This is a genomic window from Caballeronia sp. ATUFL_F1_KS39 (genome assembly GCF_023630985.1).
Lineage (GTDB): Bacteria > Pseudomonadota > Gammaproteobacteria > Burkholderiales > Burkholderiaceae > Caballeronia > Caballeronia zhejiangensis.
In genome coordinates this window covers 1-56967 of the sequence record NZ_JALQDZ010000043.1, presented here as the reverse complement: position 1 = coordinate 56967, position 56967 = coordinate 1, and the positions used below count along the sequence as shown (strand labels likewise).

Annotated in this window: 53 protein-coding genes and 1 pseudogene (1 of these 54 only partly in view); 33 read left to right on the top strand and 21 right to left on the bottom strand. The window is 61.8% G+C overall.

Annotated elements, in window-relative coordinates; all coding sequences use genetic code 11:
• Nucleotides 1-150, top strand: the end of a protein-coding gene (locus tag NCR93_RS23110) for an SDR family NAD(P)-dependent oxidoreductase (protein ID WP_250497407.1). It extends 597 nt beyond the left edge of the window; only the last 150 of its 747 coding nucleotides appear in the window; the start codon falls outside the window, past its left edge; its stop codon occupies nt 148-150.
• Here NCR93_RS23110 and NCR93_RS23105 read toward each other — a convergent pair.
• The 5 genes from NCR93_RS23105 to tauA form a co-directional block, all read right to left on the bottom strand.
• The gene (locus tag NCR93_RS23105; protein WP_250497406.1) at nt 137-1123 is read right to left on the bottom strand and encodes a transglutaminase family protein; all 987 of its coding nucleotides are present in this window, start codon (nt 1121-1123) and stop codon (nt 137-139) included. The genes NCR93_RS23110 and NCR93_RS23105 overlap by 14 nt on opposite strands.
• A 73-nt stretch (nt 1124-1196) precedes the next feature.
• Nucleotides 1197-2885 (bottom strand): ATPase, encoded by a 1689-nt coding sequence (locus NCR93_RS23100; RefSeq protein WP_175982628.1) that lies wholly within the window; start codon nt 2883-2885, stop codon nt 1197-1199.
• Between the two features lie 266 nt (nt 2886-3151).
• A complete protein-coding gene (locus NCR93_RS23095; protein ID WP_175982627.1) occupies nt 3152-4027 on the bottom strand; it encodes an ABC transporter permease subunit in 876 nt (291 codons plus the stop codon).
• On the bottom strand, nt 4024-4803 hold the full coding sequence (locus NCR93_RS23090) for a taurine ABC transporter ATP-binding protein (protein WP_008349010.1): 780 nt from the start codon (nt 4801-4803) through the stop codon (nt 4024-4026). Before NCR93_RS23090 ends, NCR93_RS23095 begins: the two co-directional genes overlap by 4 nt.
• Nucleotides 4800-5765 (bottom strand): taurine ABC transporter substrate-binding protein, encoded by a 966-nt coding sequence (gene tauA, locus NCR93_RS23085; protein ID WP_372492545.1) that lies wholly within the window; start codon nt 5763-5765, stop codon nt 4800-4802. Before tauA ends, NCR93_RS23090 begins: the two co-directional genes overlap by 4 nt.
• A gap of 340 nt (nt 5766-6105) precedes the next feature.
• Here tauA and NCR93_RS23080 point away from each other — a divergent pair, with 340 nt between their 5' ends.
• Entirely contained in the window at nt 6106-7161 is a 1056-nt protein-coding gene (locus NCR93_RS23080) for an LLM class flavin-dependent oxidoreductase (RefSeq protein WP_175982625.1), read from the top strand.
• Between the two features lie 47 nt (nt 7162-7208).
• Here NCR93_RS23080 and NCR93_RS23075 read toward each other — a convergent pair whose 3' ends face one another.
• From NCR93_RS23075 to NCR93_RS23060, 4 genes are read right to left on the bottom strand one after another with little or no spacing between them, the layout of a single operon-like run.
• Nucleotides 7209-8450, bottom strand: a complete 1242-nt coding sequence (locus NCR93_RS23075; protein ID WP_175982624.1) for an acyl-CoA dehydrogenase family protein — start codon at nt 8448-8450, stop codon at nt 7209-7211.
• A 16-nt stretch (nt 8451-8466) separates the two neighbouring features.
• Nucleotides 8467-9471: an NrtA/SsuA/CpmA family ABC transporter substrate-binding protein gene (locus tag NCR93_RS23070; RefSeq protein ID WP_033536495.1), complete on the bottom strand. Its 1005-nt coding sequence runs from the start codon at nt 9469-9471 to the stop codon at nt 8467-8469.
• Nucleotides 9472-9501: 30 nt separating this feature from the next.
• A complete protein-coding gene (locus NCR93_RS23065; RefSeq protein WP_175982623.1) occupies nt 9502-10218 on the bottom strand; it encodes an ABC transporter ATP-binding protein in 717 nt (238 codons plus the stop codon).
• The gene (locus NCR93_RS23060; RefSeq protein ID WP_175982622.1) at nt 10215-11054 is read right to left on the bottom strand and encodes an ABC transporter permease subunit; all 840 of its coding nucleotides are present in this window, start codon (nt 11052-11054) and stop codon (nt 10215-10217) included. The genes NCR93_RS23065 and NCR93_RS23060 overlap by 4 nt, the downstream gene beginning before the upstream one ends.
• A 133-nt stretch (nt 11055-11187) precedes the next feature.
• On the opposite strand from NCR93_RS23060, the gene NCR93_RS23055 reads away from it, so the two are divergent.
• The gene (locus tag NCR93_RS23055; RefSeq protein WP_175982621.1) at nt 11188-11466 is read left to right on the top strand and encodes a hypothetical protein; all 279 of its coding nucleotides are present in this window, start codon (nt 11188-11190) and stop codon (nt 11464-11466) included.
• Nucleotides 11467-11543: 77 nt separating this feature from the next.
• Complete coding sequence (locus NCR93_RS23050; protein WP_175982620.1) at nt 11544-11903, top strand: hypothetical protein; 360 nt, start codon at nt 11544-11546, stop codon at nt 11901-11903.
• On the opposite strand, the gene NCR93_RS23045 is transcribed toward NCR93_RS23050, so the two are convergent.
• Nucleotides 11878-12381 carry a response regulator gene (locus NCR93_RS23045; protein ID WP_175982619.1) on the bottom strand — a complete coding sequence of 168 codons (504 nt, stop codon included), beginning with the start codon at nt 12379-12381 and terminating at the stop codon, nt 11878-11880. The two genes, NCR93_RS23050 and NCR93_RS23045, sit on opposite strands and share 26 nt — an antisense overlap.
• Nucleotides 12382-12607: 226 nt before the next feature.
• On the opposite strand from NCR93_RS23045, the gene NCR93_RS23040 reads away from it, so the two are divergent.
• The 3 genes from NCR93_RS23040 to NCR93_RS23030 all read left to right on the top strand — a co-directional run bounded on the left by NCR93_RS23040 (nt 12608) and on the right by NCR93_RS23030 (nt 15165).
• The gene (locus NCR93_RS23040) at nt 12608-13267 is read left to right on the top strand and encodes a glutathione S-transferase family protein (protein WP_008348990.1); all 660 of its coding nucleotides are present in this window, start codon (nt 12608-12610) and stop codon (nt 13265-13267) included.
• A gap of 27 nt (nt 13268-13294) precedes the next feature.
• On the top strand, nt 13295-14011 hold the full coding sequence (locus NCR93_RS23035; RefSeq protein WP_175982618.1) for a DUF899 family protein: 717 nt from the start codon (nt 13295-13297) through the stop codon (nt 14009-14011).
• A 92-nt stretch (nt 14012-14103) separates the two neighbouring features.
• Nucleotides 14104-15165, top strand: coding sequence for a phytoene/squalene synthase family protein (locus tag NCR93_RS23030; protein ID WP_175982617.1), 1062 nt, complete (start codon nt 14104-14106; stop codon nt 15163-15165).
• On the opposite strand, the gene NCR93_RS23025 is transcribed toward NCR93_RS23030, so the two are convergent.
• The gene (locus tag NCR93_RS23025) at nt 15143-15991 is read right to left on the bottom strand and encodes a LysR substrate-binding domain-containing protein (protein ID WP_008348983.1); all 849 of its coding nucleotides are present in this window, start codon (nt 15989-15991) and stop codon (nt 15143-15145) included. The two genes, NCR93_RS23030 and NCR93_RS23025, sit on opposite strands and share 23 nt — an antisense overlap.
• A 104-nt stretch (nt 15992-16095) precedes the next feature.
• Between NCR93_RS23025 and NCR93_RS23020 the strand changes: the two genes are divergently transcribed.
• Nucleotides 16096-16965, top strand: a complete 870-nt coding sequence (locus NCR93_RS23020; protein ID WP_175982616.1) for an alpha/beta fold hydrolase — start codon at nt 16096-16098, stop codon at nt 16963-16965.
• Between the two features lie 12 nt (nt 16966-16977).
• Here NCR93_RS23020 and dacB read toward each other — a convergent pair whose 3' ends face one another.
• Nucleotides 16978-18630 carry a D-alanyl-D-alanine carboxypeptidase/D-alanyl-D-alanine endopeptidase gene (gene dacB, locus NCR93_RS23015; RefSeq protein ID WP_175982615.1) on the bottom strand — a complete coding sequence of 551 codons (1653 nt, stop codon included), beginning with the start codon at nt 18628-18630 and terminating at the stop codon, nt 16978-16980.
• Between the two features lie 305 nt (nt 18631-18935).
• Here dacB and NCR93_RS23010 point away from each other — a divergent pair, with 305 nt between their 5' ends.
• Together NCR93_RS23010 and NCR93_RS23005 are read left to right on the top strand one after the other, a co-directional pair.
• Entirely contained in the window at nt 18936-19334 is a 399-nt protein-coding gene (locus tag NCR93_RS23010; protein WP_175982614.1) for a hypothetical protein, read from the top strand.
• Nucleotides 19335-19508: 174 nt separating this feature from the next.
• Nucleotides 19509-20405, top strand: coding sequence for a fructose bisphosphate aldolase (locus NCR93_RS23005; protein WP_008348976.1), 897 nt, complete (start codon nt 19509-19511; stop codon nt 20403-20405).
• Between the two features lie 7 nt (nt 20406-20412).
• On the opposite strand, the gene NCR93_RS23000 is transcribed toward NCR93_RS23005, so the two are convergent.
• Nucleotides 20413-21648, bottom strand: a complete 1236-nt coding sequence (locus tag NCR93_RS23000; RefSeq protein WP_175982613.1) for an NAD(P)/FAD-dependent oxidoreductase — start codon at nt 21646-21648, stop codon at nt 20413-20415.
• Between the two features lie 257 nt (nt 21649-21905).
• Here NCR93_RS23000 and NCR93_RS22995 point away from each other — a divergent pair, with 257 nt between their 5' ends.
• Complete coding sequence (locus NCR93_RS22995) at nt 21906-22208, top strand: DUF4148 domain-containing protein (protein WP_033536520.1); 303 nt, start codon at nt 21906-21908, stop codon at nt 22206-22208.
• 68 nt (nt 22209-22276) lie between these two features.
• On the opposite strand, the gene NCR93_RS22990 is transcribed toward NCR93_RS22995, so the two are convergent.
• A complete protein-coding gene (locus tag NCR93_RS22990) occupies nt 22277-23218 on the bottom strand; it encodes a LysR family transcriptional regulator (RefSeq protein WP_175982612.1) in 942 nt (313 codons plus the stop codon).
• Between the two features lie 112 nt (nt 23219-23330).
• On the opposite strand from NCR93_RS22990, the gene NCR93_RS22985 reads away from it, so the two are divergent.
• The 3 genes from NCR93_RS22985 (at nt 23331) to NCR93_RS22975 (ending at nt 27040) form a co-directional block, all read left to right on the top strand.
• A complete protein-coding gene (locus tag NCR93_RS22985) occupies nt 23331-24842 on the top strand; it encodes a CoA-acylating methylmalonate-semialdehyde dehydrogenase (RefSeq protein WP_008348966.1) in 1512 nt (503 codons plus the stop codon).
• A 166-nt stretch (nt 24843-25008) separates the two neighbouring features.
• Entirely contained in the window at nt 25009-25923 is a 915-nt protein-coding gene (locus tag NCR93_RS22980) for a LysR family transcriptional regulator (protein WP_008348964.1), read from the top strand.
• Between the two features lie 25 nt (nt 25924-25948).
• Nucleotides 25949-27040 (top strand): NAD(P)H-dependent flavin oxidoreductase, encoded by a 1092-nt coding sequence (locus NCR93_RS22975; protein WP_175982611.1) that lies wholly within the window; start codon nt 25949-25951, stop codon nt 27038-27040.
• A 5-nt stretch (nt 27041-27045) separates the two neighbouring features.
• Here the strand turns inward: NCR93_RS22975 and NCR93_RS22970 are convergent, their stop codons facing one another.
• From NCR93_RS22970 to NCR93_RS22940, 7 genes and pseudogenes are all read right to left on the bottom strand, one after another.
• Nucleotides 27046-27525 (bottom strand): hypothetical protein, encoded by a 480-nt coding sequence (locus tag NCR93_RS22970; protein WP_250532288.1) that lies wholly within the window; start codon nt 27523-27525, stop codon nt 27046-27048.
• 305 nt (nt 27526-27830) lie between these two features.
• A complete protein-coding gene (locus tag NCR93_RS22965; RefSeq protein WP_175982608.1) occupies nt 27831-29126 on the bottom strand; it encodes a TolC family outer membrane protein in 1296 nt (431 codons plus the stop codon).
• A 38-nt stretch (nt 29127-29164) separates the two neighbouring features.
• On the bottom strand, nt 29165-32113 hold the full coding sequence (locus NCR93_RS22960; RefSeq protein WP_372492546.1) for a fimbria/pilus outer membrane usher protein: 2949 nt from the start codon (nt 32111-32113) through the stop codon (nt 29165-29167).
• Nucleotides 32093-32584: pseudogene (locus tag NCR93_RS32150) on the bottom strand (FimD/PapC N-terminal domain-containing protein); the annotation flags it as partial. The gene NCR93_RS22960 and the pseudogene NCR93_RS32150, both read right to left, overlap by 21 nt.
• 224 nt (nt 32585-32808) lie before the next feature.
• A complete protein-coding gene (locus NCR93_RS22950) occupies nt 32809-33552 on the bottom strand; it encodes a fimbria/pilus periplasmic chaperone (protein WP_175982606.1) in 744 nt (247 codons plus the stop codon).
• Nucleotides 33553-33651: 99 nt separating this feature from the next.
• Nucleotides 33652-34197, bottom strand: coding sequence for a fimbrial protein (locus tag NCR93_RS22945; RefSeq protein ID WP_175982605.1), 546 nt, complete (start codon nt 34195-34197; stop codon nt 33652-33654).
• 439 nt (nt 34198-34636) lie between these two features.
• Nucleotides 34637-35563 carry a LysR family transcriptional regulator gene (locus tag NCR93_RS22940; protein WP_175982604.1) on the bottom strand — a complete coding sequence of 309 codons (927 nt, stop codon included), beginning with the start codon at nt 35561-35563 and terminating at the stop codon, nt 34637-34639.
• A 242-nt stretch (nt 35564-35805) separates the two neighbouring features.
• Here NCR93_RS22940 and mdlC point away from each other — a divergent pair, with 242 nt between their 5' ends.
• From mdlC to NCR93_RS22845, 19 genes are all read left to right on the top strand, one after another.
• Entirely contained in the window at nt 35806-37419 is a 1614-nt protein-coding gene (mdlC, locus tag NCR93_RS22935; protein WP_175982603.1) for a benzoylformate decarboxylase, read from the top strand.
• A 37-nt stretch (nt 37420-37456) separates the two neighbouring features.
• Entirely contained in the window at nt 37457-38908 is a 1452-nt protein-coding gene (locus NCR93_RS22930; RefSeq protein ID WP_175982602.1) for an aldehyde dehydrogenase, read from the top strand.
• A 74-nt stretch (nt 38909-38982) separates the two neighbouring features.
• Nucleotides 38983-39918, top strand: a complete 936-nt coding sequence (locus NCR93_RS22925) for a ketopantoate reductase family protein (RefSeq protein WP_279613062.1) — start codon at nt 38983-38985, stop codon at nt 39916-39918.
• A gap of 188 nt (nt 39919-40106) precedes the next feature.
• Entirely contained in the window at nt 40107-41483 is a 1377-nt protein-coding gene (locus tag NCR93_RS22920; protein WP_175982600.1) for an MFS transporter, read from the top strand.
• Nucleotides 41484-41640: 157 nt separating this feature from the next.
• Nucleotides 41641-42786, top strand: coding sequence for an alpha-hydroxy-acid oxidizing protein (locus NCR93_RS22915; protein ID WP_175982599.1), 1146 nt, complete (start codon nt 41641-41643; stop codon nt 42784-42786).
• Nucleotides 42787-43040: 254 nt separating this feature from the next.
• A complete protein-coding gene (locus NCR93_RS22910; protein WP_175982598.1) occupies nt 43041-44060 on the top strand; it encodes a LacI family DNA-binding transcriptional regulator in 1020 nt (339 codons plus the stop codon).
• A gap of 114 nt (nt 44061-44174) precedes the next feature.
• Nucleotides 44175-45506, top strand: coding sequence for an ABC transporter substrate-binding protein (locus tag NCR93_RS22905; protein ID WP_175982597.1), 1332 nt, complete (start codon nt 44175-44177; stop codon nt 45504-45506).
• Nucleotides 45507-45578: 72 nt separating this feature from the next.
• On the top strand, nt 45579-46535 hold the full coding sequence (locus NCR93_RS22900) for a carbohydrate ABC transporter permease (protein WP_008348939.1): 957 nt from the start codon (nt 45579-45581) through the stop codon (nt 46533-46535).
• Nucleotides 46532-47485 (top strand): carbohydrate ABC transporter permease, encoded by a 954-nt coding sequence (locus tag NCR93_RS22895; protein ID WP_175982596.1) that lies wholly within the window; start codon nt 46532-46534, stop codon nt 47483-47485. Before NCR93_RS22900 ends, NCR93_RS22895 begins: the two co-directional genes overlap by 4 nt.
• Nucleotides 47482-47676 carry a hypothetical protein gene (locus NCR93_RS22890; RefSeq protein ID WP_008348936.1) on the top strand — a complete coding sequence of 65 codons (195 nt, stop codon included), beginning with the start codon at nt 47482-47484 and terminating at the stop codon, nt 47674-47676. The genes NCR93_RS22895 and NCR93_RS22890 overlap by 4 nt, the downstream gene beginning before the upstream one ends.
• 3 nt (nt 47677-47679) lie before the next feature.
• The gene (locus tag NCR93_RS22885; RefSeq protein WP_034472427.1) at nt 47680-48795 is read left to right on the top strand and encodes an ABC transporter ATP-binding protein; all 1116 of its coding nucleotides are present in this window, start codon (nt 47680-47682) and stop codon (nt 48793-48795) included.
• Nucleotides 48788-49807, top strand: coding sequence for an ABC transporter ATP-binding protein (locus tag NCR93_RS22880; protein ID WP_175982595.1), 1020 nt, complete (start codon nt 48788-48790; stop codon nt 49805-49807). The genes NCR93_RS22885 and NCR93_RS22880 overlap by 8 nt, the downstream gene beginning before the upstream one ends.
• On the top strand, nt 49804-50439 hold the full coding sequence (dhaL, locus tag NCR93_RS22875; protein ID WP_008348928.1) for a dihydroxyacetone kinase subunit DhaL: 636 nt from the start codon (nt 49804-49806) through the stop codon (nt 50437-50439). The genes NCR93_RS22880 and dhaL overlap by 4 nt, the downstream gene beginning before the upstream one ends.
• A 14-nt stretch (nt 50440-50453) precedes the next feature.
• Nucleotides 50454-51443, top strand: a complete 990-nt coding sequence (gene dhaK, locus NCR93_RS22870) for a dihydroxyacetone kinase subunit DhaK (RefSeq protein WP_175982594.1) — start codon at nt 50454-50456, stop codon at nt 51441-51443.
• A 278-nt stretch (nt 51444-51721) separates the two neighbouring features.
• A complete protein-coding gene (locus NCR93_RS22865; RefSeq protein ID WP_008348615.1) occupies nt 51722-53023 on the top strand; it encodes a gallate dioxygenase in 1302 nt (433 codons plus the stop codon).
• A 74-nt stretch (nt 53024-53097) separates the two neighbouring features.
• Nucleotides 53098-54447: an MFS transporter gene (locus tag NCR93_RS22860; RefSeq protein WP_034472432.1), complete on the top strand. Its 1350-nt coding sequence runs from the start codon at nt 53098-53100 to the stop codon at nt 54445-54447.
• A gap of 15 nt (nt 54448-54462) precedes the next feature.
• Nucleotides 54463-55488, top strand: coding sequence for an amidohydrolase family protein (locus NCR93_RS22855; protein ID WP_008348613.1), 1026 nt, complete (start codon nt 54463-54465; stop codon nt 55486-55488).
• Nucleotide 55489: 1 nt separating this feature from the next.
• Complete coding sequence (gene ligK / locus NCR93_RS22850) at nt 55490-56173, top strand: 4-carboxy-4-hydroxy-2-oxoadipate aldolase/oxaloacetate decarboxylase (RefSeq protein WP_175982593.1); 684 nt, start codon at nt 55490-55492, stop codon at nt 56171-56173.
• A 29-nt stretch (nt 56174-56202) separates the two neighbouring features.
• Nucleotides 56203-56874 carry a substrate-binding domain-containing protein gene (locus tag NCR93_RS22845; protein WP_250532287.1) on the top strand — a complete coding sequence of 224 codons (672 nt, stop codon included), beginning with the start codon at nt 56203-56205 and terminating at the stop codon, nt 56872-56874.
• The last annotated feature ends 93 nt before the right edge of the window (nt 56875-56967 follow it).

Here is a 56967-nt window from a genome sequence, read left to right as displayed (position 1 = left end):
GAGTGGGCGAAAGTCATCCCGATGAAGCGTCCGGCCGACCCCGCCGAGATCGCATCGGCGGTCCTTTTCCTTGCGACGGATGCATCGCAATACATGACCGGCGCCGATCTAGCCGTCGATGGCGGCATGTCGGGGATCAGTCCGTTTTGATCGCCGCCGACGCCAACGGCTCGCTCGGCGGCTCGATGCGCCGCACGCTGACGCTGACGTCCATCCCGGCGAAGTCCTCCGCGGCGCCGAACCACGATCCGGACACCGGCGCCGCCTGTTCGGGCTTGCGCGTGTACGCGACGCGGATCAGATCGGTGCCGCCGACGAGCGAGTTCGTCGGATCGTAGGGCACCCAGCCCGCGCCCGGCAAAAAGACGTGCAGCCACGCGTGCGTCGCGCCCGCGCCGACGACGAGCGGCTCGTCGCGGCTCTCGATCTGTCGCGCGCCCTGCTGCAGCCCCGTGTTGCGGACGGCCGGCGCAGCGGGCGTGTCGAGCGCCTGATCGTACAAATACCCGGACACGAAGCGCGCGGCCAGTCCGAGTCCGCGCACGACTTCCATCATCAGCAGCGCGAAATCGCGACAGGTGCCGCTGTGCCGGTTCAGTGTCTCCGACGGACGCTGCGTGCCCATCGCGTCGCGCGACTGATACTGAAAGTCGCTGCGAATGGCGGCGTTGATGTTCCCCAGAATGTCGCGCGTGTGCGTGACGCCGCGCCGGGGCAGAAACTGCGCGACCCAGTCGCGCAGCATCGGCTGATCGTCGGGATACTGCGGCGGCAGGAAAGACGCCAGATCGAGCCGGTCCTCGTCGGCGTACTGAAACGGATAATTCTCGGCTTCGGGCGCGACCGGCAACTCCAGATTCCTGATGCCGAAATGCTCGATGACGAAACGCGCGCGCAGTTCGAGCGTGTCGGCGGGCACGCGCGGCTCGACGACCGCGACCGAATTGGAAAACACGTCGTGCATCCAGTACTGCGTGCTGTGCGGAGCGGCCGCGAGCGTCGCCGACAGCACGCGGATATCGTGCGCGGCGCGCGGCCGGAACATCACGCGATGCGGCGAGAATTCCACCGGCGTGTTGTAGCGATAGGTCGTGACGTGCTCGACTTCAAGAAAGACGGACATGAGCCACCTCCGGGCCAGCGCTGCACGATCGGGTCGACCCGACAATCATGCCACTGGCGCGCCGCCTTGAACATCAGCGCGTCACGAGCACGAACGGAGCGACGCCGCCATACGCCGAACCGCTGCTGAACGATCGCAGGCCGAGATCGACGTCTCTGTATTTTCCGTCCGCGCGCTGCCTCAACTGATTGACGGACCAGACGCCGTCTTGCTCCAGAAGAATGGATTTCGTTTTCGGTTCGTATTGGAGATACGCCATCGACTTCGACGAACTCAGCGCGGTCGTCTTGCTTCTGCTCGTCACGTCGTAGAGGATGACCGAGCTCGGGCTGTTGGCATTGTCATCGGCGAAGAGAATTTGCTGATTGTTGATCGCCGCGATGAACTTCGGATTCTTCTCCGGCAGATCGGTCAGCACGCGCGTGAAGCCGCTCTCCAGGTCCATCTCCGTGAGATTGCCCTGTGCATTCGGCGACGCGAATCCGACGAAATACGCTTTCTTCGCATCCGGCGTGACGGTGAACTCATCGCGCGGCGCCGCCGGCGCCGAACCGGCCGGATAGCCGCCCCTGATGAAGCCGCTCGCCGATTCGATGCGCAGCACCTCCAGCCTCGTTCCCCGCTCGTTCGCGAGCGCGAAGATGTGCTCGCTGTCATTGGCGGCCGTCGCGATCTTGATGACGCTGAATTCTTTCGGCAGCACGAGCTTTCTGACGAGCGTTCCCGAATCCGTATCGACGACGTCGATGATATTTTTGTTCCACAGATAGACCTGATTTCCGGTCAACGCGGGCTGAAAACCATAGCCGGTGAACGTCGTCAACATCGGACCGATGGGCGTGACGCGCACGACCTTGTTGCTCGCGGTGTCGATGGTGGCGAGATCGACGGACGTCGAATTTCGCTCCATCAGCACGTGCAGCCGCTTGCCGTCGGCGCTTGCGAACATCTGATCGACGCGCTGATAGTCGCCGCCCAGCGAAAGATCGATCGACGCCTTCACAGCGCGCGAAGGAAACTCGTAGGCGGTAATCCGCGCCGGCGCCTGCGCACGCGTCAGCGTGTACACCGTCTGAGTGGAAGGCGGCGGCCCATAGTATTTCTGCACCATGTCGATGTCGGTGGCGCTCAGCTTGCCGTCACCGTTCCATTCGGGATTGCAGTAATTCATGATCGAAGCGACATCCCACGCGCCGATCGTCGTGTCGCCGTTCGTGCCCTGCGCGGGCTCGTTGCAGGTCGAAGGCGTGTCGGGCCGGTTCTGCTCGTGCGCGAAGCCCAGCGCGTGACCGAATTCGTGCGCGGCGATGCGGCGTATGCAGTATTCTTCGCGTCCCTGGCAACTTTGACTCCAGTTCCTGAACGTGAAGTTGAGCGCCATTCCGCCGACCGCGTTGTTCAGCATCGCGCCGAGGCCGAAAGTATGCGGCCCGCTCTGCGCGCTGTCATCGACGCTGATTCGGATCCCGAAGTAATTGGGGTCATTCGTGCATTGCTGCCAGCCTGTGAAACGCACGCCCGAATGCTGTTCCCAGGTTTCCTGAACTGCGAGGCGGCTCCAGTTTCGTGCCGACGCGAAGCGCGCGAAATCCGCGTTGTTCATGTCCCAGCACACGCCGATGGGAACGCGGCTCCAGATGACGGTCGACAACGCGTAGCCCTTGGTCGTCGATTCGGTCTGTGAAGCCGGCTGTCCTGCGATGCTTTTCGTGCTCTGGCCTGAGACATCGGAGCCGGCGTCGCCGCCGCATGCACTGATCAATACTCCTGATGAAATAGCCAGGACCATCCCTCGTATCCTTCTCATTTTGTTCTCCATGTATAGAGACCACGTCAACGCATGGCGGAAGGAAATCTGTTTTCAGCGTGTCGCGCCGCTGAAATACTTATTAGGATTGTTTCCGAGAGATTCTGCCTTTCAGCAGCAGTACGTCAATAATTAATTTTCCTTATTGCCGGATAGGGAACCCTTACTGGATCAGGAGTCCAGCCGATTCCAAGTTCGCCGCGACGCCAGGCCCGTGCGGCTCAGCGTCCTTTCCACGGCACGAGCCGCTGCTCCAGCGCGCGCATGCCGAAGTCGAAAATCCACGCGATCGCGCCGATCAGCACGATGCCCATCACCACCACGTCGGTGCGCAGAAAGCTCGACGCGTTGAGCACCATCTGACCCAGGCCGGCGGTCGCGGCGACCATTTCGGCGGCGACGAGCGTGGTCCAGCCGAAGCCCACGGCGATGCGCAGGCCCGTCAGTATTTCGGGCAGCGCGGCGGGCAGCACGACGAACCGCACGACTTGCCCGAAGTTCGCGCCGAGCGACCACGCGGCGTTCACCTGCTCGGCAGTCGCGCTCCTGACGCCGGCGCGCGCGGCCATCGCGATCGGCGCGAAGCAGGCGAGCCAGATGACGACGATCTTCGCGGTTTCATCGATACCAAAGTAGATGACGACGAGCGGTAGATACGCGAGCGGCGGCAGCGGCCGATAGAACTCGAGCGGCGGATCGAGCACGCCGCGCGCGATGCGGCTCACGCCCATCAGAATTCCGACCGGCACCGCCGTGACAACCGCGAGCGCGAACGCGCCGAACACGCGGATCGCGCTCCACAAGAGATGCTCCGAGAGCGGCAATCCGCCCTGAAGCCGTCCGTGCAACGCGTCGATGAACGCCTGCCAGACCGCCTCGGGCGAAGGCAGAAAGAGCGGCGGCAGCCAGTGGAAATGCGTGGCCGCCCACCACAATGCCGCGAGCGTCGCGACGCACAGCGCGCTGGGCAGCGCGGTCGGCCCCGCGCCCGGCATTCCGCGATAGCGCGCGCGATGCTTCGTGCGGGTGACGCGTCGCGTGGCTGGCGATGCGCTTGGGGCGTTCGGCAGCGGGACATCGTGAGCGGGCCGGTTCACGCCGCCTCCGTCTCGGTGCGATGCAGGCGGCGCGTCAGCCGCTCCCGCCATTCGATGAACGCGGGCGACGATTTGACGGCGCGCGCATCGCGGCTGCGAACGTAGTCCCGCGAGAAGGGCAGTTCGTGCACCTCTTCGATGCGGCCCGGACCTGGCGTCATCAGCACGAGGCGCGTCGCCAGAAAGAGTGCCTCTTCCACGCTGTGCGTGATGAAGAACACCGTCTTTCCGGTGCGCGCCCAAACGTCGAGCACGAGTTCCTGCACGGTTTCGCGCGTGAGGGCGTCGAGCGCGCCCATCGGTTCGTCCATCAGCAATACTTCGGGATCGCTCGCGAGCGCGCGCGCAATTCCGACGCGCTGCTGCATCCCGCCCGACAGCGCGTAGACCTTCGCGTGTTCATGTTGCGCGAGGCCGACGAGCGCGAGCGTGCGACGCGCGATCTCGCGGCGCTCGTCGCGCTTCACGCCGCGAAAACGCAAGCCAAGCGCGACGTTGTCGATGACGTTCAGCCACGGCATCAGCGCATGCTTCTGGAACACGACGCCACGCTCGGCGCCGGGCCCGTCGATCGGTTCGCCATTCAGCGACGCTTCGCCTTCGGTCGGCTCCAGGAAACCCGCGAGACAATTCAGCAGCGTGGTCTTGCCGCATCCCGATGCACCCAGCGCCACGACGAACTCGCCGCTGCCGATCTGCAAGTCGACGCCTTGCAACGCGGGCGTGCTCGCGCCTTCATACGTGACGCCGAGGTTGCGGATGGAAAGCGATGTCATTTCGCGGCCTGCTGCACGAAGCGCGGATCGACGCCCGTGGAGTAATCCGCGAGCACGTTCTGAATCGTGCCCTGCTGTTTGAGGAACTGAGCGGTTGCCGCGAGCGACTTTGCCGCCCCGGATTGCGCTCCGCCGCCGAGCCAGGTCGGCGACGCCTGCTCGCCCGCGCTCGGGAAGGCGTAGAGCGCGAGACTCGCGGGCACGTCGGCGGGATTCGCGCCGGATTCCTGCGCGACGGCCTGCACCTGTTTCGACGCGGCGGTCCAGTCGGCTTTGTGATCGCGGTATTGCGCGTCGGTATCGGCGAGCACTTTGACGAAACCGTTCAGGAACGCCGAATTGTCCTGCGCGAACTTGCGCGACGCGACGAAGCCGTCGAAGGTCGCCTTGCCCGATTCCTTCGCCACTTCGCCCGACGTGATCAGCACTTTGCCGTTCTGCTTGGCTTTGGCGAGCACCGGGTCCCAGATATACGTCGCGTCGATATTGCCGCGTTCCCACGCCGCCGCGACCTCCGGCGGACGCAGATTGACGATCTTCACCGTCGACGGATCGACGCCTGCCTGTTGCAAGGCGACGAGCGCATGAAAATGCGACGTCGACACATACGGCACGCCGAGCGTCTTGCCTTTCAGATCCGCGAGCTTGCTTACGCCCGAGCCGTTGCGCGCGACGAGCGCCTCGGCGTCGTTGATGTTGTCGAGAATCCAGAACAGCGAAAGGTCGACGCCTTGCGACAAGCCCGCCGCGATCGGGCTGGAGCCGGCTTCGCCCAACTGAATGGAGCCCGATGCGAGCGCGCGAATGACATCCGCGCCGCTGCCGAGCTTGCGATACGTGACCTTGTATCCGGTGGCTTTCTCGACGGCGCCGCTCGCCTGCGCATAACGCCAGGGCACGACCATGTCCTGATAGCCGATGACCACTTCGCGCGTTTCGGCGTTTGCGTGAACGGGCGCCATAGCAGCGAGAACGATGGATGCGATGCCGGCGATCAGCGCGCGGCGATGGATCGAAGGTTTCATGGAACGGACGAAATGATGTGGTGAAGCCTTCGACTATAGGCACTTTGCGTGCCGCGGCTACGAAGCAATCGTGCGTAGCAAATGACGCGGCGCGTGCTTCGCATATTCGCCGTGCGCCGTCATATGGTTATCGGAAGAACTGCGCTCAGGAAGACAGTTTCCCGAGTCTTCAAATGCCAAATGAATAATTCCTTATCGATAGAAATTGGATCGCCGCGGGCGGGCCCGGCGTTAGCATGAGCATCCTCTCCAACCTGTCCTTCGGTTCATTCAAGCGATGTCCAATCTTCCCCGCTTCGGCGTCTGGGCGCTCGTGCATGGCAGTCGCGCGGCGTTGCAGGATCCCGCCGAGCCCTACGATGCCTCGTGGGCGCGCAACAAGGCGCTCGTGCTAGAGGCCGAGCGCCTCGGTTACGACTCCGTGCTCGTCGCCCAGCACACGATCAATCCGCACGATCCTTCGCTCGATCAGCTCGAAGCGTGGACGGCATCGGCGGCATTGGCTGCGCTTACGTCGCGCATCGAGATCATCGCGGCGATCAAGCCTTATCTCTATCATCCGGTCGTGCTCGCGAAGATGGCGCAGCAGATCGAGCACATCAGCGGCGGACGCTTCGCGATCAACCTCGTCAATGCGTGGAATCGTCCGGAGCTGGAGCGCGCGGGCATCGGCTTCGCGGAGCATGACGAGCGCTATGCGTACGGACGCGAGTGGATCTCGGTCGTCGATGCGTTGCTGCGCGGAGAAGCCGTGAAGCATCGCGGCGACAACTTCCGGATCGACGACTATCAGTTACGGCCCGCCGATCCGTTTCGCGCGCGTCCGCGCATCTATGTCGGCGGCGAGTCGGAGCCGGCGCGCTCGCTCGTCGCGGCGCATGGCGATGTGTGGTTCATCAACGGCCAGCCGCACGACGACGTTGCGGCCCTGATCGCCGATGTCTCCGCCCGCGCGCGCCCGGCGGGGCACGAGCCTTTGCGCTTCGGCCTGTCGGCGTTCGTGATCGCGCGCGAGACGCAGGACGAAGCGCAGGCTCATCTCGAACATCTGTTCGCGCTGGCGGAACTCGACAAGCCGCTGCGCGAACGGCAAAAGGCCAATACCGATCCGAACGCGGTGATGCACCAGACCTTCGCGCGATCGGCGCGCGTCGGGTCGAACGGCGGCACGGCCGCGGAACTCGTCGGCGATTACGACACGGTCGCGCGGCGCATCGTCGACTTTCATCGCGCGGGCATCGAACTCTTCATGCTGCAATTCCAGCCCTTCGAGGCCGACATGGCCCGCTTCGCGCACGAAGTCGTGCCGCGCGTGCGACGTCTGCTCGACTAAGAAAGCGCGCCGTCCCGTCCGCCTTCGACAAGGGACGGCGCGCGCGATCAGAAGAACGAGCCCGTGGGCGGCAATTGTCCGGTCAGCAGGTTCTGTCCGAGAAAGCGTTCCTTGTAGACGCGCGGATTGTGCGACGCGATCACCTTGATGTTGCGCCAGTGCCGGTCCAGCGCGCCGACGCGCGACACGACGGAGCCCGAGCCGAGATCGATCAGCCAACTTGCGATCTGCGGGGCGAGATCGTCGATCACGACCTTGGCTTCCGATGCCGCGAGCGTGGCCGCGAGCGTCGCCTCGTATTCGTCGCGTGTGCCGTGTCGATCCCATGCGCGCTGCAACGCGCCGGCCGCGCGATCCGCGATCGCTTCGACGCTCGCCGAATACGCGCGGATACGGCCGAGCAGCGATTGCAGCACGGGTTCATCGACGGGATGCGCGGCTTCACCGTGATAGAAGTTGCGTCCCCGCGCGCGCAGCACGTCGACGGCGTCCAGCGCCACGCGCCGCACGATGCCCGCGATGCAGTTGGTGAGATAAACCTGATGAAATGTGAAGCCCCAGGGCGCGGCTTCATCGGACTTCGGCGGATCGGGCGGATAAAGCTGCGCGGCTGGAACCGTCACATCGCGAAACCGCGCCGTTCCCGAACCTGTGAGGCGCTGGCCGAAGCCTTGCCAGTCATCGTCGTCGTCGACGCCCGCGCCGCGTTCCAGCACGTACTGCACGGTGCGGCCCGCGCGGCTTTCCACGGCGAGGCCGGTGAACGCGTCGTTATACAGATTGCCCGTCGCGTAGATCTTGTCGCCGGAGCCGACGTACACGTCGCGCGACGCATCCCATTCGAGCCGACTGAGGACTTTGGTCGGGCGCGCGCCGGCGGCGACCACGTCGCTGTCGACGAAGCTCAGGCCGATGGTCTTCTTCTGCGCGGTCAGCTCCAGCACGCGCGTATGGAACGGTTGCTCGCGTCTCCGGAGCGCGGCTTCCACTTGCCACAGATGATTGCGAAACGCGTGGGCGATGTTCGAATCCGCCGCGGCGAGATCGCGTGCGACGATGAAAAGCCCGTTCAGCGAAACGCCGCTTCCGCCTGCATCGACGGGAAGACGCAGCGCGCCGAAGCCGAGCGCCTTGAGCTTTGCAATCTCTTCGTGCGGCAGCCGGTGCCCGCGTTCGCGCTCGGCGGCAGTCGCGGCGATGTCACCGATGATCTCCGAAAAGCCGAGCGCGGCGGACAGCGGGGAGACGAGCGTCGGTCCGGCGCTCGTCGGATAGTTGACGTCAGACATTCGTGCGCTCCTCGATTCACACCTTGATGCTGTAATCCGCGACCTTGATGCGCGAGTTGATGATCTTGCGCTCGGCCAGCCAGTCGGCGGCGCGCTGAAATTGCGCGATGAAAGCGGCATCGTCGGGCTCGTGAAACTGATTGACGCGCTTGAGGCTTGCGAGATAGTCGCGCACCTGATCCGGATATTTGCCCTCGCGCTGCACGAGCAATTCGGCTTCGGCGGAATGCGCCGACTGCCACGCGCCTTCGACGTAATACGCATCGATCACCGCGCGGATCAGCTCGGAATTCTCCTCGGTGAACTTACGGCGCGTGACGAGCGAGCTGTAATCGATCAGAAAATCCAGATCGCGGCCTTCGTTGAAGATGTCTTTCGCGTCGTTCGAGAAGCGCGAGATGTCGACGCCGGGCGACCACATCGACCAAGCGTCGACTTTGCCTTGCGCGAAGGCGGGCGCCGCGTCGGGCGGATTCAGATAGACGAACTGGACCTTGTCGCGATCGACGCGATGCTTCTCCAGCGCGGCGATCAACAGGAATTCGCCAAGCCCCGACCGGTTGACGGCGACCTTGCGGCCCGCGAGATCGGCGACGGATTCGATGCCGCTCGACTTCTTCGCGATGATGGCCGTCGAGCGCGGCGAATAGATGTCGAACGCGGTGAAGACGATCGGCGAGCCGGCGAGCATCGCGGCGAGTGCGGGAGTCGTCGATCCCCAGAATCCGAAGTCGGCGCTGCCGCCGACCACGGCCTGTATCGAAGGCGCATGGTTCGGGAAAGGGCCGACCCATTCGACCTTGATGCCTTTCGCGGCGAGCGTCTTCTCGAACACGCCGCGCTGCTTCGCGATGTCGGGCAGGCTGCCGTAACCCCAGCCGATGCGGACCGTATCGGTGTTGCGCGTCAGCTTGCGCGGCTCGGCCGCGCGTGCCGGGAACAATCCGCCGGTCGCGGCGCCGGCCAGGAGGCCTCCCGCCGCGCGCAGCAACCGGCGGCGGCTCAGCGATGAGTCGTTCATGCTCGTCCTTCTTGTCTTATGGAAAAGTGATCAGTGAGACCGGACGCCGAGTTCCGCGAGCAGGGCGGGGCGCAGTGCCTGCGGCGCGTGTTCGCCGGGTTCGAATGACGCCGCGATGCGTCCGGCGCGCATGACGAGAATCCTGTCGGCGAGCGTGAGCGCTTCGTCGACGTCATGCGTGACGATCAGCACGCCTGGCCGATGCAGCGCGACGAGTTCCTTGACGAGACCGTGCATGCGGATGCGCGTGAGCGCATCGAGCGCGGCGAACGGCTCGTCGAGCAGCAGCAGCGCGGGATCGTGGATGAGCGCCCGCGCCAGCGCCACGCGCTGCGCCTGACCGCCCGACAGATTGCGCGGCCAGTCGTCCTCGCGGCCGGCGAGTCCGACTTCGGCCAGCGCGCGCGCCGCGCCCGTCCGGCCGATCGTATTCTCGTAGCCGAGCGCGACGTTCTGCCATAACGTCGACCAGGGCAGCAGGCGATGCTCCTGAAACACGACGGACGGACGTTCCGGCGCGCGGATCGACCCGGCGTCGGGGGAATCGAGCCCCGCGAGCGCGCGTAGCAGCGTTGTCTTGCCGCATCCGCTTTCGCCGAGCAGCGCGACGAATTCGCCTTTGCGAATATCGAGGTCCAGTGCATCGATGACGACGCGGCTGCCATAGCGTCTTTGCAGTCCGCGCACGGACACCGCCAGCGCCGGCGAACCGACGCGCGCGTCGCGGCGCCTAACGATGGCCGTCATGTGCGCGCCCCTTTCGCGTAGTTCGCGTGCCACGAGAGATAGCGGGCTTCGAGCAGGCGCACGAGCGCATCCGCGACGACGCCGATGATCGCGTAGATGATGATGGTGAGCAGAATGACGTTGGTGTTCAGGAATTCGCGGGCGTCCATCGCGAGGAACCCGATGCCTTTCGTCGTGGCCAGCGTCTCGGCGATGACGAGCGCGAGCCACGCGTGGGCGAGCGCGTAACGCACGCCGGTGAGGATCGACGGCATCGCGCCGGGAAGGATGATTCGTCGCACGATCGCCGTTCGGTTCAGGCCGATCACGCGGGCGAGTTCCATCAGTTTCGAATCGATCTGGCGAATGCCGAGCATCGTGTTGATGTAGATCGGGAAGAGCACCGCGAGCGCGACCAGAAAGATCTTGGCGACTTCGCCGACGCCGAACCAGACGATGACGAGCGGCAGCATCGCCAGGAAAGGAATGGCGCGCACCATCTGGATCGAGCGGTCGAGGAGCGCTTGCGCGAGCGGCGAGAATCCGACGGCGATGCCGAGCGCGAGCCCGATCGTTCCGCCGATGACGAAGCCTCCCGCGGCGCGCAGCAGCGACACGCCCAGGTGCACGAAGAGTTCGCCGTTTTGCGCCATGTGGACGGCCGTTTCGAAGACGCTGCTCGGTGCCGGGAGGACCTGCGGCGCGATCAGTCCGAGGCGCGCCGCGATTTCCCATAGCAGCACCACGATTGCGGGGATGGTCCAGGAGAGCCATCGGTAGAGCACGTCTTTGGAAATCAGCGCGCGAGACGCGTGTCCCGAGCGATAGGTGTCGCGCGTGGATGTCAGGTCAGCCATCTTGTCGGCTCGTCGTGAATTCGAGCCTGTAATTAGAAAGCTTCGGAATGCACGCAACAAACGTTTTATTGTGCTTTGCTTTTCACGCTTCACCGCGTTAGGGCATACGCATTGCTTACTACGAGAGACGCGCTTGCAAACCTCTTTCGCTTATGCCCGCCGCATGAATCAATATGACCTCGTCAGCGCCATTCAATGTCTGCAACAAGAGCTCGACACGTCGCTTTTGAGCGACAAACAGTGCGCGGTTCGGATTTACACGCTGATTAAACAGATCGAAGCCGCCTCGATAATGGACGATCGCCTGAAACACGATCTGATGATGGTCGAATCTCTTCTGGTATTGAAACGGCGGCAGCAAGCACTCGATCGGCTCAAGAGCGCGGTGGTAGCCACGTATCTGCGCGCATGATCGGAATTGTCTAGTGGTCCGTGGCAGGGGGAGGCGTCTACAGTGTGGCTTCCCACAACGTCCGATGGAGAGTGACCATGGAATCCAGAATGAACGTCTCGGTCAATGACCACGGTCATGCAGTCATCACGTATTCGATGCCGCTGAGCGACTACTGCGCTCAACGAGCAAGAACGCTGCGCGCAATGGTGCAAGTCGTCAGCCATGCAAAAGAAACCGAGGACAGCGCCGCGCTCGTCAAGCCGCTCATGGAACTGATCCGCATGCACGTCGACGAAATCGAGCCGCTATTCAAGTCGCTCGATCAGCGCGCATACGAAAAGGGATTCGAAGACGGGCGAGACGTCGGATTCCCGAAGAGCAAGAATCCGCACGAAATCGCCAAAGTACCGGCGGATAACGTCGCCGCAGTCAGACCCGCACGGTCAACTGCGTGACGCTCATGCTTTCGCCGCGATAGTCGGGCGCGGCATCGGAAGAAACGGCGGCGTCGCGATAAGCGGCGATGCGCGCCGAGACGATCCCTGTCGCGCCGGAAAGCACGCGCTCGCATACGCGTTCGAACTCGCCCGCGCCCTCGCGCAAGCTCACGAGGCCCGCCGCGCCTGCGCGCTGCGTCTCGGCGAGCGCGTGGGCGTTGGTTCCGTCGGTGAAAACGACGACCGGCGTATCCGGACACGCCGCGCGCATCGCCCGCAAAAACGCGAAGTCGTCAGCCGGCGAGCCTTCCATGCCGCAACTCAGCACGATTACGTCGTAGCTCGTCGTCTTCAGCCTCCCGAGCAATTTATCGGCGTTCCTGACGCACGCCGACACCCGAAACCGGTCACTCGACTCGAACCAGCTTTGCAGCCCATATAAAACGACGGGGCGATCGTCGGCAAAGACGATCTCGATTTTGCTTTTGCGCTTCATTCTTTTAGACCGGCCTCGACGGACAATGCACACGATGTCCGAGTTGGAATTTCTTCGAGCGCGCACGTTAGCAAATCGGCAGCGTTCACGCTGCGGCGCACAACAAAATTTCTCGATTCATGGTCGATCTGTAGCGCTGCCGTTCGTCGTGGAAGTAGCCGGCGCTGCAAATGTCGCGATCGCTGCGCCGCGTCCGCAATCCGCTCGACTATCTGGAGACAGCCCGATGAGCCTGCAACTCTATGCACATCCGTTTTCGTCTTACTGTCAGAAAGTTCTGGTGGCGCTGTACGAGAACGGCACGCCGTTCGAATGGCGCGCGCTGACACCCGAAACGCCGCATTCGATGGCCGAACTCGCCGAAATCTGGCCGATGAAGCGCTTTCCCGTGCTCGTCGACGACGGCAGCCCGGTGATCGAATCGACGGTCATCATCGAATATCTCGGGCTGTATCACGCCGGCCCGGTGCGCCTCGTTCCCGACGATCCGCGCGCCGCGCTCGAAACGCGCTGGATGGATCGCTTCTTCGACAACTACGTGTCCACGCCGCAGCAGAAGATCGTTTTCGACGCGATGCGCGATCCGCACGAGCGCGACGCGCGCGGCGTCGCCGATGCCCGCGCGATGCTCGACACGTCGTACGCGTTTCTCGATCGCAAGATGTCCGCGCGCGAATGGGCGGCGGGCGACGCGTTCAGCCTCGCGGATTGCGGCGCCGCGCCGTTCCTGTTCTATGCGGACTGGTGTCATCGCATCGCGGAGCGGTATTCGAACGTGATCGCGTATCGCAAGCGGCTGCTCGCGCGGCCGTCGTTCGCGCGCGCCGTCGACGAAGCGCGGCCTTACCGGTCGCTGTTTCCGCTCGGCGCGCCGGACCGCGACTGAATCGCCCATTCTGAAAGGAGATCGGATATGAGCACGACCACGAACTACATTCCCGCCGATGAACTCGCGCAGCGCGCGACGATGAGATTTCCCAACGAAAGCGCCGAATATCGCCGGGCGCGCACCGCGTTGCTGGCCGACGAAATCGACTTGCGCCGGCATATCGAGCGCGTCGCGCAGATGCGTCGCGCGTTGCCGCCCGGCGGCGAAGTGACGGGCGATTATCGATTCGACGGCGAGCGTGGCGCGGTTGATTTCGCCGGGCTCTTCGGCGACAAGGACACGCTCGTCACGTATAGCTACATGTTCGGGCCGCAGCGCGAGCGGCCGTGTCCGATGTGCACGTCGCTCTTGTCGGCGTGGGACGGCGAGGCGCGCGATATCGAGCAGCGCGTGGCGCTCGCGGTGATCGCGCGTTCGCCGCTCGCGAAACTCGTCGCGTTCAAGAAGGAGCGCGGCTGGCGCGACCTGCGGCTTTTCTCCGATACGAACGGCAATTTCAGCCGCGACTATCACGCGATATCGAAGGAAGGTGGCGACGATCCCGCGCTCAACGTCTTCACGCGGCGTGACGGCGTGATCCGTCATTTCTGGAGCGGCGAGATGGATTTTTCGACCGCCGATCCGAACGAGGATCCGCGCGGCGCGCCCGATCTCATGCCGCTCTGGACCGTGCTCGACATGACGCCCGAGGGACGCGGGACGAACTGGTATCCGAAGCTGGATTACGGGCCGCGTGACTGAGCCGGTCGCTGCCGGAGGAAATCGACGAGGACGGATACAATGCCGCGGCGCGCTTTCCAACGCGCTTCCGGCCGAGTCATCCGATCCAAGTCATGAACAATTCGCCCCGGGCCTTCCTGCTGGGCCCGCTTCTCAAGAGCGTGTCGCGGTCGTTTTATCTCACGCTGCGCATTTTGCCGGCGGGCATGCGCGACCCCATCGGGCTCGCGTATCTGCTTGCGCGCGCCGCCGATACGATCGCGGATACATCGCTGATTTCGCCGCAGCGTCGGCTGGAATTGCTGCTCTCGCTGCGCGCGCAAATCAACGGAGCGCCCGACGACGGCGCGCTCGCGCGCATCGCGGGTGAGGTCGCGGGGCAGCAGGCGCAGCCGGACGAACGCGCGCTGCTCGAATCGCTCGATGCGGCGCTCGCGATCCTGCCGCAATTGAACGCCGACGACCGGGCCGCCGTGCGCGACATCGTCACGACGCTTTCCACCGGCATGGAGTTCGATCTGCGCACGTTTCCCGACGAAACATCGGGCGAGATCGTCGCGTTGCGGGAATTCGGCGAACTGGATCGCTATACGTATCTCGTCGCGGGTTGCGTCGGCGAATTCTGGACGAAGATGACGTACGCGCATATGCCCGGCACGCTGAAAGCCGCGCCCGACACGATGCTCGCGCTCGGCGTGCGCTTCGGCAAGGCGCTGCAGATGACCAACGTGCTGCGCGACTGCGCGAAGGATTTGCGCATCGGCCGATGCTATCTGCCCGAATCGATGCTCGCGCGGCATGGCCTCACGCCGCAAGATGTGTTGCGGCCCGAAACGTCGGCGCGCGCGCGGCCCGTGCTTTTCGAATTGCTGCGCACGTCGCTCGCGCTGTTTGAAGACGCCGTCGATTACACGCTCGCGATTCCGGCGAGCGCGATCCGTCTGCGTCTCGCGTGTCTCTGGCCGATCATGATCGGCCTCGATACGCTCGTCCTGCTCGCGCGCAACGAAGCGTGGCTCGATCCGCAGAAGGTCTCGAAGGTGCGCCGCAACGACGTGTACCGGATCATGGCGGCGTCGTTGCCGATGGTCGTATCGAACGGCATGTTGCGCGCGTGGACCGCGCGCCGCGTTCAGGCGATAGAAGCCGAAATCAGCGCCGCAACTCGGCCATGATGCGTTCGGCGAGAAAGTCGCACGGCGGCCGTTTCGACGCCGCGCTGCGCGCCAGAACCACTTCGAGCGTGCCAATATCGGGCAGGCCTTGCGCCGGCCCGAGCAGCGTGAAATGCGCCGGCACCGCGCATTTCGCGAGCGGCGTCACGGCGAGACCGGCTTCGGCCATCGTCAGCAGACCGAGCAGGCTCGGACTTTCATACGACGTGCGATAGCCGATGCGCGCGCGCTCCAGGCTGCGGATCGCGTTTTCGCGCGCGACGCTGCCCGGCAAAAACACGGCGATGGGCAAGGGCCGCTCCTTCCAGATCTCGGTGCCGGGCGCGGCGGCCCAGACCATCGGCTCGTGGCGGAGAAATTCGCCCGACAAACCCTTCACGCGCGTCGCGCAGACAAGATCGACCGAGCCGTCTTTCACCATCGGCGCGAGCGCGACGCTCGGCAGGCCGACCACCTGAATCTCGACTTTCGGATACGTCGCCGAGAATTTCTTGAGGATCGGCGGAAAAAGCGACGACGCGTAATCGTCCGGCACGCCGATCACCACGCGTCCCGTCACGTCCGGCCGCACGACCGCCGCCCATGCCTCGTCGCGCAGCGCGATCATGCGCCGCGCGTAGGTGAGGAGCACTTCGCCGTCCTGCGTCGGCACCACGCTGCGCGGCTTGCGCACGAACAGCGCCTTGCCCAGCGCGGTTTCCAGCGTCTTGATCTGCATGCTGACCGCCGACTGCGAGCGATGCACGAGCTCCGCCGCGCGGCTGATGTTGCCGGTATCCGCGACCGCGATGATCATCGAAAGGACGTCCAGATCGAGCGCTTTCATGGTGAGCGACCGGTTGCTATCAGAAATTCTGAACGATTCTATCAAAATTATGCGTTTTTCTTTTGCTTCGCCGCGGCGCATAGTCGCATCCAAGGAGCTAACTCATGAACGCGCGAACCGATCTCTCCGTCCTCACTGCCGTGCAAGGTCTGCCTGAACCGTCGTTTGCCACGACGAAATCGGGCATTTCCGTGCCGTATGTCGAGTGCGGCGAGGGCGAGCCGCTCGTTCTCGTGCATGGCTCGCTGTGCGATTACCGCTACTGGGACGCGCAGATTTTGCCGCTCGCGAAGCATTTCCGCGTGATCGCGCCGAGCCTGTCGCATTACTGGCCCGCCGTCGATGCTTTCGTGCAAGGCGAATTCGGCTGGGAAGCGCATGTCGCGGAAATGGCGGAGTTCATCGAGGCGCTCGATCTCGCGCCTGTGCATCTCGTCGGGCATTCGCGCGGCGGCTGCGTCGCGTTTCATCTGGCGCGCGAGTATCCACGGCTCGTGAAGACGCTCACGCTCGCCGATCCGGGCGGTCCGCTGCAAACCTCGCCGCAGGCCACGCCCGCCACGCTGCCGCCCGCGACCAACGCGCTGCGCACGCGCGTGGCCGAGCTGATCGAACAGGGCGAATTCGACCGCGGCCTCGAAATGTTCGTGGATTCGGTCAGCATGCCGGGCTTTTGGAAGAAGAGCACGGAGAGCTTCCGTCGCATGGCGCTGGATAACGCGCTCACGCTGCCGAAGCAATTCCGCGATCCGCTGCCCGCATACACGCGCGAAGCGGCGCGCGACATCAAGTGCCGCACGCTGCTGATCGACGGCGAGAAAAGCCCGCGCATGTTCCGCAACAACGTCGAGAAGCTCGAAGAGTGGATCGAGTTCGCGGAGCGTCAGACGATCGCGCGCGCATCGCACGGCATGAACGTCGCGAGTCCCGGCGCGTTCAATCGCGCGGTGCTGGCGTTCGCCGGCGCATGGTGAGTCGAAAGCGGCTCACTGCAGCTTCCAGATGTTCGCCGCGATCGTGCCTTCGTCGTTGAACACGTTGATGATGTCGGGCACGTCGCTGATCGGCACGTTGTTCACGATCAGCGCGAACGCGAGCCTTCGTCCGCTTTTCCCGTCGATATAACCCGCGAGCGCCTGACCTTTGAGCGTGGTCGTCGCGGTGCCGTCGGGATTTTCGGTGCCGGTCACGTACGTTCCCGTCTTCGCGTACACCTTGCCTTTCGCGCCCGCGAGCGTCGGATCGGCTTCGAAGTCGGTCGTGCTCGCGAGCGAGCCGTCGACGCCGAGAAAAGGCATCGAATCCAGATACGCCGGGAACGCCGGACGGCCGTTCATCGCGCGCAACATCGCGATGACCGCGACCGGCGTCGCCGTCGTTTCGCCGCCACCGCTGCCGTCGATGAAATGCGTCTGGCTCATCGGCACGTTGAACGGCGCGGCGGATAGCTTCGCGTTCTCCGCCGCGAGCGCCGACTGAAGCGTGGTCGAACCGTTGTTCGCGACGCCGAATAGCATGAGGCTCGTGTCCGCGCCGATGTTGTAGCTGACCTTCAGAATCCACTTCGAATATTCGCTGTACGGCTGCGATGTGAGCTGCGCGACGCGCGTATCGGCGGAATATGAATTCTTCGCGGGCAGAAGTTGCGTCGGGTTGTTTTCGACAGCCGGCGCCGTGACCCTCACGCCGGCGCGCGCGAGCGCCTCGATGAGCACCGTGCGCGCATAGTTCTGCGGCGCGGTGATGCGGAACGTGCGGATGACCGGGAAATTCGGCACGATCGGCGGCACGTAATTCGCCGGAATCGAACCGCCGATCGTGCCGGTGCAGGCAAGCGAGCCGAAGCAGGTCGGGTCCGTCGGCGTGACGGTGATTTTCGCCTCGGTGCCCGCCGCCGCTGTCATCAACGTGGATTGCACCGTGAACGCCGATGATTTCGGCCGATAGTCCACCGGCGTCGCCGAGCCGGCGCTGCCCTGCGAGATGATCGTATCGACGACATCGTCATTCACGAAGATCGACCGCAATTGAAATTCGCCGCGAAAGTCGAAGGGTTCGAAAAGCCGATCGTCGATGACGACTTCGCCGTTGACCTGCTTGATGCCCGCTGCCGTCACCTGCGCCGCGAGCGCGTCGTAGCCCGCGAGCGGATCGGGCGCGGTGATCTGCGCGTTGCCGAGATTGTTGGCTTCGTTGTGGTCGAAGTTGGTCCAGGCGAGCGTGCCGTCGGCGTTCGTGCGGCCGCCCATCGAGAGATCGCCGCTCGCGACGAGCACGAGATTGCCGTTGAGCGTGCCGGCCGCATCGACGGTTCCCGTGCGATACACCGGCGTCTGAAACTGATGCTGCGCGCCGTATTGATCGAGCGCCGCGCCGAGCGAAAACACCTTGCGCACCGACGCCACATACACCTGCGCGTTCGAATTCATGTCGTAGACGAGATCGCCCGAGTTCAGATCGACGACGCGCAATGCCCACGTCGCGCCCTGATACATGGGCTTTTTCATGATCTGCGTGATGGCGTCGGGGACGGACGTATCGGTGGAATCGGAGCCGCCGCATCCGGTTACGGACGTGACGAGCGCGCAGCCGAGAGCGAGAGCGGCCACGCGTGCCGGACTTCCTGAAAGCGGGTTCATGACGCGGCTCCGATAAAGGCACATCGCGCTCCGCACCGGAGCGAACATCCATACGTCGGGACTGCTTCACAGCGCAGACAGGACATGTCGGCGGCCGCCCATCATTTCGCAGCGAGGCGGGTGAGTGAATTAAATACCTTACACGAGCCTTGTCAAGCGAGGACTATCGCGAATCCAGTGCTTCAGGCAAGCGGTTTTTGTTTGAAATCGCGAATGCTTTTCGTCTGCTTGTTGTGACGCGACAACGGAAAAAAGTTTGGCGCGGGCTAACATCTTCGGCACCTCATCGCGAAGAAGAGGACACCTTGAGCACGGCCCACGACGATCTCGATGCATGGAAACGCCGGCGCACGCTCGAACTGGCGTACGAGCTGGCCGATAGCGGCCGCTACGAAGATTTCACCGATATCGCCTATGCGCTGCAATTCGAGCGCGGCATGGCGACCGCGCAAGCGCTGATCGACGACCCCGACATGCGCCGCGTGCTGAACCAGCGTTGCGGCGACGCGCGCGAAAAGCTCGCGCCGGTTTCGGAGCCCGTTCCCGAACCGGAGGCGATCGAAGCTGCATCGGAAGCATCGAACGATCATGCGCAACTGCCGCAAGCCGGCGACTTCACGCGCGCGCCATCGCTCTTCAAGCGCGCCCTCGGCATCGTCTGGCGATCCGGCAACGCGGGCGGCCTCAATTCCGCTCCTTCCTGAAGTTTTCTTGTCGCGGGCCGTGCGCCAGCGCACGACATCACCCCATTTGCGCGCAAATGGCGGATTTGCACGACTTGAGCGCCCGTCAAAACCTTTACACTTGCAGAAGCTGAACCATAAGCCCGGACTGTGCGCGCACAAGTCCGGTGTTTGAACTTCGAGGAGGAAATGTTCGTGGCTAACGAAAAGATGCTCGCGCAAATGGCTGAGAAGGATGGTTTCATCGCTGCTCTGGATCAGAGCGGCGGATCGACGCCCGGCGCGCTGCGGCAATACGGAATTCCGGACGACGCCTACAACGGCGACGCCGAAATGTTCAAGCTGATGCATGAAATGCGCGTGCGTATCATCACGGCGCCTTCGTTCACGGGCAAGAAGGTGATCGGCGCGATTCTGTTCGAGCGCACGATGGACGGCGAAGCGGAAGGCAAGCCCGTTCCCACGTTCCTGTGGGAAGACCGCGGCGTCGTGCCGTTCCTGAAGGTCGACAAGGGTCTCGAAGCCGAAGCCGACGGCGTGCAGATCATGAAGCCGATCCCCGGTCTCGACGATCTTCTGGCGCGCGCCGTGAAGCTCGGCATCTTCGGCACGAAGATGCGCTCGGTGATCCATCAAGCCGACGAAAAGGGCATCGCCGCCGTGGCGAAGCAGCAGTTCGAAGTGGGCGCGCAGATCATCAAGCACGGTCTCGTGCCGATTCTCGAACCCGAAGTCTCGATCAAGAGCCCGGACAAGAAAGGCGCGGAAAAGATTCTGCGCGACGAATTGCTGAAGGGCCTCGACGCGCTGCCGGAATCGAGCAACGTGATGATCAAGCTGACCATCCCCGACGAGGCGGATTTCTATCGTCCGCTGATCGAGCATCCGCGTGTCGTGCGTGTCGTCGCGCTGTCGGGCGGCTATACGCGCAGCGACGCGTGCAAGAAGCTCGCGCAGAACCACGGCATGATCGCGAGCTTCTCGCGCGCGCTCATCAACGAGCTGAAGAAGGACATGAGCGACAGCGAGTTCGACAAGACGCTCGAGCAGTCGATCGACGAGATCTACGAAGCGTCCGTGAAGAAGGTCTGACGCTTCGTTACTTGTTGGCGCGTTCGGTAGGCGGCGGCGTTTGCACGACGGGCGCCGCCGCCCGAAAAATGTCCTCGCGCGTGCCGCTTTTCGGCGGATAGATGCGCTCGCCGTTGATCGTGCGCTTCGTCGCCTTCGCTGTCTCTCCTTCCGAGACGAGCTTTCTGTCCCATCCTTCCGTATACACCGCGCCCCACGGCCCGAGATCGCAGATGGTCGTGTACCAGTCGATCGACAGCGGCAGCATCTCCAGCCCGAATAGATCGCAGACGGCGTTGTTGCCCGCGTAACGTCCCATCGGCCGGCCATGCTGGCACGACATCACCGATGGCCGCGTGCCGTCGATCAATATGCGCGCGCAATCGCCCGCCGCGAACACGCCCGGCACGCCTTCCGCGCGCAGAAACGTATCGACGGGCACGCGTCCGAGCGGGTCCAGCGTGACCGGCAATTGCGCCGCGAGCGCGTTCGCGTGCATGCCGCCGCACCAGACGACCGTCGCCGCTTCGATGCGCTCGCTCGCCGCGCCATCGTGGAGCGTGAGACCTTGGCCATCGACCGATTCGAGCGTCACGCCTGGCCGCATCTCGACTTCGAGCGTCTGCAACGCGCCTTCGATGACATGCTGCGCGCCGCCCATCGATTGCGCGATCCGCGCCGAACGATCCGCGAGCACGACGCGCACCTTGCCGCGATCCTTTTCCGCGACGATCTCGCGCAGGCGCGCGGGCAATTCCGCCGCCAACTCGATGCCCGTCAGTCCCGCGCCGACCACGACCGCCGTATAGCGGCCGGGCGTGTCGGGCAGCGCGGGCAAGGTCAGCAGATGCGCCTGCAGCTTGCACGCGCCCGCGTAGGTGTCGACATCGAATGAATAGCGATCGAGGCCCGGAATCGGCGGACGCACGAGCACGCTGCCTGCCGCGAGGATCATCCGGTCGTAGCCGAGCGTCTCAGATGCTCCGTCGCGTTCGATCGTCACACGGCGATTCGCGCTGTCGAGGCTCGTCGCCTTCGCCTGAATCAGGTGCACGCCCGCGGGCCCGAGCACGGTATCGAGTTGCACGAGCGTCGGGTCGAGCGGCTGTTCGTAGTTGCGCACCCGCACGCTATGAAAAGGCACCGGATTGACGATGGCGACTTCCGCTTCGTCGGCGTGCCCGAGTTCGTCCAGCTTGCGCGCCGCCGACAGCGCGCTCCACAGACCGGCGAAACCCGCGCCGATCACAAGGATTCGTTTCAAGGCCATTCCCCTGATTAAACGATCGTTCGTGCTATGCGTCGCGTAGAGCGGCGCTCCGTTCTTGGTTATAGGCGATTCGCAAGGCGTTGGTTCTCATCGCGCGTGCCCGTATTAGTCGGGTTTTCGCCAAAAGTGATTTCGCCGTTTAGGTATTTACCCTAGGGCGTGCGATACCTAAACTCTGTTCAACGGTCGCGCACGAAGCAAACAAGGCAGCGTGAGCGGCAACTCAAAACTTATGGATGGAGGAAAGCATCATGAACAAGTTCATCGGTATCGCAGCGGTCGCTCTTGCTTTTGCCGCGCCGGTCGCATCGTTCGCGCAGTCGAATCAGCCTTTGACGCGCGCCGAAGTCCGCGAGCAAATCGTGCAATTGGAAAAGGCCGGTTATAACCCGAACGTCATCAGCGATTCGAAGTATCCCGCCGACGTTCAAGCTGCCGAAGCGCGCGTCGCCGCGCAAAACGGATATGGCGGTGTGGCGGATGGTTCAGCGCAATCGGGCGCTCGCGTCAACGCGGTTCAAGCCGACGTTTTCCCGACGTTCGCGCATCACTGAGCAGCAAGCAGCAAGCCGCAAGCCGCATCACGAAACGCGCTGGTCTCGGACCGGCGCGTTTTTTCGTTCTAGAGCGGAAAGCCGCCTGCGAAAGTCTCGCGCAAATATCCGATGAAAAGCGCGACCGCGCGTGGCACATGCGGCGCATAAGGCCGCACCACGAATAGCTGATCCGCGAACGCGCCGACCGGACGCCACTCCGGCAACAGCACGACGAGCTTTCCCGCTTGCACGGCGGCCTGCGCGGTGAAATCCGGCAAGAGCGCGATGCCGAGATCGTCGAGCGCTGCATCGCGCAGCACTTCGCTGTTGTTCGCCGCGAAAGGACCGCTCACCGCGAGCGTATGAGGCCCGGTCGAAGTCTTGCGCCCGCCTTTCCTTTCGAACGACCAGATGCTCGATGCCTGCGGCCGCGGATAGACGAGGCAATCGTGCGTGACGAGATCGTTGGGCGTCGCCGGCGTGCCGCGCCGCTTCAGATAGGCGCGTGTCGCGACGATCACCGAACGGGTATCGCACAGCTTCCACGCGACGTGCGTATCCGGCACCTGCGCGCTGTGCCGCAGCGCGAGATCGAAGCCTTCGGTCGCGATCGAACTCAACCGGTCCGATGCCTCCAGTTGCACCCGCACATCGGGGTGCGCGTGCAGAAATCCGGCCATGCGCGGCACGAGCTGCTGCCGCGAAAAGGCCATCGGCGCGGTTACGCGGATGAGCCCGCGCGCGACGCCCGCCATCTCCTTGACGCTCATGAAGCTCGATGCGATGCGCTCGTACTGCTCGCGCGTATCGTCGACGAGCCTGCGGCCCGCTTCGGTGAAACGCACGCTGCGCGTCGTGCGCGTGACGAGCGGCACGCCCGCCGCGCGCTCCAGTTCGGCGATGCGCTGGCTCATCGCCGCTTTCGATACGTTCAGCCGCGCGGCGGCGGCCGTGTAGCTGCCTTGTTCCGCAAGCACGGTGAGCCAGTGCAAATGGGTCCACAGACCTTCGATCTTTTGCTCGTCCATCAACCGATTGTTTGCCAATATAAACAATGAGTTCAATCATAGCGTCTTTGCAAGGGGCGCATCGCTTCCTACACTGTGTCAATTGCCAAACCAGTCCGTGAGAGGAGACAGCATGCAAGCGTTCAACGACACCGCCGACGTCGTTCATTACATTCACGGCGAGCGCACGCATGGCTCGGCCACGCGCACGCAGCCGGTGTTCAATCCCGCGACGGGCGAGCGTCCGCGCAAGCTCGTGCTCGGTGAAGCCGCCGATGTCGATGCAGCCGTCGCGAGCGCGAAAGCCGCGTTCCCGGCCTGGCGCGACACGCCGCCGATCCGCCGCGCGCGCGTCATGCTGAAGTTCCTCGAACTGATGAACAAGCATCGCGACGAACTCGCCGCGATCATCACCGCCGAGCACGGCAAGGTGTTCTCGGATGCGCAGGGTGAAGTGTCGCGCGGCATCGACGTGATCGAATTCGCATGCGGCATTCCGCAACTGCTGAAGGGCGACTACACCGAACAGGTCTCGACGGGCATGGACAACTGGACGACGCGCCAGCCGCTCGGCATCGTCGCGGGCATCACGCCGTTCAACTTTCCGTGCATGGTGCCGTGCTGGATGTTCCCGGTCGCGATCGCGGCGGGCAACGCGTTCATTCTGAAGCCGAGCGAGCGCGATCCGTCGGCGTCGCTGTTCATGGCCGATCTGCTCAAGGAAGCCGGTTTGCCCGATGGCATCTTCAACGTCGTGCAGGGCGACAAGGTCGTCGTCGATGCGCTGCTCGCGCATCCGCAAGTGAAGGCGATCAGCTTCGTCGGCTCCACGCCGATCGCGAACTACATTTACGAGACCGGCGCGAAGCACGGCAAGCGCGTGCAAGCGCTCGGCGGCGCGAAGAATCACATGGTCGTGATGCCCGATGCGAACATCGATCAGGCCGTCGATGCGTTGATCGGCGCGGGCTACGGCTCGGCCGGCGAGCGCTGCATGGCGATCTCGGTCGCGGTGCTCGTGGGCGATGTCGCCGACAAGATCGTGCCGCGTCTCGCAGAGCGCGCGCAGCAACTCAAGATCAAGAACGGCATGGAAGACGATGCGGAAATGGGTCCGATCGTCACGCGCCAGGCACTCGAACGCATCGAAGGTTATATCGCGCTGGGCGTGGAAGAAGGCGCGAAACTCGTCGTCGATGGCCGCGGCTTCAAGGTGCCGGGCCACGAAGACGGCTTCTTCACGGGCGGCACGCTGTTCGATCATGTCACGCCGGACATGCGCATCTATAAGGAAGAGATCTTCGGCCCGGTACTCGCGTGCGTGCGCGTGAAGGACTTCAGCGAAGCGGTCGATCTCGTCAACGAGCACGAATTCGGCAACGGCGTCGCGTGCTATACGAGCGATGGTCATATCGCGCGCGAATTCGGCCGTCGCATCGAAGTGGGCATGGTCGGCATCAACGTGCCGATTCCGGTGCCGATGGCGTGGCACGGATTCGGCGGCTGGAAGCGCAGCCTTTTCGGCGACATGCACGCGTATGGCGAAGAAGGCGTGCGCTTCTACACGAAGCAGAAGTCGATCATGCAGCGCTGGCCCGAGAGCACGGAGAAGGGCGCGGAATTCGTGATGCCGACCGCGAAGTAATCGATCGTTACGCGTGCAACTAATCGCCCGCTTTTTCCGTGTGGAAGAAGCGGGCGTTCGTTTTTGTGCCCCGGCGCGCCGAACCGTATGAAACGCCGTCGGTTGACCGTTCATGTGCAAGCGGCGAAGATGCAGCAAAAACGACAGCGACGCGAAGCCAATCGACATGCAGCGGCAATTCGACGACCTTCTTCTCGGCAGCATCGAACTCTTCTGCCTTGCAGCCGAACTCGGCAGCTTCACGCTCGCGGCGACCGCTGCGAGCGTCACGCCGGCGGCCGTGAGCCGCTCGGTCGCGCGACTCGAAAAGCGCCTCGCCGTGCGGCTTTTCGTGCGTACGACGCGCCAGATTCGACTGACCGATGCAGGCCGTCGCTACTTCGAGCAATGTCGCGATGCGCTCAATCGTCTCGCGGAAGCGGAGCGCGAAGCCACCGGCCAGCAGACGACGCCGAAGGGCGTGTTGCGCATCAGCATGCCGACGCCTTACGGGCATTACCGCATGCTGCCGTTGCTTGCGGAGTTCAGAGAGCGTTATCCCGATGTCACGGTCGAAGCGCATCTGAGCAACCGCAACATCGACTTCGCCGATGAAGGTTTCGACCTCGCGATACGCGGACGCGCACCCCGCGATTCCGGTCTGATCGCGCGCAAGCTCGAAGATGCGGAGTTGGTCACGGTGGCGTCGCCGGCTTATCTGAAGCGCGCGGGCGTGCCGAAAACAATCGAAGATCTGCTCGCGCACGAATGCATCCAGTTCGAGATGCCAAGTACCGGACGGCCCGTGCCGTGGCTCTTCATGCAGAACGGCGAACTCGTGGAAATCACGACGCAAGGCGGCTACGGCACGTCCGGCGATGCGCTCGCGGGCATTCCGCTCGCGCGTCACGGCGCGGGTCTGTTCCAGATTTATCGCTTCACCGTCGAGGAAGAATTGCGCGCGGGCACGCTTGTCGAGGTGCTGCGCGATTACGGCGGATGCAGCAGGCCGTTCATCCTGCTGTATCCGCACGGCAGACATTTGTCGTCGCGCGTGCGGGCTTTTGTCGACTTCGTCGTCGAGAAGCTCGGCACGCGTTGAATCAACGTTCAGAGGATGCACATTCATGAGCAAGAACGCATTGACATCGCTACTCGGCATCGACGTGCCGATCATTCAGGCGCCGATGGCCGGCGTCAGCACGCCCGCGCTCGCGGCGGCCGTATCGAATGCGGGCGGGCTCGGCTCGCTCGGCGTCGGCGCGATGAACGCGGAAGGCGCGCGCAAGGTGATTCGCGAGACGCGCGAGCTGACGAGCAAGCCGTTCAACATCAACGTGTTCTGTCATGAGCCGGCCCGCTCCGACGCCGCTATCGAGCAGGCATGGACGAACTGGCTCGCGCCGGTGTTCGCGCAATACGGCGCGACGCCGCCCGCGAAGCTGAGCGAGATTTATACGAGCTTCGTCGTCGATGATGCCATGCTCCGGGTCTTCGTCGAAGAGAAGCCCGCGATCGTGAGTTTTCACTTCGGCTTGCCGTCGAAGGAATACATCGATGCGTTGCGCAACGCGGGCATCAAACTGATTGCGTCCACAACCAATTTGCGTGAGGCGGAGCAGGTCGTCGCGGCGGGCATGGATGCGATCGTCGCGCAGGGCATCGAAGCGGGCGGACATCGCGGCATCTTCGATCCGCAAGCCGACGACGACAACCTCGGCACGTTCGCGCTGACGCGTCTTTTCGCCAGCAAGTTCGATGTGCCCGTGATCGCGGCGGGCGGCATCATGGACGGCGCGGGCATTGCGGCGGCGCTTGCGCTGGGCGCACAGGCCGCGCAATTGGGCACGGCGTTCGTGCCTTGCACGGAGACGTCGATCGATGCGGGCTACCGTCGCGCGATCTTGACCGATGCGGCCGAACGCACGACGTTCACATCGGCGATTTCGGGGCGCAAGGCGCGCGGCCTCGTCAACAAGTTCACCGAACTCGGGCGCGCCGAAGGAGCGCCTGCCATTCCCGCGTATCCGATTACCTACGATGCAGGCAAGGCATTGCACGCAGCGGCGAAAGCAAAGAGCGAATTCGGCTACGGCGCGCAATGGGCGGGGCAAGCCGCCGCGCTCGCGCGCGAGTTGCCCGCCGCCGAATTGATGGCGCGGCTGCAAGACGAACTGCGGGAAAGCATCGCGGGATTGCAGCGATATGCATCGCGTTGAATGCGCTAGTTGTATTCGGTGACGACGGTCACGAGCGTCGTCGATTCGGCGCGCGCGTTTTCGGATCGCCGTATCAGAAGCGCGCCGCCTGCCGGGCCTACGTGATATGAGCGGCCCAGGGACGGCCCGACGCGCTGTCCCGCGCCGTCGATGAAATGCGAGCTCACCGCAGCGGCACGATCGCCCACTACGACCAACGAAACCTCCGCGCTCGGCGCATTGTGCGGTGGCGCGTAATAGGTGACAACGGCGGAGGAACGTACGCCTTTCACATCAGCGGAATCGTTCTGGAATCCACTGGTTCCGAGCATGGAAGCAGATCTGGCAGCGATGTCAAACGGCGGCGCAACCAATGCACCTCTGAACGTGATCGTGCCGCCCGGAACGAGCGTCGCGAAAGCCGGCGCGCAAAGCCCGGCAAGGGAACTCACGACGGCGCAGCGCAGCGCGTGCCGGGCAATAGTCAACCACTTCGCTTTTCTCATCTCGGCCCCTGTAATGAAACTTCTTGTGCTCGGGATTCCTTATCTGCGCGCTGCGGGAACTTAATCAGCTTAAGAACATAATAAGACTCATCCTATTTTTGGAGCAAATCTTTTTTGAGATTTGATAGATGCCTGCGAGACGGCATGCAAATAACTCATGTCGATCCTTTTAGGCAATAAAAAACGCGCAATGGGAAATTCCCGATGCGCGTTTCAAGCGTATTAGAGCGAACTGCTCTGGCAAAGCCAGAAGGGTTACGTGAACGAACTCAAGGTATTCGGCACGTCAATGCACTCTTGCACAGTCAGCGTAAGGATGGTCCGTTGTCCGATGTTTTCGCGCAGCACAACAGCGTGTTTGCGTAGGAAATATCGTCGATGGTCAGGGACGCAACGTTCGCCTTCAATTGCAACGAGGAAACGATAACCTCGTATCGAGAACGCATGAGATCGCGGCGAACCGTAAAGTACGAGTCGAGCGCACGCAGAACGTCGACCTGCGTCCGGCTGCCGACTTTGAAGCCCGTTTCGGTTGCGGCCAATGCTTCCTTTGATGTCTGCAATAGCTGTTCGAGTGAGATACTCCGAACGCGCGCCTTTAGATATGCAGCGTAGTTTTCGCGCGCATCCTTCTCGGCCGTGAAGGACGCGGATTCGATCGCGTCCTGCGCTTTGTCTTGCTGCGCCAGGCTTTGCTTCAATCGCGCCTGTATCTCTCCGCCGGAGAAGAGCGGCATCATCACTTGGAGCATGGCTGTGGTCGTGGTGGTCGGGCGCGCATAGCCCGACGCTGCGCCAGCCGGCGTGTAGGTGCCGGTAAGCGAGACGACCGGATAGTGCGCCGCACGCGCCTTTTTCGAATCCATCTTCGCGATTTCGAGGTCGAGCTGTTTCGATTGCACATCGTAGCCGCTCGAACTCGCCTGACCGGCCCAGACATCCGGATCTTCCGGCTCGATACGCGGCAGCTTCGTGCCCGCTGCAAGACCCGAAAGCGGCGAGAATGGCTTGCCGCTCATCTGCTGTAGAACGCGACGCTTCACCTCCATGTCCTGACGCGCGTCGGCGTTTTGAATCCGCGCCTGGGCGAGAGCGACATCGATATCGCGCTCGTCTATGACAGTCGCTTCGCCGGCGGCGCGCTTACGGCGCGTTTGCCTGTGCTGTTCATCGATGGCGGCGAGATATTCGCTCGTACGTTCGAGTTCGTCCTCCGCCGCGAGCGCATCGAAATAGGCGCGAACCGCCTTGAGCATCGCCGCTTGCTGCGCGGCCGCGAATTGCACCGCGCCTTGAGCGACGACCAGATCGGCCTGCTGATAGGTCGTCCATTTGGCCCAGTCGAAGAGGGGCTGCGCGGCCTGAAAAGTCCATCCGTTTTGCCAATAGCTCTGACGCGGAAAACCGTCCGTTTTGATTTCGTTATACGCACGGCCCCATCCTCCGCTTATCTGCGGCAGCAAGGCAGCTCGCGCAATGGGAATGGCCTGCTTCGACGCCTCATAGGCGGCGCGTGCCTGCGCGAGATCGGCATCCTGTGAGAGCGACGCATTCACCATATCGAGCAGATCGCTCGCGCATGTCTGATTAGCCAGCGTCATGCAGACCGCAACCAAGACTGCTGAGAATCCCGGCTTCTTCATGCGTCCACCAGCACCGGATCAGATGCTTGCACGACGTGTTCAGGCACGAGCCCGCCATTGGCGAATGCATAGCGCATGTCGAATGCCGATGCCAAAGCCATATCGTGGGTGATGACCACCACCGTTTGCTTCAGACTGCGAAGCAGTTGCGCAATGTGCTTCACAGATGCGGGATCAAGATTCGAAGTAGGCTCATCGAGCATCAGTATCTCGCGTTGTTGATAGAGCGCGCGCGCCAGCAAAAGACGTTGACGCTGCCCCGCAGAGATGTTGGCAATCGTGTCGCTGATGACGGTTCGCGTGCGCATCGGCAGACGCATGACATCGTCGAGAAGGCCCACGTCGGAAAGCAGCCTGTGTATGCGGTCGTCGTCGGGATTCGCCGCAAACAAGGTGATATTGTCGGCAATCGAGCCGTGAAGGATGATGTCGCCCTGGCGCATATGAGCCATGTGGCGCCGAATTTCATCGACGGCAAGATTCGGCCACGCGATTCCGTTGAGTTCGATATGCCCTTCCCGCAGCGGCTCGGCCGCCGATAAGAGCTTGAATACCGTGGACTTGCCGCTCCCCGAAGGACCGGTGATGACGATCTTGTCGCCTTTGCGAATCGAAAGATTGAGATCGGCCAGCACGGGTTTATCGGATACGCCGTAGCTGAACGTCACGTTGCGCATTTCGATACTCGAGAAATCGCGTATCTCCGTCGCCCGTTCGCTCGCGCTCAATGGCGTGTAAGTTTCGGTCTGTGCTTCGACGATGTCGTCGACCCGCGCGACCGGCACGCTCAACATGAAGTACTGAAACATCGCGTTGATGGCGTTGGCAAAACGCTCCGACATCAACGACTTGTAGATCAGGAACGAATAGAACACGCCGACCGAAACGACGCCGCCGAGCATGAGCCGTGCCGCCATGTATGTGATAACCACGGTGTCCGCGTAGTTGACGAGTTTGAGCAGGCTGTCGCGCGTGCAGTTCAATCGGCTCTTCGCGAGCGCTGCCACGGCATACGCCTTGAAGATCGTCATGTAGATCGACGTGCGTCGAGTCTCGCCCTGTGCAAGCTTGAGCAGCGACGCCGCGCGGATGGTCTCGATAAGCGCGTCATCGCAACGGGCCGACGTTTCCGTGACCAGCGCGTGATTGTCGCGCATCGCGGGATACATGCTCAACGCCAGCGCCACGTACGCGGCGAATACCACGAGTGCAATGAGCGTCAGTTGCCGGCTTTGGATAAGCATGAGTATGAGCGCGAGCGTTCCTACCGCCACGTCGATGCACAACGAGACGATGGAGCGCGTCGCGTAGCCGGTGATCTCGTCCTGCGCCTTCACGCGCGCGAATACATCGCCGACGTGCCGCTTCTCGAACCATGGCATCGGATTGCGCAGAAGATGCCCGATGAGTCCTTCCGTCGAGTTGATTTGGACCAGATTGAAGATCAATTCGGTGAGGTACTTCTGCACGTATTCGCTCAACGCGCCAAAAACGAAAATGCTTGCGAAGGTAACGACCAGCACGTTCAGCAGATTGCGGTTATCCGCTGCGACCACATAATCCAGGACGAGATTGCCGAAGTAGGGCATGGCGAGAATCGTGAACTGGCTTCCGAGCGCGACGAACAGCACCTTGCCGATCTGCGCACGCAACTGCGGATTCACGGCCCTCACGCGCCGCATTGCCGCCGGCACACGCGACTTCGCGCGAATTCGCGGCATCTCCGGCGTTGGCGAGAATTGCAGCAGAAAGCCCGAAACGGCGGAGCGGAAGGTATCCATCGATACCCGCCGGCGGCCTGTTGCCGGATCGATAACATTCACATACCCGCGTCCGGCCTTTTCGAACACGACGAAATGCGCGCCGCCGAAATGCAGAATCGAACCTTTCTTGACCGCTGAAAGTTCGGAAGGGTCGAAACGGTACGCCTCGACGGAAAGGCCGAATTCGACCGCAACGTCGTAAAGATCCATCAGAGTGAGGCCGTTCGCCGAGATGGGCTTATGTGCCGACAGCTCGCGCACTTCGGTTGCGCGTCCCAAATTCGACAGCACCATGGCGAGACATGCATACCGATAAGCAGCAATGGCAATATTGGTGCTCGTCGCTTCAAGCAGACGACTGTAGCTCAACCGTACACTGGTACCGTTGCGCGAGCCATAGCCTTTGAAACTGGCGCTCGCCTGCGTGACATCGAGGGCGACGGCGCCTATTTTCGTATTGAGCGCGGCCCCCAACATGCCGGAGACATACATGTCCGCGCCAATGAATCCGCCATAGACCGTGAGGAAATTGCTGAGACCGCGCTGAATCGTAAACTGTGAAACGAACGGGTGAATGTCGATGTTCGGATCGCGATATTCGCCGATCGTGGCACTGTAGCGAGTCATGCCGGCGCGCAACGAATTGACGGCCGCCGCATAGGGCACCGTGGAAATACGCTGGGAACCGTCGGCCTCGGTCACGATTACATCGAGATTGCCGCCGTAACCGGTCGGATAAAGGTCGTTGATTTCGAACGGCCCCGGCGGAACATTCGTTTCATAGATGATGTTTCCGTTCTGCCGAATCTGAACTCTTGCGTTGCTGTTTGCGATGCCGCGCACGATAGGAGCATAGCCGCGTTGCGACTCCGGATACATCCGGTCGTCGGTGCCGAGCGTTACGCCGAGCACGCCATAACTGTCGAACAATGCGCCATCGGTGAAGGTATCGCCACCCGTCAACTGGCTCTTGATGTCCTTGAAGTCACGCTGCAGGTAGGTTTGAATCGTCTGATAATGCTGCCCGCTGACATTGTCATGCGTCAGATTGCCTTGGTAGCGGAATCGCCACGGGCCGGCATTGATCCCGCCGATCAGGCCGAGATACTGTGAGTCGTTATTGAACCCGCCGGATGAGCTGTGGTAGGTATTCGCGTTGTACTGGAGCGAAGCTGCAGGCACGCCTTCGTCCCAGAATTTCGGATCAACGTAGCCGCGCGCTCTCGTATTCAACACGATTTGCGGAATACTGACTTCGAGACGCTGCTCGCCGCTATCGAATGATGCCGTGGCATCGGTTATCAGATCAGCGAGCGACGGACACGTTTTATCCGCGTCATCGAGTGCGGCCAATGCTTCGGGAGTCAATTTCCGGATGTCGACGCCGAATTGCGTCAAAAGATCGGACGTGATGCAGGGGCGCACGACGCCGTCGCCGTTTTGGGGTCCACGAATCTCGATGCCGAGTTTGCCTTTCCACTCGTTGTTCACATAAGTGTCGGCACGATAGGTGCCGGGCAGGATTTCCTGCCCTTTGTTGAAGCGGGATATATCCACCTTTTCGCCGCTTCCCGATTCGAGAAACTGTTCGTTGAATTCAACGGCAGAATACTTCGTTGCGGCGTCGGCGTACGCATGCGAGCTGGCACTCATGGCTGCGAGAGCTTGCAGAGTGACGAAGTACATCGGATTCAACTTGTGAACCGACGGGAAATTGCGGCGGTCTTTCATTTTCGATTCGATCAGCCAAACGTATGACAGCGTGTCTCACACACGTCATCGCACTACGCACGCGGAGATACTTTCCGGGATGAAACGTATAAAGACTAGGAATGCGTCTTGATCTGTTGAAGCAGAACCATACGAACCTAAGTGGCTCAGGGCGCAACGTCGGCTTCGCCGTTTTGCGGCCCGCCATAGTCATTGATGGCGGTATAGTTCACCTTCGATCCCTGACTGGGAAACGTCCCTTTCAAGGGAAACTTCTTTGTTTCGCCTGGCCCCACCATTCCACCTTGGTCGAAGGCGGCCACATTACTGCCTCGACCGAACTGGATTCGATCGAATGAGATGTGATAAGGCGTAGGGTTAGTCGCCTCGATCATGTTTTGATCGCCATCGTGTTTCAAATGCCAGATCACCTGAGCAGGCGCATCCGTGACTTGTCCTTTGAGCCCGTTAGGCCGGAAGAAGAACTTAATGCGCGTACGGAAAGCCAGTTGCAGTTGATTGGGGCTTGCTTCATCCCCGGTTGGCTTCGGCGGCACTTCGAGCACATTCAGATAGAAGAGGGATTCCTTGTCGGCAGGAAGCTCCTCACCGGTACTCATGATCCGCAAGGTTTGCGATTTACCCGGATCGATCCGCATGATGGGCGGCATGATGGTAAAAGGCACCTCGATGCTGTCGGGCTTCGCGTTCGGATCGCCCCGGTCGATCCATACCTTGGTCAACCCCGGGAGCTTTCCGTTGTTTGTTAATTTGACGGTAACTTCGGAATCGTTCTGGTTATAAACGATTCGCGTACCGGCAATCACCACGGATGCAATGGCGGTCGGGGCGAATGCAGCGATCGACAGGCAGATCGTTGCGAAGGTAAGTGTCTTGCGGATCAGTTTCATTGCGCGAAGAAATTCAATGCCACATTCGATTGGAAAAGCGGGGCAGCCGCCCCGCTTCCCGACCTCCCTGACAACTGAGAGGTCCCGGTGCTTATCGACTTATTGATAATCGATGCTGTACACGACAGACGAATTGGCCGCGCCGGCAGTCGTGGCGCCCGTTGCGTAGTATTCAGCCTGGTAGTACAGCGTCGCTGCGCCGCTCGAGATATCGGCCGCTTTGGAGTTCTGCAGATCGGTCGAAAAGCCGGCCTTGATCTGGGAACCGTCGCTGTTGTTGATTTGCAGCTTGACGTTTTGAGCGCCGCCTGGCGCGACGATAAGACGTCCATCGACCGGATCGACGGTGGCGCCCGCCTCATAGAAGACCGAAGCCTTGCTGGTCGACGTTACCGGCGTGCATTTGGACAACGCGATATGGTAGGAAGTGGCGCCTGCCGTATCGCCCGATTTCGTCAAGGCATTCGTGGACAGCGTCGGAAGATTGACCGTAAAGTCTTTGGACGACGTGTCATTACCATTGATTTCACATGTCGAAGCCGTCAAGGCTCCATTGAACGTGATCGTTCCATCAGCTGCGAGAGCGCTACCTGCAGTAGCTCCCAAAATAGCGGCCATCAAAGTGGAAATAGCGAAAGACTTCATAAAGCAATGCTCCCAGGAATGTTTGGTTTCAGCATATGGCCGTGGAGGGGCCTCCGGAATTCCGGATCGTTAAAGACGTTGGATTCATACTGATGCAACGAACTTGCACTGGACGAGAGTCGTAAAGGTGGGTTATCTGGGGATAACGTGCCTTCTCGAATCCTGCGATCCCAGGCCAAATGCTGGAAACGGATATTAAGGGTTCCAAATGAAAATAGAAAGTCTGGAAATCCTAAATAATTATCCGTTAATAAATGCCTTAAAGCAGTAGTTAGAAATAATTCTAAAGCCGCATTTAGAACTATTTCTAACTTGGTATTTGAAACTGATTTTGGCCCGGCCGCTGGGCGCTTGCGCAGACTAAATCGAATCAGGCGGAGGATTTAGATTATTTCCTAACGCAGTTCCCGAGATTCCGAACTCGATGGCAATCTTTGGCTTATCGCGTGGTCCGCAACGCCATGCCGCCCTCGGTCAGGCTTCTGAGTTCGTCGAGCAGACGCGCGGCTGGACGCGGCAGTATCCCGTCGCGGCGCTGAAACGCTGTCAATGTTCTGGCGGCGCGAACGCCCGGAATAGGCAGAGTCCCCATGATCCCTGCCTTGCTTTCGGAGTCGTACATCGGTTCCGGCATCCAGCTCAGAAACGAGCATTCGGCTACCAGACTTTTAAGCACGGTCACCGAGCGCGTCCGGACGGCAATATCCGGCATGTCGAGGTTGCGAGAGAGAAACGTCTCTCGCATGTGTTCATAAGGGGCTGTACCTTTGGGCGGGATGGCCCACCGCGCGGTCAATGTGTCGGCGAGAGTGAGCTTGGGTTTCTTGCGCAATGGATGGCTGAAAGCTGCTACGACGAAGCTGTTGTCCTCCCATCGGCAGTCAGGTACGGCCACGATCTCGTCGCTGTCATTAGTGGCCGTGCTTAGAGCGAGGTCGATCTCGTAATTGATGAGCCCCTCCGCAAGGCGGTCCCACACGCCTTCGATGATTTCGACGTGCAAGTTGCCCCATTTCTCCAAGACACGATCGACCGCCAAAGGAAGGAAGTGGGCAGCGAGACTGCCAACCGCTCCCACCTTGATCGTTCCTTTGGCGAGTCCGCGCATCGCGTCGATCTCTTCGCGCGCATTTTCTGCCTCGCGCAATAGAAGTTGAGCATGCGGCAGCAAAGCAGCGCCAATATCCGTCAACTGCATGCCTTTGACGTGCCGCTCAAAGAGCGGCGCGCCCACATCTTCCTCCAGACGCTTGATCGTTCGACTGAGTGCTGGCTGAGTCACATTGAGCGACGCTGCGGCCCTTCCGAGGCTGCCGGACGACACGATGGTCGTAAAAGCATGCAATTGATGGAGGTTGTAGCTCATGAGTTCGTTGGGGTGTTCCCTAGGGACACTGGCCTACGGCATTGGCCATCAACTCAAATTGGGCTTGGAAAAGAGCATCAAAAACAGCCACTTACTTCAACATATGACATTTCGCGAATGCTCCGAGCCTTTACCTGAAGGTAAAGGGTTCCGCGCAAAAAAGCAATATTCAAGCATGTCTCGGAAATCCATACTCGTTTCACCGAAGAGCAGAAACGCTCTTGAACCAAAGAGGAATCGCAATGACAGGCAGCGACAAACAAGGCGAAGGAAGCAGTCCGTCGACACAAGCCACCGTTAGGGATGTCGTCATTAAGCTCGTGCGCGAACTGGGGATGACGTCGATCTTTGCTAACCCTGGATCGACGGAGCTTCCAATGTTTCGGGACTTCCCTGCCGACTTCCGATACGTCCTGGGGTTACAAGAAGCGGCAGTCGTCGGGATGGCCGATGGCTATGCGCAAGCAACTGGAAACGCAGCGTTAGTGAACCTTCATTCTGCGGCCGGCGTCGGCAACGCGATGGGCAATATCTTCACGGCATTCAAGAATCAGACGCCGCTCGTTATCACGGCGGGTCAACAAGCCCGTTCGATCTTGCCGTTCGACCCGTTCCTTTCCGCCGCACAGGCAGTCGAGTTGCCCAAGCCATACGTGAAGTGGGCGATCGAACCCGCGCGTGCGCAAGACGTGCCGCGCGCGCTGGAGCGCGCGTATCACATCGCAATGCAGGAGCCGCGTGGGCCTGTCTTCGTTTCAATTCCCGTGGATGACTGGGACCAGCCTGCGGAGTTTCATGAGCGCGCGACTGTCAGCAACTCGGTTCGTCCCGACCCGGAGGCATTGGCGAAACTCGGCGCAGCGTTGGACGCATCGAGAACGCCGGCTCTCGTGGTAGGTGCGGGAGTCGACCGGGCGGGCGCATGGAAGGAAGTCGTTCAGCTGGCCGAGAGACATAACGCACGCGTCTTTGTCGCGCCGATGAGCGCGCGTTGTTCGTTCCCCGAGGACCATCGACTTTTCGCGGGATTTCTTCCCGCGATGCGTGAAAAGATCGTCTCGCTGCTCGATGGGCATGACGTCGTTTGCGTCCTTGGCGCGCCTGCCTTTTCGTATCACGTCGAAGGTACAGGCCCGCACGTGCCGGCGGGCGCGGCGCTTTATCAACTCATCGACGACCCCAACGTCGCGGCGTGGACGCCCGGAGGGGCTGCGGTGGTCGGCAACGTCCGCCTCGGCTTGCTTGACTTGCTTGCGCGTGCGGCGCCAGACACGCGTCCTTTGCCTGAGCCTCGGCCAAGAGCGCCCCGTGCCGAGCCGTCGCCCGTGATGTCCGTCGCCTTCGCGCTGCAAACCCTCGCGGAGGTTCGCGACCCGAACGACGTTGTCGTTGAAGAGGCACCGAGTTCTCGCCCGGTCATGCAACGGTATCTGCCGTTCACAAAGAGCAATACGTTTTTCACGATGGCTAGCGGCGGCTTGGGCTACGGCATGCCTGCAGCGGTCGGCGTCGCGCTCGCTCTTCCCGATCGCAAAGTGATTGGATTGATCGGAGATGGCTCGAGCATGTACTCGATCCAGGCGATCTATAGCGCGGTGCAGATGCGTCTGCCGATCACGTTCGTCATTCTGAACAACCAGCGCTATGCCGCGCTTCAAGAGTTTGCGCCGGTGTTTGGATTCGCTTCCGACGACGCTGTTCAGGGCACTGATCTTCCCGGCTTGGATTTCGTGTTGCTTGCCCAGGGCATGGGTTGTAAAGGTCTCCGTGTCACGAACGCCGCGGAGCTCGCGGACAACCTGAAGGAAGCCCTCGAGGCGGGCGAGCCGCGTCTTGTCGAGGTCGTGATTGCCTGAACGGCCTACAGGAAAAGAGAAACATAAGGCGGAGACTATGAAGACGATTTCGATGCTTATCAACGGAGCGCATGTCGGCGCGAGCAATGGCGCGACATTCCAACGTTCTAACCCCTTGGATCAGGACGTCGCAAGCGTGGCCCCTGCGTGTACGCTGGACGACGTTCGTGATGCAGTGGATTCAGCTGCCGTCGCGTTTGCTCATTGGTCTCAGCAGGGCCCGACCCAGCGTCGTTCCTATCTCCTTAGCGCGGCGCAAGCGCTCGAAGCGAAGGCGGAGGCGTTTGCTTCCGCGATGGCGGCCGAAACGGGCGCTTCGCGCATCTGGGCCGACTTCAATGTGCGATTGGCCGCTGACGGCCTGCGGGAGGCAGCGTCACTGACCACGCAAATTTCAGGCGAAGTCATTCCGTCCGACGTCCCCGGCAGCGTGGCGATGGCGGTTCGGCAACCCGCAGGCGTATGCCTCGGGATTGCGCCGTGGAATGCGCCTGTCATCCTTGGCGTCCGTGCGGTTGCGCTTCCACTCGCGTGCGGTAACACGGTGGTACTGAAGGGCTCGGAAATCTGCCCGGCGACGCACGCACTCATCGCGGAAGCCTTCATGGATGCTGGATTGCCCGCAGGCGTCGTCAACTTCGTCACGAACGCGCCTGCCGATGCAGGTCCGGTTGTCGAAGCGCTGATTTCGCATCCGGCTATCCGACGTGTCAATTTCACGGGCTCGACAAAGGTCGGGAAAATCATCGCGGAAAGCTGCGCACGGCATCTCAAACCGTCTGTTCTCGAACTGGGCGGAAAGGCCCCGCTGATCGTGCTCGACGACGCCGACATAGCGGCAGCGGTCGATGCTGCCGCTTTCGGCGCCTTCGCGAATTCAGGACAAATCTGCATGTCCACCGAGCGCATCATCGTCGATCGCGCGATCGCCGACGAGTTTGTTCTTCAGCTCGGTGAAAAGGTTAAGACGCTGCCGCTCGGCGACCCTCGAAAGGGGCCGGTCGTGTTGGGGTCAGTTGTCGATATGGCGACGGTACAACGATGCAACGCCTTGATCGATGACGCCTTGCACAAAGGCGCGACGATGGTCTGCGGGGGAAAAGCAGAGAACACGCTTATGCCTGCAACGCTCGTCGATAACGTTGGACCGAACATGCGGATCTACAACGAAGAGACGTTTGGCCCTGTCAAGGCAATCGTGCGCGTCGACGGCGAAGAAGAAGCGATCCGATGCGCTAACGATAACGAATACGGTCTCGCTGCGGCCGTGTTCAGTCGCGATGTCGCGCGCGCGATGCGGGTGGCGAGCCGCATCCAATCCGGGATTTGCCACGTCAACGGGCCAACCGTCCACGACGAAGCGCAGATGCCGTTTGGAGGCGTCAAAGGTAGTGGCTTTGGCCACTTCGGCGGACAGGCAGGCATTGCCGCTTTTACCGACTTGCGCTGGGTCACTGTGCAAACGTCGCCGCGACACTATCCGTTCTGAGTTACGTCCCTGTCACCCTCGTCAACTCGTTCGACAACTCAGGTAAGACCGCAGCCGCGGTCGACATGTCAACTATGGAAATCGCCGTACTCGGTGCAGGAGCGATGGGGTCGTTGTTCGGCGGCCGCCTGGCGGAAGCCGGTCACTCAGTCACGCTGATCGACATCAATCAACCGCATCTGGACGCTATCGGTGCGAAGGGCCTCCGCTTGGAGATGGATGACGATACTCGCGCAATCACGAACATCAACGCGATACGACCCGAAGCTACGGATAAACCGCCTGACTTGCTGTTGCTCTTCACGAAGTCGATGCACACGCGCGCGGCCTTGTCCGGCATCGAGCATCTGCTCGGCGAGACAACCGCCGTGCTCACGCTGCAAAACGGACTCGGGAACGTCGAAGCGATTCGAGACTTCGTGCCGCTCTCCAACGTGCTTGTTGGCGTTACCACGTGGCCAGCGGACCTTGTCGGTCCTGGCTCGGTGAGCAGTCACGGCGAAGGGAGAATTCGCATGATGAGCGCCGACGGTGAACGCACTTCCCAAGTCAATGCCGTCGCCGAGGCTCTGAATTCCGCCGGATTGAATTGTCAGATCGACGACAACGTCTGGGCAGCTATCTGGGAAAAGGTGGCGTTCAACGCTGCGCTCAACAGCATCTGTGCGGTCACTGGAACGACGGTGGACCAGCTTGGACTGCTGGAGGACAGCAAGAGCCTGGCACTGACCGTGGCCGCCGAGGTCATCGCAGTGGCGAACGTCAGCGGCGTTTCCGCGGATCTGAGCGTGTGCTCGACAAACATCGTTCATGCGATCGAACAGCACAAGGGGCACAAGCCGTCGATGCTGCAAGACGTTCTGGCCCGGCGAAAGACAGAGATCGAAGGCATCAACGGCGCAGTCGTTGAAGTGGCCCGCAGCATCAACGTGTCCGTTCCGCACACGGAGACATTGGCAAAGCTCGTCAGGCTTATCGACGCGCGAAACGCATCAGCCGTTGCGAAGTAGGTAGCCGCGGGCACGTCAACCGAGAACAACAAACGTCCGCGATCATGCATCAAAAGACGCGCCGATCGACCCGGCGCAGCGTACCCAGGAGACATCGCCATGAAGATATGTTTTGCCATGCTCCCGCGCGACGTCGCGGACCTTGTTGCAATCGACAGACCATCGAATGTGTGCGCGGAGGTCGAGCAATGAATCCGCAGACCTTCAGCGCTTCGAAGACTGCTGACATCGGCAGTCTTCTCGACGACGGCCCCTTTACGCTCATTCAGAAGTTCGTCGTTTGCCTGGCCGCACTGTCGATCATCATGGACGGCTTCGATGGCCAGCTCATCGGTTACGCCATTCCCACCATCATCAAAGAATGGGGCATAACGCGCAATGCGTTCGCGCCGGCCGTGGCGGCGGGTCTGGTTGGCATGGGCGTCGGGAGCGCGTGCGCTGGCTTGTTCGCCGACAGGTTTGGCCGGCGCTGGGCGCTCATCGGTAGCGTCGTGGTGTTCGGCGCGGCAACCTGCGCCATCGGGCTTGCGCAAGACATACCGATGATCGCCGCGCTTCGCTTTATCGCGGGCCTGGGCATCGGCGGAGCGCTTCCCAGTGCCACGACGATGACCGCAGAGTTCACCCCGGCACGTCGCCGCACGCTCGCCGTCACGTCTACCATCGTTTGCGTGCCGCTCGGGGGCATGCTTGCCGGGTTCTTCGCCGGTGCCGTCTTGCCGACCTTCGGTTGGCGTGGCTTGTTCTTCATCGGTGGCACGATCCCCTTGGCCCTTGGCATTCTGCTGTTTTTCGTGTTCCCGGAGTCTCCCCGCTTTCTCGCTCGCAAGGAACAGCGCTGGACCGAGTTGCGTGCGCTCCTTGCGAGAATGTCGCGGCCGATTAGTGCGCAGACGACTTTCGTCGACGCCGCCGAGCAAAGGCTCGAACAACGCGACGGCTTCGGGTCGCTCTTCGAGCCGGCTCAGCGACGTAACACGATTGCTATCTGGAGTGCGTTTTTCATGTGCCTGCTCGCGGTCTACGCCGCCTTTAGCTGGCTGCCGACCATGCTCGCATCCGAAGGGCTTCCCGTGGCACTTGCCGGTTCGGGCCTGACCGCATATAACCTCGGCGGCGTCTTCGGGGCACTCATCTGCGCCTTGGCCATCACGCGCTTTGGTTCGCGTTGGCCGCTCCTGGTGTGCTGCGCCGGAGGATGTGCGAGCGCCCTTTTTTTGCGAGGCGTTGATGTGGCGAGTCACACGAGCCTCTTGGTTATCGGTCTGGGCGTCCACGGTCTCTTCGTCAATGCAGTTCAGTCGACGATGTACGCCTTGTGTGCGTATGTCTATCCGACTCGCGTGAGAGCAACCGGCCTCGCTTCGGCGCTCGCGTTTGGACGACTCGGTGCGATCCTCAGCGCATTCGCCGGCGCCGTCGTCATCACCGTGGGCGGAGCGTCCCTTTATCTCGCGATGCTCGGGGTCGCCATGCTGTTGGTACTGATCTCGCTGTCGCAGGTCAGAAACCATATCCCGGCGCTTCGTCAGAAGCGGCTGGTCACGCAAGTCGTCACTGAGTAGCGCGAGGTCGGCGGCTGGCATGAGCGGCGCATTCTCGCTCCGTCTGCCAGTCGCAACTGCGGTTGGTCTTCCTCTGTCGTCGCTCGACGGCCCGTGACACACGCCAAGAAATTGCTTTCTTCCCCACGTTTCCAGTTCGGTCAAGCAAGACACAATCATGGCAAGAGCGTTTCCCCATATCTTCTCCGTCGGTGACTATCGTTCCGCGGCTCGGCGTCGGTTGCCGAGGATGGTATTCGACTATCTCGAAGGCGGGGCCGACGACGAGTCCGGCCTGACGCACAATCGTGCCGCCTTTGACAAGTGGGAATTGCGTCCCCGGCGTCTTGTCGATGTGAGCGAGCGTGCGCAGTCTACCGAGCTTCTGGGGAGACAAATTTCGTCGCCGCTCGTGATCGCGCCGACAGGTCTGAATAGTGCGTTCTGGCCCGACGGAGATCTTGCGCTTGCACGCGCTGCAAGCAAGGCTGGAATCCCGTTCGCACTCTCTACCGCGTCGAACATGTCGATCGAGGAGGTATCAAGGGGAGCGGACGGAGACTTGTGGTTCCAGTTATACGTAGTACACCGGAATGTGGCGAAGAGCTTGGTCACGAGAGCGCGAGAGGCTCGTTATTCGACGTTGATCCTGACCACGGACGTCGCGGTAAATGGATTCCGGCAGCGCGATCTGCGAAACGGGTTTGCTATGCCATTCAAAGTCACTCCACGAGGCGCTCTCGATGGCATTTCGCATCCCCGCTGGCTGTGGTCCTACCTGACGAATGGTATGCCGCAGTTGAAGAACTTCGCGACCGATGACGCCTCTGATACCGCCTCCCAGGCTGCGGTGCTGCGGCGGGAAATGGACGCGAGCTTTAGCTGGGACGACCTCCGTCGCTTGCGCGACGACTGGCCCGGAAAGCTGCTCGTCAAGGGCGTCGTGACGGCTGAAGATGCCGCGCGATGCGTGGAAATCGGCGCCGACGGTGTCATAGTCTCGAATCATGGCGGACGACAGCTCGCGGATCTTCCTGCGCCGATCGACGCATTGCCGGGCATCTCCGATGCGACGCCGACCACCGATCTCATTCTGGACAGTGGTATCCGAAGAGGGGCCGATGTGGTGAAGGCGGTCGCATTGGGCGCGACGGCCGTGATGCTTGGGCGCGCCACTTTGTACGGGCTCTCCGCGAAAGGCGAGGCCGGTGTGTCCGATGTCATCGCGATGATCAAAGAGGAAATCGACCGGACCCTCGCCCTCATCGGGTCCAGTTCGATAATGGAAGTCAATCGGAGTTGTGTCGCTCGGCGGCCTTTGTAGCGGAGGGGGGCAGCCATCGGTTCACCCTTTTCTTGACGTTATAAGGATGACTAATGACAGATCCGTTCTGATCGGCACACAAATGCGAATCCAACGCCGAGACAAGCGCCGAAATTAAGCACATAGAGAAAAGATCCAACGGTGCATGCTGGCAAAAATGATGCATTTAACGCGTGAAAAAAGCTTGCATTCTCCGCGCAGAAAACTATCTTGAGTTCATAAAACGATTCTTCGCCTGGCACCGGAGGAGACCCATGCCAGCTACACGTATGATGATTGCGCGCCGCGCCGGGGTGAGCGTGGCAACGGTCGATCGTGTGCTGCGCGAAGACCAGGGGGTGCGCCCCGAAACGGCCGAACGTGTACATCTCGCGCTGGCCACGCTGCGCGACGAACGCGCAAGCCGCGGCAGGCCTGCGAAAACCACATCGTTCCGGGTCGCCTTCGTCTTACCGCAAATCAATTCCCGCTTTCTCGATCAAGTCGAACGCGATATCGCGCTGTCCGCCAGCTTCTTTCGCGAGCATCGTCTTGTCTCGTCGTTTTACCGTTGCGACCTGTCCAGCCAGCGCGACGCGATCTCACTCGCACAGCAATTGATCGACTACGACGCGCTCGTGCTCGTGCCGCTCGATTACCCATGGGTCGAGCGGATGATTCAGGACATGATGGATGCCAACGTGCCCGTCGTTACGGTCTTTTCAGATTTGCCGTCGAGTGCGCGCGCCACGTACGTGGGTGTCGATAACCGCATGGCCGGACGAACGGCGGGTCTGCTGATGGGCCGCTTCGTCGGTTCGCGCATCGGCACGGTCGCCGTGCTGTCGGCGTCGTCGCGTCTGCACGATCAGCTCGAGCGTCGGACGGGTTTTTCCCAGGTGCTCGAAGAGGACTTTCGCAACCTGCGCTGGCTCACGGAGCCCGATTTCGCCGAAGACGACGACAGCGCCGGACTCGCCGTGCAAGGACTGACGGCGGGACATCCGGATCTGGTCGGCGTGTATGTGACGTGCGGCGGCATTTCCGGCATCGCGTCGACGCTGCAGGAATCGGGCGACAAGGCGCGCGTCGTACTGATCGGCCACGAGTGCACGGCCGATACGCGGGCGCTGCTGTCGGAGCGGGCGATCGACGTGATCCTCGATCAGGACGTGCGCGGCATTGTCCATTGGGCCGGTCTCGCCGCTCTCAACTTCCTGAACGACGTGCGCGGCGTGCCTTCCATCCCGACGCCCGAAACCCGTATCTATCTTCGTGAGAATGCGCATGCCTGAAGCTCGCGACACGCGGACAGTTCGCTTCGGTCCGCCAGAGCTCATATGCAGCGTCCGGCGCATGGGCGCTGTCTGTCATCAGTTTGAGACCCGACAGAGACAAGGAGAAGACACATGTTACGTCTTACGTCATCAAGGGTATTAGCGGCGCTCGTCGCGTCGCTGGGACTGAGCTTCGGATCGGCGGCGCATGCGCAGGGCAAGCAGTTGACGCTATGTTGGGCCGCATGGGACCCCGCCAATGCGCTCGTCGAATTATCGAAAGACTTCACGGCGAAAACCGGCATTGCAATGAAGTTCGAGTTCGTGCCGTGGACGAGTTATGCGGACCGCTTCCTCAACGAACTGAATTCGCATGGAAAGCTGTGCGATCTCATCATCGGAGATAGTCAGTGGATTGGCGGTGCCGCGGTCAATGGACACTACGTCAAGCTCAATGATTTCTTCGACAAGAACAAAATCTCGATGGACGACTTCGTGCCGGCGACCGTCGTCGGCTACGCAGAGTGGCCGAAGAACACGCCGAATTACTGGGCGCTGCCCGCGATGGCGGACGCCGTGGGCTGGACCTACCGCAAAGACTGGTTTGCGAGGCCCGAACTGCGCGCGGAGTTCAAGCAAAAGTACAAGCGCGAACTCGAGCCGCCCACGACAATGGACGAACTCAAGCAGACAGCCGAGTTCTTTCAGGGACGAAAGATCGACGGCAAAACCGTGTATGGCGTGTATATCTTCACGGAGCGCGGCTCGGAAGGGATCACAATGGGCGTGACCAACATGCTCTATAACTTCGGCTTCGAATACCAGGACCCGAAGAAGCCGTATCACCTGGAGGGCTTCGTGAATTCGCCAGGCGCGATAAAGGGACTCGAATTCTATAAGGCGCTTTACAAGTGCTGCACGGCGCCCGGCATGACGAACGCCTACATGCAGGAAGGGCTCGATGCGTTCAAGTCGGGGCAGGTCGCGATGCAGATGAACTGGTTCGCCTTCTTCCCCGGCCTGTACAAGGATCCGAATGTCGGCGGCGACAAGATCGGCTTCTTCGTCAATCCGAAGGAAACGAAACAGTTCACGCAGCTTGGCGGTCAAGGCATATCCGTCGTGTCGTACTCGGATCACAAGGCCGACGCGCTCGAATACATCAAGTGGTTCGCGCAAGCCGATGTGCAGAAGAAGTGGTGGCAACTCGGCGGCTACTCGGCCGCGAAGTCGGTGGTGGACGCGCCGGACTTTCCGAAGAGCGCGCCATTTGCGCCTGCATTCCTGAAGTCGATGTCGATAGTGAAAGACTTCTGGGCCGAGCCTACTTATGCCGAGTTGTTGCTCGACATGCAAAAGCGCGTGCACGACTATGTGGTTGCGGATAAGGGCACGGCGAAAGAAGCGCTCGATCTGCTCGTCAAGGACTGGAACAAAGTATTCAAGGCGGAAGGGAAGAACTAGCGTTACCGCACATGAACGCGCGGGCCGGCGAGCCGATCGATCTCGCCGGTCCGCGACAACAAGGAGTCAGGCATGTTGGCAAACAAGCCTTTTCCTCCGGAAGGGTTGCAGACCAAAGCCCAGACGCGCGCGGCCGCGCGCTTGCGCGGACTGTCTGACCGAACCATCGCGTGGTTGTTCATTCTTCCGACTATCGTGCTGCTGCTCGCCATCAACATCTTTCCGTTGATCTGGGCATTGCGGCTCTCATTCACGAACTTCAAGTCGAATATGCCGAGCGTGCCCGCGCGCAATGTCGGCATCGACAATTACACGGACATACTCACAGACGAAGACATCTGGTACGCGATGCAGGTGACGGCGCGCTTCGTTTTCTGGTCGGTCGGACTCGAAGTGCTGCTCGGCTTCGGGCTCGCACTGCTGATCAACCGGCAGTTTCGCGGCCATAGTTTCTGGACCACGCTGATTCTGCTGCCGATGATGCTTTCGCCCGCTGTCGTCGGCAACTTCTGGACCTTTTTGCTGCAACCGCAAACGGGTCTTTTCAACGACATCGTCGGCTTTTTCACGGGCATTCCGCCGAACTCGTTCCAGATGATCGGCGATGTGCCGCTCGCACCGTGGACGATCGTCATGGTCGATGCATGGATGTGGACGCCCTACGTGATGCTGATCTGCCTGGCGGGATTGCGTTCGATTCCGGACTACATCTATGAAGCGGCCGAAGTCGATCGCGCTTCGCCATGGCGTCAGTTCTGGTCGATCACACTGCCGATGACGCTGCCGTTCCTGATGCTCGCGATCCTTTTTCGCGGGATCGAGAACTTCAAGATGTTCGACATGGTGAATCTGCTGACATCGGGCGGGCCGGGCTCCGTAACGGAAACCGTGTCGATCACGCTCAAGCGCGCAGCCTTCGAGAAGTGGAGGACGGGTTATTCGTCCGCGCTCGCGATCATTCTGTTCGTTGTCGTGTTCGGTGCGGCGAACATCTATGTGAAGGCGCTCAACCGGGTGAAACAGCGATGACAGACCTCGCCCTTCAACAGTCGGTGGTGGCTGCATCGCCGCGCAGCAAGACGTTTGCCGCAGTCGTCGTGATCGCGTATGCGCTCATCGCGACGCTGCCGATCGTCTGGATCATCCTGACGAGCTTCAAGACACAGGAGGATGCGATCGCGTATCCGCCCGTCGTCGTGTTTCATCCGTCGATGGAAGGTTACGTGAATCTTTTCACGATCCGCTCGCGGCAGACGCCGGAGTTCATCGCGAGTTTGCCGCCCGCAGAGACCTGGTACGACCGCGATGTCCGAAAGCGCAACATGGTGATTGCAGGGCCGTCGAAGGTCCTGCCGCGCTTCGTCAATTCGCTCGTGATCGGGTTCGGCTCGACCTTTCTTGCGGTGTTTCTCGGCACGTTGGCCGCCTATGCGTTTTCGCGCTTCAAGGTGCCGCTCGCCGACGATCTGCTGTTCTTCATACTGTCCACGCGAATGATGCCGCCCATCGCGGTGGCGATTCCCATCTATCTCATGTATCGCACGCTCGGCCTCGCCGACAGCTACCTCGGCATGATCGTGCTCTATACGGCCGTGAACGTGTCGCTGGCGGTGTGGCTGCTCAAAGGATTCATCGACGAAATCCCTCGCGAATATGAGGAAGCGGCGCTTGTCGACGGATACACGCGGTTGCAGGCCTTCGTGAAGGTCGTGCTGCCGCAGGCGATCACCGGCATTGCTGCGACGGCGATCTTCTGTCTGATCTTTGCGTGGAACGAGTACGCGTTCGCATTGCTGCTGACGAGCGGCGACGCGCAGACGATGCCGCCGTTCATTCCGTTCATCATCGGCGAGGGCGGGCAGGACTGGCCAGCGGTCGCGGCCGCGACGACGCTGTTCGTGCTGCCCATCCTGATCTTCACCGTTGTGCTGCGCAAGCATCTGTTGCGCGGGATCACCTTCGGAGCGGTACGCAAATGAAAGCCCAGCCCGTCATGCCGCGCCGCCGTCTGTTCCGCAGGCGCTACGGCGAGGGCGCATCGACCGTGCTGATCGGCCTCGGCATTGCGATGCTCGTCCAGCCGTTCACGGTCGATCTCTATACCTGGTCGTTCCCTGTGATTCTGGCGGGTGCGCTGGCATTCGTCGTGACGAGTCACTTCCCGGAGTGAGCCATGTCGACGATCGTTCTATCCAACCTTCATAAGCGCTTCGGTGACTTCACTGCCGTACACGATACGAATCTCACCGTGAGCAACGGCCGCTTCGTGGTGCTGCTCGGACCCTCCGGTTGCGGCAAGACGACGACGTTGCGCATGATCGCCGGGCTCGAACTGCCGACTTCGGGCCAGATTCTGATCGACGGCGAAGATGTCACGGGGCTGCGTGCGCGTCAGCGCGATATTGCATTCGTGTTCCAGATGTTCGCGCTGTATCCGCATATGACGGTACGTAACAACATCGCTTTTCCGCTGAAGAACGAGGGTATTGCGCGCCGCGAGATTGCCGCGCGCGTCGATGCGGCCGCGCATATGCTTCGCATCGAAAGTCTGCTCGACCGAAAGACGGGCGGGCTGTCGGGCGGCGATCGGCAACGCGTCGCCCTGGGCCGCGCGATCGTCCGGCACCCGAAGGCTTTTCTGATGGACGAGCCGCTCGGCACGCTCGATGCGGATTTCCGCGAACTGATGTGCCTCGAGTTGCGCAAGCTGCATAACGCGCTCAACGCGACGACGGTCTACGTGACGCACGATCAACGCGAAGCGATGGCGATGGCCGACGACATCGTCGTGATGAGCGGCGGCGAGGTGCTGCAATCGGCGTCGCCGCATGAGGTCTATCACTTTCCAGCGACCGTGTTCGTCGGCAGCTTCATCGGCAGCCCGCCGATGAATTTCCTGGCGGTGGATGGCGGCGTCGAAGCGGGCGCGGAATCGGTCTCGCTCTCCGGCGTCGCCGTGTCCGTGCCGCGCACGGCTACGTCCGCGGCGAAAGCGCTGCTCGGCGTGCGGCCAGAGCATGTCGTGATCGACGAGCGCGGTGCGTTGCGTGGACGCGTGATCGCGGATGAATATCTCGGCTCGCATCAGATTCTCGTCGTCGAAACGGCACTCGGCGTGATGCGCGTGCGGGTCGGCAAGGACGAAGGACTGGTGGCGGGGTCCCAGGTCGGGATGTCGTTCGCCAAGGAGCGCACGCTCCTCTACGACGCATCGAGCGGCAAGCTGCTGCCCGGCGCCGCGCGGCAGATGGCCGTCAACGGAAGCGGCAACGGAGGCGCTTATGTCTGAAATTCGCTTGCGTGGCGTGACGAAGCGATTCGGCGATATCGTCGCGGTAGATGATGTGTCGCTCGACGTGAAGGAGGGCGAGTTCGTCGTGTTGCTCGGTCCGAGCGGCGCGGGCAAGACTACTACGTTGCGGCTCATCGCAGGTCTCGAGCGGCCCGACGATGGCGAGATATTCATCGACGGCGCCGCCGCGACGGACATGCATCCCGCGGACCGCGACGTCGCCTTCATCTTTCAGCAGTATTCGCTGTATCCGCATCTGACGGTGTTCGGCAACCTGGCGTTTCCGCTGCGCTCCCCGCGGCGGCGCGTGAGCGAGGCGGAAGTCACCGCGCGCGTGCAGTCGGTCGCGCAGATGTTGCATATCGAGTCGAAGCTCGGCAATCTGGCGACGCGTCTGTCGGGCGGCGAGATGCAGCGCGTGGCCATCGGACGCGCGCTCGTGCGTCAGCCCAAGGTGTTTCTGATGGACGAGCCGCTGTCGTCGCTCGACGCGAAGTTGCGCGAGGAACTGCGGATAGAACTGAAGCGGCTGCATCGCACGATCGGCGCCACGATCATCTACGTGACGCACGATCAGGTCGAAGCGACCACGCTCGCGGACCGCATCGGCATACTCGAACACGGGCGCATCGTGCAGGTGGGCGCGCCGCGCGACGTATATGGCAATCCGGCTTCGCTAGGCGCCGCGCAACGTCTCGGCTCACCGCCCATCAACTTGCTGCCGCCCGTGTTGTTCGATCCTGCCACGATGCCCGCAGGCACCTCGACGGTCGCGATCCGTCCTGAAGACATCGTGCTGCACGCGCACGATACGCGCGACGTGCTCAATCTTCGCGTGCTCGAATATTCTCCGCTGCGGCATCTGTTGATCATGGAGCGCGACGGCACCGCCATCGTCGCGACAACCATGACCGAGCGCAATTTCACGCCGGGGCAGACAGTCGGCGTGTCGCTACCTCTGCGCAGTCTTCTCTATTTCCGCTCCGACGGCAGGAGGATTCCGGCATGAACGGGAAAACGGTCATGGCGTGCATTGAAGCCGCGCACGCGACGCTCAAGGAACATACGGACGAGATCGCCGCGCTCGATCAGCAGATTGGCGACGGCGATCATATCTTCAACCTGTTGCGGGGCATGGATGCGCTGTTTGCGATGCGCGCCGCTATCGAGGCCGAGGCGTTTGCGCCCGCGCTGGACCAGGCCGCCTCCAAATTGCTGTCGACGGTGGGCGGTTCGTCGGGGCCGCTGTTCTTTTCGTTGCTGCATGGCATGGCGAAGGCGGCGCAGAACGCGGACACCTTGAGTGTGGCGGACGCGGCGCGGATCTTCGCCGCGGGCGTCGATGCCGTTGCCCAGCGAGGCAAGGCCGGCACCGGCAGCAAGACGATGATGGACGTGCTCATCCCTGTCGCGTCGCGCTTCATGGAACTGGCCGAGCGCAGTGCGCCGCGCGAAGCCGTGCTCGATGCGCTGCCGCGGACGGCTGAAGAAGGCATGCTCGCGACGCGCGACATGCTCGCGACCAAGGGGCGCGCGTCGTTTCTCGGCGAGCGCGCGCGCGGGCATATCGATCCCGGCGCACGGTCGAGCCAGTTGATGATCGGTGCGGTATGCGCGCGGCTCGCGCAATACAGAGAGTGAAAGGAGCGCAGGCCATGAAAAAGTTCATCAACCATGTCGACGACTTTCTGACTGAGAGCCTTGCCGGATTCGCCGCCGCGCATGACGATCTCGTCGTGCTCAATCACGAACCTGTGTTCGTGCGGCGCAAGACGTTGAAGCCGGGCAAGGTCGCGCTGGTCTCGGGCGGCGGCTCGGGACACGAGCCCTTGCATAGCGGCTTCGTCGGGTACGGAATGCTGGACGCCGCGTGCCCTGGCCAGGTGTTTACTTCGCCGACGCCCGATCAGATGATGGCAGCCGCCAAGGCCGTCGATACGGGCGCGGGCACGCTCTTCATCGTGAAGAATTATTCCGGCGATCTGATGAACTTCGAAATGGCATCCGAAATGTCGGAGTTGGCGAATGCGATGGTGCTGATCAACGACGATGTCGCGGTCGAAAACTCCAGTTATACGACGGGCCGGCGGGGCGTGGCGGGTGCGGTGATCGTCGAGAAGCTGGTGGGCAGTCTCGCCGAGAGCGGCGCGGATCTCGAACAATGCAAGGCGTTCGGCGACCGGATCAACAAGCATACGGCGTCGATGGGCGTCGCGTTTTCGAGTTGCACCGTGCCCGCAGCGGGCACGCTGACGTTCAAGATCGGCGACGATGAAATGGAGGTCGGCGTCGGCATTCATGGCGAGCCAGGGCGGCGGCGAACGCGCTTTGCCGCCGCCGACGCGATCGCGGCAGAGCTGCTGACGGCGATCGTCGCCGATCTGAAACCGGGGAACGGCTCGGAGCTGCTGGTCTTGATCAATGGGCTGGGCGGCACGCCGCTCGGCGAACTGTATCTGCTGTTCAATTCCACGCGCTCGTGGCTGCACCAGCGCGGTCTCGCGGTCACGCGCGTGCAGGTCGGATCGCTCACGACGTCGCTGGAAATGGCCGGTGCGTCGATCACCTTGTGCGTGCTGGACGATGAAATGAAGCGGCATTGGGACAGCCCCGTGCATACGCCATCGCTCAGGTGGGGAATGTAGATTCGCCGGAACGTTTTCAATCGTCCGGTCGCTCGGCCGGAATTGCGTCCTCTTTCACGAGCCATCAGTTTTGTTTATCGGCATATCGGCGACGCGGCCCTTGCGCGCTTCGCCGCGCGCCGCGTCCCAGCGGCCTTCCGCGCCTCTAAAACCCCATGCGTAAAGGCAAAGTTCTGGTTTACGCGTAGTACCCGGCCTGCCTCCTTCCTCGCTACCCTTCGGCTTCAGTTTCCCTAAAGCAAGCCCGCTCGGCCACGCATTCTGAAGGAGTAGCGCACATGGCACGGATCATCGGAGGCATCGCCGCCTCGCACACGCCGACCATCGGTTTCGCGTTCGACAAGAACAAGCGCGACGATCCCGTCTGGGCGCCGATCTTCGAGAACTTCGCGCCGCTCGCGAACTGGCTCGCGGAAAAGCAGCCCGACGTCATCGTCACGATCTACAACGACCACGTCACGTCGTTCTTTTTCGATCACTATTCGGCCTTCGCGCTGGGCGTCGGTCCCGAATGGCGCGTCGCGGACGAAGGCGGCGGCGCGCGCGATCTGCCGCCGATCAAAGGTCATCCCGCACTCGCCGCGCACATCGGCACTTCGCTGATGACCGATGAATTCGACATGTCGTTCTTCCAGAACAAGGCGCTCGATCACGGCTGCTTCTCGCCGCTTTCGATGCTGTGCCCGCACAAGCCCGAATGGCCGGTCAAGCTCGTGCCGCTGCAGATGGGCGTGCTGCAATTGCCCGTGCCGAGCGCGCGCCGCTTCTACAAGCTCGGGCAGGCGCTGCGCCGCGCGATCGAAAGTTATCCGGAAGACATCAAGGTCGCGATTCTCGCGACGGGCGGTCTTTCGCATCAGGTTCACGGCGAGCGCTCGGGCTTCAACAACACGGAATGGGACGCGCGCTTCCTCGATCTCTTCGAGCGCGATCCCGAGCAGCTCGCGAACATGACCATCGCGGAATATGCGGCGCTCGGCGGCTACGAAGGCGCCGAAGTCATCATGTGGCTGACGATGCGCGGTGCGCTTTCGTCGAACGTCGTGTGCAAGCATCGCAGCTATTACCTTCCGTCGATGGCAGGCATCGCCACCGCGATCTACGAAGGCGAGGACAGCGAGACCAAGCCCGCGATCGTCGAGCGTCATCGTCAGAAGATGGCCGTTCAGCTCACCGATGTCGAGAAGCTCGAAGGCACGTATCCGTTCTCGATTGAAACGGCAGTGCGCGCGTATCGCATCAACGATTATCTGCATCGCATGGTCGAGCCCGCGCATCGCGAGGCATTCAAGGCCGATGAAGAAGCGAGCTTCGAAGCAGCGGGCCTTTCCGAGCAGGAACGCGATCTCATTCGCCGGCGCGATTGGCGCGGCCTGCTTCATTACGGCGTGATCTTCTTCATGCTCGAAAAGCTCGGCGCGGTGACGGGCATATCGAATCTGCATATCTACGCCGCGATGCGCGGCGAAACGCTCGAAGCGTTTCAAAAGACGCGCAACGCACCGGGCGCGTTGTATTCGGTCGCGGGCAAAGGCTCGGAGAAGCTCGACTGGGACAAAGCGGAAAAGGCCAGAAGCTAAACACGAACGCGTTGCATGGGACCGGAGTAAGCGCAGAAGCACCGACTCCGGCCAACAGGGGACAGGAGACAAACATGACTAGCGGTAAAACCATCGACATCAAGGGCTTCATCGACGAACGCCCGATTTCCGCCTACCAGTGGCTGCTGGTGGCGCTGTGCTTTCTCATCGTGACGGCCGACGGCATGGACGTGGCGATCATGGGCTTCGTCGCGCCATCGATCATCGCGGACTGGCATATCTCGCGGCCCGCGTTCGGCCTCGTGATGAGCGCGGCGCCCATCGGTCTCGTGATCGGCGCACTGGCGGCGGGACCGGCATCGGATCGCATCGGGCGCAAGTGGGTTCTGATCACCTCGGTATTCCTCTTCGGCGTCTTCACGATCGCGACCGCGTTCACGAATTCGCCTTCCAGCATGGCGCTTTTGCGCGTACTGACCGGCATCGGTCTCGGCGCGGCGATGCCCAACACGACGACGCTGCTCTCCGAATACGCGCCGCAACGCAAGCGCGCGCTGCTCATCACGATCATGTTCACCGGCTTCAATCTCGGCTCCGCGCTGATCGGCTTCGTCGCGGGCTGGCTGATTCCGGTGCACGGCTGGCGCTCGGTGCTGATCTTCGGCGGCGCGCTGCCGCTCTTGCTGATCCCGCTGCAAATCTGGCTGCTGCCTGAATCCGCGCGTCTGCTCGCGGTGCGCGGCGCGACCTCGCAACGCATCGGCAAGGTGCTCGGCCGCGTGTGCGGCGCGCGTTTCGATGGTAGCGAAACGTTCGTATCGAACGAGCCTCCGCTGCCGACGAAGAAGCCCATCGGCGTGTTGTTCTCGCACGGCTACGGTTTGATGACGGCAGCGCTGTGGGTCACGTATTTCATGGGCCTGCTCGTGATCTACCTGCTGACCGGCTGGCTGCCGACGCTCATGAAGGACGCGGGCCTCACCGTTTCCGCAGCGGCGAACGTCACGGCGATGTTCCAGATCGGCGGCACGATCGGCGCGATCATCGTCGGATGGATCATGGACAAGGCGCGTCCGGCGCCCGTCATCAGCGCGGCGTATCTCGGCGGCGCGGTGTGCGTGCTCGGACTGGCGTGGATCGGCGCGCTGTCGTCGTCGCTCGCGGTGCTCGTGTTCGCAGCGGGCTTTTGCATGAGCGGCGCGCAAACCGGTCTCAACGCCTTCGCGCCGGGACGTTATCCGACCGTCGCGCGTGCAACCGGCGTGAGCTGGATGCTCGGCATGGGCCGCTTCGGCAGCATCTTCGGTTCCGCATTCGGCGGCGCGTTGCTCGGCCTCGGTTGGGAGTTCGGCGCGATCCTCGCGATGCTCGCCGTGCCCGCGACGCTCGCGGCAATATCGATTCTCGTCGCACAACGCACGCGTGCCGACGAAGCACACGCACAAACGACTGCAGCACACTAGTACCTGGAGTAAGGGATGATCATCGACATTCACGGCCACTACACGACCGCGCCAAAAGCGCTCGAAGGGTGGCGCAACCGGCAGATCGCCGGCATCAGTAATCCATCGGAGATGCCGGCTGCTTCGGAGTTGCATATCAGCGACGACGAACTGCGCGAATCGATCGAAAGCAATCAATTGCGCCTGATGCGCGAACGCGGCCTCGATCTCACCGTGTTCAGTCCGCGCGCGAGTTTCATGGCGCATCACATCGGCGACTTCGAAGTGTCGAGCACGTGGGCCGCGATCTGCAACGAGCTGTGCTATCGCGTGAGCGAACTGTTTCCCGATAGCTTTATTCCGGCGGCGATGTTGCCGCAGAGCCCGGGCGTCGACGTATCGACGTGCATTCCCGAGCTCGTGAAGTGCGTCGAGCAATACGGCAATGTCGCGATCAACCTGAATCCGGATCCGTCGGGCGGGCACTGGACGAGCCCGCCGCTTTCGGATCGCTCGTGGTATCCGATCTACGAGAAGATGGTCGAGTACGACATCCCTGCGATGATTCATGTGAGCACGAGCTGCAACGCGTGCTTTCACACGACGGGCGCGCATTACCTGAACGCCGATACGACCGCGTTCATGCAGTGCCTCACGTCCGATCTGTTCCGCGATTTTCCGACGCTCAAGTTCGTGATTCCGCATGGCGGCGGCGCGGTGCCGTATCACTGGGGGCGTTTCCGCGGACTCGCGCAGGAGCTGAAAAAGCCTTTGTTGAAGGATCATCTGCTCAACAACGTGTTCTTCGATACCTGCGTCTATCATCAGCCGGGCATCGATCTGCTGACGCGCGTGATTCCCGTCGACAACATTTTGTTTGCAAGCGAAATGATCGGCGCGGTGCGCGGCATCGATCCTGAAACGGGACACTATTTCGACGATACGAAGCGCTACGTCGAAGCCGCGCAGATCGAGCCGGAAGCGCGCTACAAGATTTACGAAGGCAACGCGCGCCGCGTGTATCCGCGCCTCGATGCGGCGCTCAAAGCAAAGGGACGTTGATATGTACGAACTGGGTGTGGTGTATCGCAACATCAATCGCGCGAATGCGGATGCGGCCGCCAGGCTCGGCGCACTCGGCTCGGCGACCGTGCACGAAGCGATGGGCCGTGTCGGCCTGATGAAGACCTACATGCGGCCGATCTATGCGGGCGCGCAAGTGAGCGGCACGGCCGTGACCGTGTTGCTGCAACCGGGCGACAACTGGATGATGCACGTCGCGGCCGAGCAGATTCAGCCTGGCGATATCGTCGTGGCCGCATGCACGACGGACAATACCGACGGCTTCTTCGGCGATCTGCTCGCGACGAGCTTCAAGGCGCGCGGCGCGCGTGCGCTCATCATCGACGGCGGCGTGCGCGATGTGCGCGTGCTGACGGAGATGAACTTCCCCGTATGGAGCCGCGCGATTTCCTCGAAGGGCACGGTGAAGGCGACGCTCGGCTCGGTGAACATTCCGGTCGTGTGCGCGGGCGCATGGGTCACGCCGGGCGATGTGATCGTCGCGGATGACGATGGCGTCGTGGTCGTGCCGTCCGCATCGGCGCAACAGGTGCTCGATAAAGCCACTGCGCGCGAGGCGCTCGAGGAAGAAAAACGCGCGAAGCTCGCAAGCGGCGTGCTCGGTCTCGACATGTACAAGATGCGCGAACCGCTGGAAAAAGCGGGCCTGCGCTATATCGACTGACGCGCATGAGCATCACCGGTATCTCTTCGATGGCCACGCGCCAAGTGTTGAACGATCTCGCTTGCGCGTATGAAGCGCAGTCGGGCCAGCGCATTGCGATCGTATCGGTGGGCGGCGTCGCGGCGGTCAGGCGTATCGAAGCGGGCGAAGCGGGCGAAGCGTTCGATATTGTCGTGCTCGCTTCGGATGCGATCGATCGGCTCGCGGCATCAGGACACGTCGATGCAGCGAGTCGCGTGCGGATCGCGCGTTCGGGCGTTGCGATCGCGGTGAAAGCGGGCGCGCGGCGTCCTGCCATCGACGATGAAGCCGCCGTGCGCGAAGCCGTGCTCGCGGCGCGCACCATCGGTTATTCGACGGGGCCGAGCGGTGTCTATCTGACGCGTCTGTTCGAGCGTTGGGGCATCGCTCAACGCATCGCATCGCGCATCGTGCAGGCGCCGCCGGGTGTCGCTGTCGGCGCGCTCATCGCGCGTGGCGAAGTCGAACTCGGCTTCCAGCAGTTGAGCGAGATGATCGGCGTCGAAGGCATCGACGTGCTCGGTATGTTGCCGCCGGCGATTCAAACGCAGACGGTATTCGAAGGCGCGATCGGTGCGAACGCAAGCGCATCGAAAGATGCTCGCGCGTTCCTGGCGTTTCTCGGTTCGAGCGATACCGACGCGACCAAGATCAAACACGGCATGGAGCCGGTCAACTAAAAAAAGCGCGCAACCATGAACTCCACCCCAAAAGTTGGACACCCGTTCAACGATTTGGGGTGTTTTTTCATGAGCAAGTACAGCGCACGACTC

What these genes read in the sequence shown, in the direction of transcription:
- NCR93_RS23105 (WP_250497406.1), bottom strand. Translation starts at nt 1,123, where the DNA reads ATGTCCGTCTTTCTTGAAGTCGAGCACGTCACGACCTATCGCTACAAC.
- NCR93_RS23090 (WP_008349010.1), bottom strand. Translation starts at nt 4,803, where the DNA reads ATGACATCGCTTTCCATCCGCAACCTCGGCGTCACGTATGAAGGCGCG.
- tauA (WP_372492545.1), bottom strand. Translation starts at nt 5,765, where the DNA reads ATGGCGCCCGTTCACGCAAACGCCGAAACGCGCGAAGTGGTCATCGGC.
- NCR93_RS23080 (WP_175982625.1), top strand. Translation starts at nt 6,106, where the DNA reads ATGTCCAATCTTCCCCGCTTCGGCGTCTGGGCGCTCGTGCATGGCAGT.
- NCR93_RS23075 (WP_175982624.1), bottom strand. Translation starts at nt 8,450, where the DNA reads ATGTCTGACGTCAACTATCCGACGAGCGCCGGACCGACGCTCGTCTCC.
- NCR93_RS23070 (WP_033536495.1), bottom strand. Translation starts at nt 9,471, where the DNA reads ATGAACGACTCATCGCTGAGCCGCCGCCGGTTGCTGCGCGCGGCGGGA.
- NCR93_RS23065 (WP_175982623.1), bottom strand. Translation starts at nt 10,218, where the DNA reads ATGACGGCCATCGTTAGGCGCCGCGACGCGCGCGTCGGTTCGCCGGCG.
- NCR93_RS23060 (WP_175982622.1), bottom strand. Translation starts at nt 11,054, where the DNA reads ATGGCTGACCTGACATCCACGCGCGACACCTATCGCTCGGGACACGCG.
- NCR93_RS23050 (WP_175982620.1), top strand. Translation starts at nt 11,544, where the DNA reads ATGGAATCCAGAATGAACGTCTCGGTCAATGACCACGGTCATGCAGTC.
- NCR93_RS23045 (WP_175982619.1), bottom strand. Translation starts at nt 12,381, where the DNA reads ATGAAGCGCAAAAGCAAAATCGAGATCGTCTTTGCCGACGATCGCCCC.
- NCR93_RS23040 (WP_008348990.1), top strand. Translation starts at nt 12,608, where the DNA reads ATGAGCCTGCAACTCTATGCACATCCGTTTTCGTCTTACTGTCAGAAA.
- NCR93_RS23035 (WP_175982618.1), top strand. Translation starts at nt 13,295, where the DNA reads ATGAGCACGACCACGAACTACATTCCCGCCGATGAACTCGCGCAGCGC.
- NCR93_RS23030 (WP_175982617.1), top strand. Translation starts at nt 14,104, where the DNA reads ATGAACAATTCGCCCCGGGCCTTCCTGCTGGGCCCGCTTCTCAAGAGC.
- NCR93_RS23025 (WP_008348983.1), bottom strand. Translation starts at nt 15,991, where the DNA reads ATGAAAGCGCTCGATCTGGACGTCCTTTCGATGATCATCGCGGTCGCG.
- NCR93_RS23020 (WP_175982616.1), top strand. Translation starts at nt 16,096, where the DNA reads ATGAACGCGCGAACCGATCTCTCCGTCCTCACTGCCGTGCAAGGTCTG.
- dacB (WP_175982615.1), bottom strand. Translation starts at nt 18,630, where the DNA reads ATGAACCCGCTTTCAGGAAGTCCGGCACGCGTGGCCGCTCTCGCTCTC.
- NCR93_RS22995 (WP_033536520.1), top strand. Translation starts at nt 21,906, where the DNA reads ATGAACAAGTTCATCGGTATCGCAGCGGTCGCTCTTGCTTTTGCCGCG.
- NCR93_RS22990 (WP_175982612.1), bottom strand. Translation starts at nt 23,218, where the DNA reads ATGGACGAGCAAAAGATCGAAGGTCTGTGGACCCATTTGCACTGGCTC.
- NCR93_RS22985 (WP_008348966.1), top strand. Translation starts at nt 23,331, where the DNA reads ATGCAAGCGTTCAACGACACCGCCGACGTCGTTCATTACATTCACGGC.
- NCR93_RS22980 (WP_008348964.1), top strand. Translation starts at nt 25,009, where the DNA reads ATGCAGCGGCAATTCGACGACCTTCTTCTCGGCAGCATCGAACTCTTC.
- NCR93_RS22975 (WP_175982611.1), top strand. Translation starts at nt 25,949, where the DNA reads ATGAGCAAGAACGCATTGACATCGCTACTCGGCATCGACGTGCCGATC.
- NCR93_RS22970 (WP_250532288.1), bottom strand. Translation starts at nt 27,525, where the DNA reads ATGAGAAAAGCGAAGTGGTTGACTATTGCCCGGCACGCGCTGCGCTGC.
- NCR93_RS22965 (WP_175982608.1), bottom strand. Translation starts at nt 29,126, where the DNA reads ATGACGCTGGCTAATCAGACATGCGCGAGCGATCTGCTCGATATGGTG.
- NCR93_RS22950 (WP_175982606.1), bottom strand. Translation starts at nt 33,552, where the DNA reads ATGAAACTGATCCGCAAGACACTTACCTTCGCAACGATCTGCCTGTCG.
- NCR93_RS22945 (WP_175982605.1), bottom strand. Translation starts at nt 34,197, where the DNA reads ATGAAGTCTTTCGCTATTTCCACTTTGATGGCCGCTATTTTGGGAGCT.
- NCR93_RS22940 (WP_175982604.1), bottom strand. Translation starts at nt 35,563, where the DNA reads ATGAGCTACAACCTCCATCAATTGCATGCTTTTACGACCATCGTGTCG.
- mdlC (WP_175982603.1), top strand. Translation starts at nt 35,806, where the DNA reads ATGACAGGCAGCGACAAACAAGGCGAAGGAAGCAGTCCGTCGACACAA.
- NCR93_RS22930 (WP_175982602.1), top strand. Translation starts at nt 37,457, where the DNA reads ATGAAGACGATTTCGATGCTTATCAACGGAGCGCATGTCGGCGCGAGC.
- NCR93_RS22925 (WP_279613062.1), top strand. Translation starts at nt 38,983, where the DNA reads ATGGAAATCGCCGTACTCGGTGCAGGAGCGATGGGGTCGTTGTTCGGC.
- NCR93_RS22920 (WP_175982600.1), top strand. Translation starts at nt 40,107, where the DNA reads ATGAATCCGCAGACCTTCAGCGCTTCGAAGACTGCTGACATCGGCAGT.
- NCR93_RS22915 (WP_175982599.1), top strand. Translation starts at nt 41,641, where the DNA reads ATGGCAAGAGCGTTTCCCCATATCTTCTCCGTCGGTGACTATCGTTCC.
- NCR93_RS22910 (WP_175982598.1), top strand. Translation starts at nt 43,041, where the DNA reads ATGCCAGCTACACGTATGATGATTGCGCGCCGCGCCGGGGTGAGCGTG.
- NCR93_RS22905 (WP_175982597.1), top strand. Translation starts at nt 44,175, where the DNA reads ATGTTACGTCTTACGTCATCAAGGGTATTAGCGGCGCTCGTCGCGTCG.
- NCR93_RS22900 (WP_008348939.1), top strand. Translation starts at nt 45,579, where the DNA reads ATGTTGGCAAACAAGCCTTTTCCTCCGGAAGGGTTGCAGACCAAAGCC.
- NCR93_RS22895 (WP_175982596.1), top strand. Translation starts at nt 46,532, where the DNA reads ATGACAGACCTCGCCCTTCAACAGTCGGTGGTGGCTGCATCGCCGCGC.
- NCR93_RS22890 (WP_008348936.1), top strand. Translation starts at nt 47,482, where the DNA reads ATGAAAGCCCAGCCCGTCATGCCGCGCCGCCGTCTGTTCCGCAGGCGC.
- NCR93_RS22885 (WP_034472427.1), top strand. Translation starts at nt 47,680, where the DNA reads ATGTCGACGATCGTTCTATCCAACCTTCATAAGCGCTTCGGTGACTTC.
- NCR93_RS22880 (WP_175982595.1), top strand. Translation starts at nt 48,788, where the DNA reads ATGTCTGAAATTCGCTTGCGTGGCGTGACGAAGCGATTCGGCGATATC.
- dhaL (WP_008348928.1), top strand. Translation starts at nt 49,804, where the DNA reads ATGAACGGGAAAACGGTCATGGCGTGCATTGAAGCCGCGCACGCGACG.
- dhaK (WP_175982594.1), top strand. Translation starts at nt 50,454, where the DNA reads ATGAAAAAGTTCATCAACCATGTCGACGACTTTCTGACTGAGAGCCTT.
- NCR93_RS22865 (WP_008348615.1), top strand. Translation starts at nt 51,722, where the DNA reads ATGGCACGGATCATCGGAGGCATCGCCGCCTCGCACACGCCGACCATC.
- NCR93_RS22860 (WP_034472432.1), top strand. Translation starts at nt 53,098, where the DNA reads ATGACTAGCGGTAAAACCATCGACATCAAGGGCTTCATCGACGAACGC.
- NCR93_RS22855 (WP_008348613.1), top strand. Translation starts at nt 54,463, where the DNA reads ATGATCATCGACATTCACGGCCACTACACGACCGCGCCAAAAGCGCTC.
- ligK (WP_175982593.1), top strand. Translation starts at nt 55,490, where the DNA reads ATGTACGAACTGGGTGTGGTGTATCGCAACATCAATCGCGCGAATGCG.
- NCR93_RS22845 (WP_250532287.1), top strand. Translation starts at nt 56,203, where the DNA reads ATGGCCACGCGCCAAGTGTTGAACGATCTCGCTTGCGCGTATGAAGCG.